Raw genomic sequence first — 57,671 nt, forward strand, 5'->3', positions numbered from 1 at the left:
ATTTTTGCAATATTTGCTTTGATTGCCTTGCTAGTACCTTCGGTTCAAGCAACCACGCAGTCGGGGAACACCATTACTATTCCTCATCACAAGTCAACTCATGTGAAGATTTCTGGTAAGGCTAAAAAAGTCTCACTAGGCGATCCTGAGGTTCTGGATATCGTGATGCTAAAAGCTGATGAGCTTTTTCTGATTGGTAAAAAATTAGGTTCTACTAATTTATCGGCATGGGATGCTCAAGGTCGATTGATTGAGTCTTTAAATATTGAGGTTACGCATGACCTTAATAATTTAAAATCTAAGTTATATGACTTCTTACCTGACGAAGAAATAAAAGTTCATAGCGCTCAAGATAAGTTGATACTCAGCGGTTTAGTGAGCAGCCAAGAAAATATGAATATAGCGGTGAAGGTTGCTCAAACCTTCTCTGGTGGTCAAGCCGTTAATGCTTCTGATGGTGACGCAGGACAAGCCGAGTCAGGCGTGATTAACCTTATGACTATTGGTGGAGCACAACAGGTAATGCTAGAGGTTACTGTTGCTGAGGTGCAACGTTCATTAGTACGTCGTTTTGATTCTAACTTTCGTTTTTTCCAACAAAGTGGTGATTTCACTTGGGGGTTAACGAGTGCGGGTGGCGGTATTGGTGAAGCTGGCGGTAGTATTTTACCTATCGTGGACAGTGTAGGGGTAAATGATTTCGGTATACTTGGCGGGTTAGTTGATAGTAATACGCTGTTTACTTTTGCTTTGGATATCGCCAAAGAAAATGGCGTCGCTAAAGTGCTTGCAGAACCAAACTTAACAACCCTAAGCGGCTCCGAGGCTAAGTTTTTAGCCGGTGGTGAATTTCCAATTCCTATCCCTAGTGATGATGGCATTGGTATCGAATATAAAGAATACGGTGTCAGTGTTCACTTCACTCCTATTGTTCTAAGCGATAAGAAAATAAACCTAGAGTTAGCAGTGGATGTCAGTGAGGTGGCAACCTCGGGTGCTCTTGCCTATAACCCTGGTGATATTAACGCAGCTTATATAGTGCCACCTTTAACAAAGCGTAGCGCTTCATCAACCATAGAATTGGCTGACGGGCAAACAATTGGTATTGCGGGTTTATTGAACGAGAACAGTCGTGATGTAGCCAACGAAGTCCCAGGTGTTGGTGACATTCCGGTACTGGGCAATCTTTTCAAAAGTAAGCAGTACGTATCAGGTGAAACAGAACTGGTTATTTTAGTTACTCCTCGTTTGGCAAAACCTGTGGATAGAGACAAGATTGCTCTGCCTACCGATGCGTTTGTGGAACCTACCGATATAGAGTTTTACTTACTGGGTAAAGGTGCTTATTTAGATAATGAAAGAGTAAAACCAAAACAACAGGAGCAATCAACAGAACGCGTTCAAGCCTCAACGGCAAGCGGTGGCTCAGAAGGTCAATTTGGACATTCCTTATAACAGCAAGGAGCAAGTTATGAATTTTAAGCCCGTTTTTGTGATGTTGTTTATCTTAGGTTTAACCGCCTGTTCAAATAACCCAAAGTTAGGAACAGCAGTAAATTTAGTGAAAAACGAACAAATTTATAATCCACAAGCAACCGAAGAGAATAAAGGGATAGTACCGGACGGCAGTGGTGAAAGAGCCCAATCAACAATTGAAGGCTATAATAAAGGTAGTAGTAAGGATATCTCGATCACAGGATTCAACCTCTAGCCTGTGAGGGTAAGGTGGCGTGTATGCAAGGATGCAATATGAATAGAAATAATCAATCAGGGTTAGTCATGATTATTTTTACCCTAGCACTAACAGTATTGTTAGGGTTTGCTGCTCTTGCTATCGATATGAATCATGTGGTGTTGAATAAAGCAAGAGTACAAAATAGTGTCGATGCAGCAGCATTGGCTGCTGCTGTAGTCGCTGATTCAGGTAAAACAACTCAAGAGATAGCAAACGCTGCGTTAGACTCAGTCAAAAATTACTCATCATCAGCTGGAAATTCAGAAATAACAGTGACGCAGAATGCAGTTTTTGGTGCAGGAGGCTCATCTCTTTCTTTACCTTTGTCCGATAGTGCAATCATCCTTATCCAATTTTCCAATGATCCTACGGTTTTTCCTTCATCAAGCTTTCAACGAAAAAATGCAAGTGGTGAGTTTAATGATGTCTATGTACGAGTTCAGGTGACAGGCGTTGCCTTAGAGGGTTTTTTTGTTGGTTTATTTAACGCCAGTAAATCTGTTTCAGCCAGTGCGGTGGCCGGGCCAAGTTCTTCGGTGTCTAGCTCATCAGAGCTTTGTAATTTAGTACCTATGGCTGTATGTGCTAAAGATAGTTCAGATGATGAGTTTGGTGGGTACAGTGAAGGTGATTATCAAGTATTAAAAGAATCAAGCTGGAAAGATTCGGATTTTGATACCCCTGGGAACTTTCAGCTATTAGATTTTACCGGTAAAGGTGAAGTTGATGAGCAATTAGCGGGTGGCTATGACGGTTGTCTATCTGGTGGCTCTGTTAACGTTGCGACGGGTAATAGTGTTGGATTAGTAAAAAAAGGTCTGAATACTCGTTTTGGTAGCTATCAAGGTATGTCAGCGAGTGATTATCCACCTGATATTTATGTTAAAGAAGCGAATATTACCACTGATGATGATGGCAATATCACCTCTGATTTTACCTATGCTGATTATCAACAAGATATTGCAGATGGTAACTACACCGAACAAGCTGGTGGAGTTCCTGGTCGCCGTTTGTTATCTGTGCCAATTATAGATTGTTCAAATAATACCGGTGGGAATGGTGCAAATGCAGAGTTTAATGTTGTTTCAGTAGGATGCTTCTTTCTTTCTCAGCAAGCGCCTACAAGCAATGGTAATAGTGAACCACAAAAAGTATACGGAGAGTTTAATACTGACTGTCTGGTAAATAATGCCACCTTTCCTACCACGCCAAGTACATCAGGAGCTTATAAGATCCAACTATACAAAGATCCTAACAGTTCAGGAGCGTAGCTATGATTTTTACGAGAACGAATAGCAAGGAACATGGATTAGCGGCTATTGAAATGATGGTGATTTTACCCATTTTATTATTATTGCTATGTGCCATATTCGAGGTGGGGCGCATTTTTATGCACTATACAATGTTGAATAAAGCCTTACAGAACGGGGCTAGATACGCGGTTATTGATGTTTACGGGACTGATAGAGCATCACTGATTGCAGATAATAGTGAAATCAAAAATATGGTTGTTTTTGGCAATAAAACGGGTACGTCAAATAATCAAAATATGGAATCAATCTTACCTGGATTATCGGCATCAAATATATCAGTAGATGATTCATCAGCCAATTACGTCACTGTTTCCGCCAACTATGCATATGCGCCTATTTTTACTTCAGTACCAATTATCGGCGGGGTATTTAGTCTGAATATGAATGCTTCTTCTATAATGAGGGTATCACCATGAAGTTAGGCTCTTTCTCATGCTTTTATAAAAAGAATAGAGGATTAGCTGTTATCGAGTTTACGATTGTCTCGACGGTATTACTCATCGCTCTTTTTGCCATCATGGAATTTGCACGGTTTGTTTTTTCGCTGCAAATGCTAAATGAAGTAACTCGAAAATCAGCTAGATTGGCATCAGTGTGTTACGTAACAGAACAAGGGAATATTCCTGGCTTGGCAAGTATTACTGCAGTTGCCCCATCTGGTTATGAACCGTCAATGCTCAGTATTGATTACTTAGATGGCAGTGGGCAACTCATTGATACCGCTATTTTTAATAGCGGTAGCGCTACAGTTGAACAAGTTGATGAGCAGTTTGAAAAAATACGTTTTGTGCGTACGAAGATTGAGAATTTCAGTTTTGGATTTTCGTTATTATCTAATCTGTTGGGCAGTGTAGTAACACCTAATTTTGAAACGATTGTGCCAGCAGAGAGTTTAGGGATTTATAGACCTATAGGTGAAATGGAATCAGTGCCATCGGGCAGTACCAGTTGTTTGTAAGTATTATTAATAATACTAAGGTCAAGGAAGATGAGTGAAGTAGTGCAAATGAATGCAAATGATGAATTTAGACTGGCATTGAAAAGTCAAATATCTATATGGGTTGTGTATAGCACGACTGCATTCAAAGAACATATAGAAATCGAATTAAACAAGTGCACCAATGCATTTGTTAGTTTTATTACTTTAAATGAATTTAATTCTCAACAAATTAAAGACCAAAGTAGCCCCGACTTAATTTTTATTCAATCCAGCGGTGATTGGGCGCAAAAACTTACTGAGTTATATGCCAATAGCTTAGTGCTACAAAACAGTAACTCGTCTTTAGTGGTATTTGGAGATGAAGGGAATAGTTTTGATTTAAAAGTAGCATTAAGAATTGGCGCATCAGACTTTCTATCAGAAGCGACCACAATTGAAGGGCTCGCCTCGATTCTTACTGCGGTTGCAGATGAAAAGTTTACCAGTAAAGAGTTAGCTGAACTGCATGTTTTTGTGAATAGCAAAGGGGGAAGTGGCGCTTCGACAGTATCAATGAATACCGCTATTGAACTGGCTAAAAATGAACAAAATCGAGTGTTATTTTTAGACCTAGATATACAGTTTGGTGCGATACAAGATTATTTAGACTTGAAACCACAATACGGTATTCATGACATTATTGATGCTGCAAATGACATAGATGAAACGGCTTTACAAACATTAGTTTCCAAACACAGTTGTAATTTAAGCTTTCTTAATTTTCAGCAAATGCATCCGATTGAAAATGAATTAAAAGCACGAAGTTTGCATACGGTTATACCTGTTCTTCGTGAGTATTACACGCATATTGTGGCTGATTTATCTCGTGGAATTGAAGCCAATTATAGTTCGTTAATCTCTCAATCAACAAAGGTCTATTTTGTCGCTCAACAGAGTTATGTATCAATAAAAAATACCAATGACATGCTCGGTGTTCTTGAAGTCGAATACGGATTACCTAAAGAGCATGTTGAGGTTGTGGTGAATCGATACGATAAAAAACAAGCACTTAAAATCACAGATATCGAAGATGCATTAGGAGATATAAGGGTTCATGTTCTTCCTAATGATTACAAGGTGGTCAATGAAAGCTCTAACCTAGGTAAGCCTTTTTGCTTAAGCAAAAAAAAGTCAACAGTCTCAGAAGCCATCACTCGTTTAGCTTCGTCTATAGCACCTGTCAAAGAAGAGAAGACAGGTTGGTTAGGGAAAATCTTTAGCTGAAAAATTAGGATGATATATGTTGTTTAAGCGAAAAAATATAAACCCAGACTTTGAAAAAAAAGTCAGCTCGTTGTCCTCAACTGAGAATAACTCTGATGCATCAGCTAAAGAGAACACAGTTAATACTCCCGCTGCACCTGCACCTACTGCCAAGAGAGAGCCCTTACCTAGCGATATTCCCGCTGAAATGGATAAGCACCTTAAGCAAGAGTTAGATGTAAAACACTACTTTCATAAGAAACTATTAGAGACTCTCGATTTGGGTGTTTTGGCTAATTTAGAAGAAAACAGAGCGAAAAAAGAGCTACAAGAAGCGATTCATCAATTAATGAATGATGATAAAACGCACCCTGTTAGTTTGGAAGGTAGAAAAAGAGTGATTAAGCAAATCGAAGACGAAGTCTTCGGTTTAGGGCCGTTAGAACCGTTACTGCATGATAAATCTGTATCGGATATCTTAGTTAATGGGCCTAAAAATGTTTATGTTGAGAGATTTGGTCGATTAGAGCGAACGCCACACACTTTTTTAGATGAAAAGCATTTAAGGAATATTATTGACCGTATTGTAAGTCAAGTCGGTCGTCGTATTGATGAAGCCTCACCTATGGTAGATGCCCGTTTAAAAGATGGCTCGCGTGTGAATGCCATAATACAACCTCTGGCGATTGATGGAGCGTCGGTTTCCATTCGACGATTTGCCGTTGATCGCTTGAATATGGATAACATGTTGGGCTTTAACTCTCTGTCTCCTGAAATGGCAAAGTTTATTGAAGCTGCTGTCAAAGGGGAACTCAATATATTGATTTCAGGTGGTACAGGCTCAGGGAAAACCACAACATTAAATATATTTTCATCATTTATCCCAAGCGATAAACGCATTGTCACTATAGAAGACTCCGCAGAATTACAATTGCAACAACCGCATATTATTCGTCTTGAAACTCGCCCGGCTAACTTGGAAGGTAAAGGTGAAATAACACAGCGAGATCTCGTTAAAAACTCACTTCGTATGCGTCCAGACCGAATTGTTATAGGTGAGGTGCGTGGTTCTGAAGCCGTAGATATGTTGGCTGCGATGAATACCGGTCATGATGGTTCATTGGCAACTATTCACGCCAATACCCCAAGAGATGCGTTAAGTCGTGTAGAAAATATGTTTGCGATGGCGGGTTGGAATATGTCCGCTAAGAACCTCAGATCGCAAATTGCATCAGCGATTCATATGGTCGTGCAAATGGAGCGTCAAGAAGACGGTAAACGTCGCATGGTGAGTATTTGTGAAATAAACGGCATGGAAGGTGATGTTATTACCATGTCTGAAATTTTTAAATTTCAGCGTCAAGGTATTGATGAAGAAGGCAATATTCTTGGTGATTATATCGCGACGGGCATTGTGCCGGGATGTCATGATGCACTTGTTAAGCGTGGCTTAGACATACCATTCGAACTTTTTAAAGCTACTGAGCGTGGGTAGGAGGATAAGACATGGGTGATCTCGGCTTATTTCTCATATTACTTTTTTTTGCGGTGTTGTTTATTTCGCAAGCATTGCTTCTTCCTGTTGCAGGGCAAAAGGCAAGGCATGGTGAATTAACTAAGCGCTTGAAGCATGCGCAAAAGAAACTAGACGAAGAAAGTCTCTCTTTGCTTCATGAGTACTATTTAAAAGAGATGACGCCATTTGAACGAAAAATGATAAAAATCCCCATCTTCGCTAAATTAAAGAAGATGTTGGAATTATCCGGTACTCATATCACCTTAGGTAAGCTTATCGGATGGACTGTTTTTGCCAGTTTTGTGGTTGCGGGAATCTCCATTTATCTTGGACAACTGTGGTATATCAGCCTTGCTTTATTTATTGCTGTGTATGTCATTGTGCACATGGTTATTCAAAAGAAAATCAGTCATCGCTTACAAAAATTTGAAGAGCAGTTACCGGAAGGTCTAGATATGATTAAGCGTGTCTTGCAGGCAGGGCAACCGATTAATCAAGCCTTCAAAGAAGTAGGTGAAGAGATGCCTGAACCTATAGGCACAGAATTTAAGAAAACCTTTAATCTGCTTAATTTTGGCTATGACATGCGATTAGCCATACTGCAAATGGTCGATAGGACACCTACTATATCGATGTTGGCATTTTCCAGTGCGGTTATTTTACAAGCAGAAACCGGTGGTAATTTGACAGAAAACTTGGATAAAGTCTCTAAAGTACTGCGAGCACGTTTTAAGTTATCAAGAAAAATCAGAACTTTGTCAGCAGAAGCACGGCTTTCTTCTTGGATTTTAGTTTTATCTCCATTTGCTTTGTATGTCGTGACCATGTTCATTAATCCAGAACACGCAGATTTGTTGATATCAGATCCTAGGGGAATAACGGCCGTCAGTTTCGGTATCGTTAGCTTGGCGATAGGGTCGTTATGGATTAGACGAATAATCAATATCAAGGTGTGATCATGAACTTTAATGAGTTAGCGTCACAGATGGGAATCTCAGGGCTTTTGACCCGAGATAATTTATTTTTGTTGATGGTGTTAATCGGCACTATTTTGGCCGTATTAGCGGTAGGCATGTTGATTCTAGGTATCAACTCACCTATTCGACGTAAATTGAAAGCGATGGGAGGCGATACAGCGTCTACCCATAAACCTGATAAGTTAGGTGCGGCTTTAGGTAACATGGCTCCGATGATGGTGCCAAATAGTAAAAAAGAACGCGAGAGTATTCAGTTACAACTTATCCAAGCGGGTTATCATGATACCAATGCTCTGTCGTTATTCTATGCGATTAAATTAGTCACAGTATTAGTGGGGTTATTCCTCGCCGCTGCAACTTACCTTTTAATGCATGAATCTAGTTATATGCCGTTAGTGATTATTGTCGCTCTTTGGTGTGGGTTGTTTGCTCCAAACATGTTCTTAGCTAAATTAGTCTCCGAACGAAAAGATAAAGTCAAAGCCGCAGTACCTGATGCTCTAGATCTTTTAGTGGTATGTACTGAATCTGGATTAGGTTTTAATGCTGCGCTTAAGCGTATCAGTACCGAGCTTATGATTAGTCACCCTGAACTCGCAGAGGAGTTAGATACTGTATGTGCCAAAATCCAAGCGGGCGTAGAAATGCCAACCGCTTTTAAAGAGTTGGTAGATAGAACGGGTGTAGAAGAACTTACCGGTTTAGTCAGCATGTTATCCCATGCTGCTAAGGTCGGTGGCAGTATCGCTCAGACATTACGCGATTATACGGAAGATTATCGTGATAAAAGAAAGCAAGCCGCAGAAGAGGTGGCTGCAAAAATCCCCACTAAAATGCTTTTCCCTATGGTGTTATTCATTTGGCCGTGTTTTTTCATTGTTGCGTTAGGGCCGGGTTTGATGACGCTATTTGATGCGCTTAAATAATTAAGGAAGATTATAATGAAGAAAAATATTAAGGAAAAAGCGCTAGCCACATTGGTTTGTATTGCGTTAGTTGGATGTGCATCATCAGAGAATGAACCAAAGGAATTTGACGGTTCTTTATATGCGGGTAAACCTGTTGAATCGCTGACCAACGAAGCACCACCCAAAACAGAGATTGAAGCTATTACTCGAGGTGACGCTGCATTAAGTACCAAGAATTATGACTTGGCCTTATATGAATATCTACGTTCATTGTCATTTACAGACGCAACCCACCAGAATAAAACCTTATATACCGTAGGCCGAATTCATTCGGCAAAAGGCAACTATCTGTTAGCTGAAAAAGCTTATATACAGGCTCTTGATTACGATGAGTTCGACGTTCAATCACTAGAAGAGTTAGGTTTGCTTTATACAAAGCAAGGTTTAACCGAAGAAGGACGCTCTTACTTTTTTAGGGCGGTCAATGCCGACCAAGTGAGATTGAATAACCCTGATGTACTGACTAGTTATTCAGAAGTAACGGATGAAATCTTACAAAGTTTGCCTTACGATTCAAAAAGCCCATTTAGAAGCTATATGGGATTAGGAATTCTTGCTGATGTAGACAGTAAGCATGATATCGCCAAAAGGTACTACGAACGTGCTTTAGAGGTAAACCCAAGGTCGACTCAAGCTATGATTAACCTAGGTTATTCTCATTATATGAGTGGCAGCTATTATTTGGCCCAGAGGATCACTAATAGGGCATTGAAAACGGATCCTGATAATGAGAAAGCATTGAATAATCTGGCTTTAATCTACATTTCTTTAGGGGACAATCGACAAGCGTTAAATATCTTCAAACGTCATATGAGCACGCCAGAGGCTTTAAACAATGTCGGGTACTTTTTAATGCTAAAAGGGAAACCAGACGAGGCAATTCCTTACTTGCAGCAAGCGATAGATAAAAATCCGTCTTACTACAAGATTGCTAATGAGAACTTAGAAAGAGCACTATCTGAAGTAAGGCTTAATGAGGTTGAAGAGGTCGATAAAGAACAGACAGGTGCGTAATCCTACTAGGCAGAAGAGTTCTTCTTCTGCCAAAAACTATCTCTTACGTAGTTGAGTTTATATACAGGCTCTTGTTAGCTTATCTTGAATTTTTATCTCATTTGCTTGCTTAATAATCAACGTGATCTAAGTCACGATTTACTGTGCGCTTTTTCCTATATGATAAATGCCACTAAAGGCGCTATAAGTGTGATTGTTGTTGCCTATTTGAGATGAATTTTTGCAATCTAATTACTGTAGATCTTATATGAACTCTATTTATACGGAAGTTAACTACAGTTCAAAGTCTATCCATCACTCACTATTCTAGATAGAAGCAAAAGAGGCATGTTTTGTCATCGCTCACTTTGTCTCTATCAAAGATCAACTCAAGTTAACGTACTTCACTATCACCATTAAGGTATATACAGCGTTATACAGCCTACTGTCAGAGTTCATAATAGAGGCTTATAAAGGTTAGATATTAAGATTTTTTAGTGAGGAATTTGACACACTAGAATGATCAATTAGTGACTCAATCGTTAGACTTGGCGCTTAAAAAACAAACGTGTTTGTGTGACGCATTACTTGTGACTATCATCTATTCTATCTAATACCATTAACAATCTAGAACTTAGTCACTAATGTTGGATTATTATTCAAAGATAAACAAGGTTTAATATTGTTATCTGTTTAATAGTGATAAGAAACTCATTGTGTAACTTAGACTTAGAGAAAGTATCAGATGATATTTCTCTTATCTGATGTGTGTCTATTTTGTAAAAATTAGGTGTGTTAATTTAGAAAATAGGAGTCAAAATCGTGATCTTTATCACGTTTCGGCTGTTTTAAATACAGATGATAATAACTATCACCTATTCGCCTGCTAACCTGCTTCGCGACTTTGAGCCGTTCAAAGCGAAATTATAAGATTAATAGGAGTGTTCAAAGATGAATACTGATAAAAAGAAGAAGTCACTGACCACCCGAGTCTTGCTCGGTATGGGATTAGGTGTATTGACAGGCTTTATCATTCGATTAGCGTTTAGCGATAACCAATTTATTAACGAATACCTCGTCAATGGTTTTTTTGATGTTGGTGGTTCCATTTTCATCGCTAGTTTAAAAATGTTAGTTGTACCTTTGGTATTTGTGTCACTGGTATGTGGTACAAGTTCTTTAAAGGATATAGCAACTTTAGGTCGTTTAGGTGGCAAAACTATTGGTTTTTATCTGGTAACGACCATGATTGCTATCTCTATGGCGATCTTTATGGGTACGGTATTTCAACCTGGAGCAGGGGCCGATTTAGCAGCCGCTACGACCTTCTCTACCAGTGAAGCACCATCACTCGGACAAGTTATTGTAGGCATGTTTCCTACTAACCCAATTAACTCTATGGCACAGGGTAATACCCTGCAAATCATTGTCTTTGCTGTATTATTTGGGATAGCAATCAGTGCGTGTGGCGAAACAGGCGAGCGTGTTGCTGCTGCTTTCCAAGATTTAAACGAAGTGATCATGAAGCTGGTGGCTTTATTAATGAATGTTGCGCCTTATGGTGTCTTCTTCTTAATGGCGAAGTTATTTAGCACCATTGGTCTAAGTGCGATCATGAATTTAGGCGAGTACTTCTTGGTACTCTCTGCCGCATTGTTGATTCAAGGCCTCATTGTTTATCCATTGATTTTGAAAGCCACTACAGGTCTAAATCCAATTCATTTCTTGAAGAAGATGGAAGATGCTGTGATGTTTGCTTTTTCTACGGCGTCTTCAAATGCCACTATTCCTGTAACAATGGAAACTGCTACGCATCGTTTAGGTGTTAAAAACCGTGTTGCATCTTTCACTATTCCACTGGGTGCAACCATCAACATGGATGGTACTGCCATCATGCAGGGTGTCGCGACAGCGTTTATTGCGCAGGCGTTTAATGTCCATCTAGGCATGGGTGATTACCTAACGGTTATCCTAACCGCAACACTCGCATCTATCGGTACAGCAGGTGTTCCAGGTGTTGGTCTTATCATGCTAGCAATGGTATTGAACCAAGTAGGCCTACCTTTAGAAGGTATTGCGCTTATCATGGGTGTGGATCGTCTATTAGATATGATTCGTACTGCGGTTAACATTACCGGTGATAGTGCGGTAACTGTGATTGTAGGTAAATCAGAAGGTGCTTTGGATATTGATACTTTCAATGATCCGGACGCAGGAAAGAAGGTCGAAGAGGTCAAACTGGCTAAATAATTGCTGACCTAACAGATTGTTATCCCCTAGCTAGCCCAGACTCAGTTTGGTTAGGGGAAATTAAACTTCGGTATTAATGCCGCTCATCTTAGGTGAGCGGCATTTTTTTTGAGCAGACTAATTATCTAAATGTCTAATTATCTAAATGGATATGAGTCTGTTGTTTGTTTAGCTCGGTTGCATTTTGAGTTTTATCCGTGAAGTAGTTCACTGCTATGGTGTTCGTGGCAGGGAAGTGCTTAAACCAAGAGGTGTTGATGTCATTTAGCTGCTGCGGATTTTGGCAGTTAAATTGGTATTTGATATCAAAGCTAGCATGTGCGCTATGTTCAACAAAAGGATTATGTATATCTTGCGCTGCGGGCTGTTCAAATGATGATTTAACTAGGCTTACTGCACTATCTGTTATTGAGCATTGCGCTTCTGTATTTATGTTTATTATCGAGAGAGAATCATTCAAAAGTTGATTCGCTCTGCTCATTGCACTCTTTTCTTGCTCTGTATTGGCTGTATGCTCAAAACCCACCACATCCATTCCTGGCGCATAGATTTCAATTAATAGCCCTGTACCATCTTGAGCAATATCATAGGTGACAAAGCCATGTACATGAGCTCCATGCTGCCTAAAGGTAGAGGCAAGGCTTGGTACTGCGATAAAAGTACAAAGGAGTGCAGGGAGAATACGCATAGTATGAGGTTTTGTGTTCATGATAAGGGTAACAAATAATAAAGAGCCTAAAGCATACTCGCTAGGCGCAAGATAGTGATGTTGACAAAGTTATATTGAATGAATGGTTATTGCCCAGTTTAGCCTAGTATCGCCTTTGAAATTCTTTTAAATAGATATAAAAAGACCCGCACATTTAGGTGCAGGTCTATGCTGTCAGTCTTGTTATAATTGCAGTGATTAGTTATTGCTGTGCAATTCGCTGTTTAGCTCAACTGCAGATTTATTGGTAAGACACTCAATAATACCGGTTTGAGAATTACGGCGGAATAGTAGGTCAGATTTGCCTGCAAGATCGCGCGCCTTAACAACTTCAACTTCTTTGCCGCTGTTGTCTAGCATGCGCACTTTAGTACCTGCTGTTACGTACAAACCAGACTCAATCGTACAACGATCACCTAGTGGGAAGCCAAGACCGGCATTAGCACCGAGTAGGCTATTTTCACCGATAGAGATAACAACTTTACCGCCACCAGATAATGTCCCCATGATAGAAGCGCCACCACCGATATCAGAACCGTTGCCAACCATAACACCAGCAGAGATACGGCCTTCAACCATGCTCACGCCTGTAGTACCAGCGTTGAAGTTAATGAAGCCTTCATGCATAACTGTTGTGCCGTTACCCACATGTGCGCCAAGGCGAACACGAGAAGTATCTGCAATGCGAACACCTGTTGGAACAATGTAGTCGACCATTTTAGGGAACTTATCCACGCAATCTACGCTCAGTGCGCGACCAGCAAGACGAGCTTCGATTTGGCGATCGGCAAGTTCAGGGAGATCAATCGGGCCTTCGTTTGTCCATGCAATGTTGTGTAGCAGACCAAAAATACCATCAAGTACAATGCCGTGAGGCTGAGCCAGACGGTGAGAGATCAGTTGCAGCTTCAAGAAACCTTCAGCAACAGTTTGAGGTTTTTCATCACTGGCTAAGATAACAACAACAAGAGGTTGGCTAGATTGCGCCGCTTTTGCTGCAAAGTCAGCACTTGCTGCTTGGCCATTGCTTTCAAATACGCCAGCAAGCTCAGAGCATTGCTCTGGAGTAATCTCGATGCTTTGATTACCTTCGGTGTAACCCACCACTTGTTTAACTGCAGCAACCAGCTCAGTTGCTGGTGACAGTAGTGGGGTTGGGAAGAAAGCTTCAATAATTTTGTTATCTCGGTTTTTAGTTGCGCTACCGAGTGCCAGTGCGAAGAAAGACATCAATTAATCTCCATATATTGTGTTTTTAGCACGAACTACCACCTATTTTTATGCGTTAAGGTGAGTAGACGTACCTCTCAAGTTTTGTTGATAGCCTTACACTATAATAAGCACAAGCAGGCGTGAAAAGAGCTAAATGACGAAAACTGATAATAAAGCGCCTTGCCAACGCTCGGGTATTGAGCAAGCAAGGCGATATTTGGTCAAGTAAGCAGTGTAATTAGACAAACAACGCGATGTAAGCTTGATGGATACCTTCAATCAACATCTGCATGCCAATAACCGCCAGTATTAAACCCATCATACGAGTAATTACGTTTAGCGCGCTCGGTCCAATAGCTCGAACAAACTGCTCTCCAGAGACAAACAGTGCGTAGGTCAGTCCACAAAGCAGTCCAAAGGAGATAATGGTAATAATAACTTCAAAGTTGCCACCAACCGCTGCAAAGTTCATTGCGGTAGCAATGGTTCCGGGGCCTGCAAGGATAGGCATAGCAAGAGGGGATACGCCAATACTCAGCGCCGCTTCTTTTTGCGCTATGGTGTGACTGGCCGATTTTTCTGGCTTATGGTGTTCGTTATTACCGCGCAACATGTTCAGACCAATCATAAATACCAAAATACCGCCGGTAATTCTGAGGGCGTATAAAGTGATACCAAACAGGTCAAAGATGAGCTTTCCTGAAATAGCGAATATGGTGACGATAATAAAAGCAATAATGCAAGAGCGCAGTGCTATAGACTTTACTGTTTGATGATCGTTGCCACGAGTCAAACCGATGAAGATAGGTGTATTAGCGATTGGGTTCATGATAGCAAAAAAGCCCATGAACACAGCTAGGGCATGTACGATAAGGTCTTTCATATAGTCCTTTGTAAGGTAATTAGCAATCTATCTTGCAGTTTGGAAGTAGAGATACCCTATATGATAAAGGACTATATTAGTTACGGCTACTTATGCAGCGTCAGAAGTTGCTGAGTTGACATCATCCTGACTAACAACCTTTGGTTTTTTCGGTGTTGGCTTACGTTTTGCGCCCAAAGCGTACAAAACTTCTTCTTTGTGCTTAGCTAAGTACATAGAAAGCTCTTCTTGTTGGGCTTCATCGGTGATGATTTCGCTATTTCCTAATAGAGTAAATAGTTCATCAGCCATATCCAGCATCTTGTCATATGCGTCCGCTTCGGCTTTTGAGGTAAAAGTCATCTTTTCTTCTCCGTTGCGTTCTACCACGTACTTGACGATAACAGCCATGGTCCATCCTCATAAATTGATTGTTAATAATTGAATACTGGTTATTTATACATTAAATCACGCGCTACAGTCTAGCTGAGTTGCTTATTTTGTGCAGTGAGCGCTCAATCGCCACTCAAGACTGTATTGTAAAAATGCCGCCAGCAGTGGATTTAAATACTTATCTTTATGCAGCACAATTTGCATGGTTCTATCTAAGGGTAAATCAATATCGAGCTTGCTGATTTTTCCAGCTTTGAGTGCGCTATCAATTGAAAGCTCAGATAAACAGGCTAACCCTAACCCTGCTGCAACACCATTGATGATCGCTTCACTATTACTTAGCTCAAACTCCCCTTGCCACTGGGTTAAATTTTGCGCGATGTGTTGAATAAAATAATCTCTAGAGCCAGAGCCTTGCTCTCTTAACAGCCAGTTATTGGCTTCCAGTTCATGAATGGATAGCTTGCTATTTTTCGCTAAAGGGTTGTCTGGCTTACAAATAATGCACATTCGGTCAAAACCAAATGGATGATGGGTCAGCTTATCTGAGTCTTCATTGCTTTCGATGAGGGCAATATCAATACGGTAATCAATGATTTTTTGACTAAGCAGGGATGAATTTTCTAGTAAGGTGGTAAAACGCACTGCCGGATGTTGCTGCCTAAAATCTCGAATTAGGTAGGGAAGTAGTTGGTTACCTATTGTATTACTGGCCCCTACATTCAGTTCACCACTCAATGTATTTGAATCATTAAACAAAGAGGGAATAGCGCGAGCTCGATCCAATAGCTCATCCGCAACGGGCAGTAGAGTAGAGCCTTCCTTGTTCAAGACAAGGCGATTATTCACCCTATCAAATAATGTATGTCCAAGTTGGTTTTCTAGCTCATTAAGAGATAGACTCACCGCCGCTTTCGATAGGCATAGTGTTTGTGCGGCGCTGGACATAGAGCTTGCTTTGGCAATAGAGGTAAATACTTCGAGTTGTCTTAGGGTAAAAGAAATCATAAGTGTTTATTTTTACTTAACGCTAGTTTTAAATATTTAAATTTTAATAAACATAACTTAAGAATACACTCTTTGCATCAACTTAATGAACAGCGGTTAATAATCTGCGGAGCAATCACATGCAAACACAATCTCGTTTAGCCAATGCACCCACGCCAATGGCGGGTTTGGCCTTAGGTATTGCCAGTTTAGGCTGGAGCCTAGAAAATTTAGGCATGTTTGGTGGATATGCACAAATGATAGGCGCGGTAATTGCGGCAACATTATTGCTGATTTTGAGCGGTAAATTCTTACTTCATTCACATCTATTAAAGCAAGATTTATCTCATCCAGTAGTGGGGAGTGTTGTGCCCACTTTTGCTATGGCGAGTATGGTAGTGTCGTATGCTATTGGTCAGCATTGGGCGCTATTCGGCAACATGTTATGGCTCATCTCGGTAATTTTGCACATTATCTTTTTAACGAGCTTTACCTTTCATCGCAGTCAAAATTTTGAGCTTAGCCATATGCTGCCGAGTTGGTTTGTACCACCGGTAGGGATTATTGTGGCCGCTTTAACTTACTCAGGCAGTGCCTCTTTACACTGGATTGGCGCGGCGACCTTATATTTTGGCATGATTGCCTACGCTATCATGTTGCCGATAATGATTTATCGTTTGATGTTTTCAGAACTCGTGCAAGATGCCGCTAAGCCTACATTGGCAATTTTAGCAGCGCCAGCCAGTTTATCATTAGCCGGTTACTTATCATTTGTTGCGTCGCCATCACCACTGATTGTTGCGCTACTGTTTGGTATCGCAATTCTTATGACAGCCATTATCTACATGGCGTTTTACCGCCTGTTAAAACTGCCGTTTAGCCCAGGTTATGCTGCTTTTACTTTCCCACTGGTGATCAGTGCAACCGCTATGTTTAAGGTGGCGGCATGGATGACAAATATGAATATCGCAACAGAGTATGTTCAGCAGGTTCACACTCTAGCGGTACTGGAGTTAGGCGTTGCATTTATCATTGTGAGTTACGTGGCAATACAATATTTCAATAATTTATTGATTCAACCAAGGTTGGCAATTAGCAGTAAATAACCTCACATAGCGACATCAATTGCACTAGTGTGTGGTAACATTATTGCAATTGATTCAATGGATTGTGAGCCTGCCTTGTTTACTGTTTATCATTCAAACCAAATCGATCTTCTTAAGTCTTTATTGATTGCACTAATTCGCCAGCAACCTCTTGCTTCTCCTTTTGAGCAAGAGCAAATTTTGGTGCAAAGTCCGGGCATGTCGCAATGGCTAAAAATGGAATTAGCTAAAGAGATGGGGATTGCTGCTAATCTTAATTTCCCGCTACCTGCAACGTTTATTTGGCAGATGTTCATTGAAGTATTGCCGGACGTTCCTCAGCGCAGCGCATTTAACAAAGAAGCGATGACTTGGAAGTTAATGCAAGTTTTACCCAACAAGCTTGCTGAGCCTGAATTCTCCCCATTAGCTTCTTATCTAGAGCAAGATGATGACGACTCTAAGCTATTCCAATTAGCGGGAAAAATTGCTGATATCTTCGATGGTTACTTAGTGTACCGCCCCGACTACATTAACGCTTGGGAGCAAAATGAGCATCCTGATGAGTTACAAGGGCAAGGTCTTTGGCAGGGAATACTGTGGCGAGAGTTATATCAATTTACTCTAGATTTAGAGCAATCGGAGTACCATCGTGCCAACCTCTATCAAGATTTTATTGATGCTTTAGCAAATAGCTCTGAGATCAGCAGTAATAATGTGCTCAAACGATTATTTGTGTTTGGTATTAGCTCATTACCACCTAAATACCTAGAAGCGCTCAAAGCACTGGGGGAGCATATCGATGTGCACCTTATGTTTCACAACCCATGTCGTTACTATTGGGGTGATATTAAAGATCCGCGCACATTGTCGAAGATGGCTAACCTAGTCAGACCGAGAATTCGCTGGAATGAACAAGGGATGGAAACCGAGCAAGGCGTTGCGGTACTTAAAGGCGATATCGAACATAACGCATTACCTGAGTTTCATCATGATGCAATCAGCAACAACTTGTTAGCCTCAATGGGTAAGCAGGGGCGCGACAATCTGTATTTGTTATCCGATCTTGGCAGTAATGAAGTCGAAGCTTTTGTCGATATTGAGCCAACGTCACTGCTGCATAAAATACAGCAAAACATTTTGCAATTAGAGCAGCATCAAGACGATTCACAATTGGATCAAAGCACACACAAAGGTTGTGTTTCTGCGCAAGATACTTCGCTCTCTATTCATAGTTGTCATAGCGCCACTCGAGAAGTAGAAGTGCTACATGACCAACTTTTGGCGATGTTTAATCAAGATCCCACGCTCAAGCCGCGCGATATCATAGTGATGGTGGCGGATATCAATGCCTATTCCCCAGCCATCAAAGCTATTTTTGGCAATGCAACCGCAGACAGGCGCATACCGTACTCCATCTCTGATAGAAGTGTTGCTGAAGAAACCCCAATCTTAAATGCGTTTTTGCAGCTACTGGCACTTCCGAATAGTCGCTGTGGTCGTAGTGAAATGATGGAGATCCTTGAGACGCCTGCTATTTTGCAACGATTTGGCATGTCAGAAACTGACTTTGATTTGATTAATCTATGGACGCAAGAAGCAGGAATCCGCTGGGGGCTCGATGACTCCACCGCAACTGAATTTGAACTGCCAATCTTAAATCAAAATACGTGGCTGTTTGGCTTACAACGTATTTTGCTTGGCTACAGTATGTCTTCTACCAACCAAGCTTTTGAGTTGAGCGAGGGTATTTTAGCCCCGTATGAACAAATAGAAGGTATGCAAGGAGAGCTTGCCGGAAAACTGGCCGCGTTTATCGACAAAGTCTTGCACTATCGTAACGCGCTGCAAACCCCTTTGCATAGCGCAGATTGGCAAACGCAATTAAACCAGTTAGCCAATGATTTCTTTGAGTTAGACATTGAAAACGAAATTGCCTTAACCAGTATTCGCGATGCACTATCTTCACTGACTCAGCAAACCTCTGAAGCGGCGTTAACCTCCGAGCTAAGCCATCAAATTATCTGTGAGTATCTGCAAGATAAATTAGATAACTCGCGCATTAGTCAGCGCTTTTTAGCAGGACAAGTGAATTTTTGTACCTTAATGCCAATGCGCTCTATTCCTTTTAAAGTGGTGTGTTTATTGGGCATGAATGATGGCGTATATCCGCGCTCAGTTCCTCTTGAAGGTTTTGATTTAATGTCAGTGAAAACGCGCATAGGGGATAGAAGTCGTAGAGATGACGATCGTTACCTGTTTTTAGAAGCGCTACTTTCTGCTCAGCAAACTCTATACATTAGCTATATTGGGCAATCGATTTTAGATAATAGTGAGTGCTTACCTTCGGTGTTATTAACCGAATTACAAGAGTATTGCGCACAAAACTATTGTCTGGTCGGTGACCAAGATTTGTCGGTTGATGACTCAGGTGACCTGCTTGTGAGTTATTTAACCTCATCCCATGCCATGACGCCATTTAGTAAAGACGCGTTTTTGAATAACGCCAGCTTTGCCTCTGAATGGCTACCTATTGCCAATGGCATTTCTTCTATTGAGCAAACTTCGCCCACGCCACTTACCGATTATTTCTTAGAAAGAGGTAGCGTTACCGAGATTGAATTAGATCAGCTACTCGCTTTTTGGTCACTGCCGATAAAATATTTCTTCAATCATCGTCTGCAAGTTTGGTTTAACCGCGATAGCGAAATAGTGGAAGATGATGAACCTTTTGCTTTAGGTGGCTTGGAGCGTTATTTATTACGCGATGAAATCGTCGCCGCTATGCTCGATGGCGGAGAGGCGCAAGTAGAACAAGTATCTCAATATTATCGCAGCTCTGGGCAACTGCCGATTGGCGAATTTGGCGATTTGGAAGTGGCAGAAAATAAAGCGGCAATGATGGGTTTGGTCTCTGAAATTGAGTTTTACACCAATAGTAAGAAGCCTTCAATTCCGTTGTCTGTCAGTGTTCCTTTTGGCGAACATAATCTTACTATCACAGGGTGGCTAGACAATCACTTCGCTTCTGGTTTGGTGAATTATCGTGTCGGTCGCATTCGCTCAAAAGATATTTTACAGGCGTGGATCAAGCACTTGTGTGCTTGTGCATCCAACCAATCGCTAACCAGTCACCTTATTGGTATCACCAATAGCAAAGAGGTGGAGTATTTTTCTATTGCCGCGATATCTGCGCAAGATGCGTTGGATTTTTTGCAAGATCTGCTAGCACTGTTCTTTGAAGGTATGACTCAACCTCTTGCTTATTTCCCTTATTCAGCGCAAAGCGCGATGCAAGAAATGAGTAAGAAATTACAAAAAAATGATAGTGATGTGGCTCGCGAAGCGGCTCAAGCTAAGTTCAACTCAAGCTTTTTAGGCGATGACTATAACGCGGGAGAGTCGCAAGACATTTACATACAAAGAGCTTGGCCACAATGGGATGACGCATTGGCAGAGTCAGGGTATCGTTTAGCACAAAGAGTCTTCTTGCCGGTACAAGAAAGGTTAATGACTAAGTAAAGGCGATTAGCTGCAGATAAGAGAGAGGGGGGGGCCGTCAGGAATATTATATGTAGGGGTTTTTATACTGACGGCCCAAGGGTCACAGAGACCTCTTATTTCTTATATTTATAGATGGCAAATCCCTCACCATTCGAGCGCAAGCCTACTTGGAACGAAACACGATAACAGTGAGTGGGATCGCAAACTTTGAGCGCAAGTATCCAGCCCTTTCAAGGCGATAGCTCATTTCATAACATTGGTCACATATTTAGATAGGGTTCACCATGACAGAGGTCACGAACATAATTCCTGCGCCACTTGAGACAATGACATTCCCTTTGCATGGGGCACGTCTTATTGAAGCTTCGGCTGGCACCGGCAAAACATTTACGATTGCAGGGCTTTATCTGCGACTATTGTTAGGTCATGGCGACAATGGTCAGGCCCACAACAAGCCACTTAATGTTGAACAAATTCTGGTCGTGACCTTTACCGAAGCGGCGACCGCCGAATTAAAAGATCGTATTCGCGCACGTATACACCAAGCAAGAGTCGCGTTTAGCCGAGGGGTGAGTGATGATCCTGTGATCAAACCGCTACTTGAACAAACTCAAGATAGAGACAGAGCTTGTGAGTTATTACTGGCCGCAGAAAGGCAAATGGATGAAGCCGCCGTATTTACCATTCATGGCTTTTGTCAGCGCATGCTTACGCAAAATGCCTTTGAATCAGGCAGTCGATTTAAAAATCAATTTATCCAAGATGAAAGTCAGCTGAAAGCGCAAGTGGTATCAGACTACTGGCGACGCCATTTTTATCAAATGAATGAAGCTATGGTAGCGGAAATTCGCAGTCACTGGCGTCACCCTCACGACCTACTTGCCGAGCTTGACCGCTTTATTAGTGGTAATGAAGTGTATATTCACTCTCAAGCGCAAAGCGGTGATTTAGAAGCCTTGTACGCACAAAGAGTCGCGCTGATTGATGAGTTAAAGCGTGATTGGCTTGCGGTAAGCTCAGAGCTAGAAAAATTAATTGCAGATTCTGGAATTACCAAAAATCCTTATAACAAAAGAAACGTACCAAATTGGATTTCACAAGGGGACAGTTGGGCAGAGGTTACGCCTAGCACTCTTGGCATGCCAGATTGTTTAGAGCGCTTTTGTAGCAGTGTTTTGCAAGCTAAAACCAAAGAAGGCAAACAAGCGCCAGAACATGCGATATTTGATCAGCTAGAGGCATTTTATCAACTGCCTAAATTAGAGGTTAAACTGGCTATTCTAGGCAATGCGATCCCTGAATGCCGAGCAGAGTTACAAAAAGCCAAACGCCAGCAGCAAAAGCTCTCTTTTGATGATCTTCTCAGTCAGTTAGATCATGCTTTGCAAGCCGACGAAGAAGATTTGTTATCCGAGCGAATTCGCCAGCTTTATCCGATTGCTATGATCGATGAGTTTCAAGATACCGATCCTCAGCAATACAACATATTTAGTCATTTGTACTTAGATCACCCGGAGTGCGGGTTATTTATGATTGGCGATCCTAAACAGGCAATTTACGCCTTTCGCGGCGCGGATATCTTTACCTATATTCGCGCTCGTAATGAAGTGACTTCGCACTTTAATCTTACGACAAACTGGCGCTCAAGTGAGCAGATGGTTGAAGCCAGTAATGCGCTGTTTGTCGAGTCAGAAGCGCCATTTATTTACAACGATGATATTCCGTTTACCTCAGTGCTACCTAGCCCAGGTGCGGACAAAAAATCGTGGTCTTTGCATGGTGAAACTCAGCCGGCGATGACAGTTTGGCATCAACAGCAAGAAGAGGGCGGCGTAGCCAAAGGCAGTTATAACCACACTATGGCGCAGTCGACCGCCACTCAAATACAGCGACTATTAAGCGCTTCAGATCAAGGCAATGCACTGCTACACAGCGCAAAAGATAAGGCGATTCAAGCTGGAAATATCGCGGTATTGGTGCGCACAGGTAGAGAGGCAAGCCTAGTGCGACAAGCGTTGTCGGAAAAAGGCGTAGCCAGCGTTTATTTGTCTAACCGAGAAAGCGTTTTTGCCAGTCCTGTGGCCTGCGATGTGATGCTATTTTTGCAAGGCGCTTTAAATTACGAAAATGACCGAGCATTGCGCACTGCGGCGGCCAGTTCCCTGTTTGATCTTTCCTTATTTGATTTAGAACGATTAAACCAAGATGAGCAATATTGGGAATTGCTTAGCCAAGAGTTCAGTGACTATCGTCAGCTATGGCTAAAGTCTGGGATCATGCCAATGATCCGCAAGCTTATTCAGCACCGAGAATTAGCTCAGCGATTGCAAAAACAGGCACACGGTGAGCGAGTGCTGACTGATTTAATGCACCTTGCCGAGTTATTGCAACAAGCCTCAGCAGAGCTAGAAAGTGATCATGCATTACTGCGTTGGTTTTCTGAATCTATTGATGAGGCATACGATGGTGAGTCAGGTGATGAGCAGAAACAGCGCTTAGAGTCCGAGCGCAACTTAGTGCAAGTAGTCACTATTCATAAATCGAAAGGGCTAGAATACGACATTATTTTTGTGCCCTTTGTCAGTGCCTGTCGCAAGAGCGATAAAGCCTTGTATTACGATGCCGAGCAACAATGCACCCGCTTTGATCTCGACAATAATGAAGAGGGAATTGCGTTATCGGATAAAGAGCGTCTAGCGGAAGATCTGCGCCTTATTTATGTAGCGGTGACTCGCGCTGTGTACTCTTGTTATCTTGGCGTGGCGGCGCTCAAAGACGGTCGCAGTAAAAAGGTGATGACCCATTTGAGCTCCATTGGCTATTTGCTACAAGGAGGCGAAGAGCAAGATGCCTCGGCGCTGAGCGCTGCATTAAGTCAGTTGGAAGATAAATACCCATCCATTACCGTATGTGACCCCATTGCCCCTGATGACGCTTGTTACATTCCAATTGAACAAGATGCGCCTTTGCTTGAAGCCAATAAAATGCAACAACAAATTGATTGGCGCTGGCGGATGACCAGTTATTCAGGCTTGGTTAAGCAAGGGCATGGTCATGCGCATAAAGACGACAGTATTTGGCTGGATACGACCTTAGATGTGGACGCCTCGCAGGATCAAGCCCCAATGCTCGACCTTATGCAAAAGAGCATGTTTAATTTTCCGCGTGGCGCCCGTCCGGGCACGTTTTTACATACCTTGTTTGAAGAAGTGGAATATACCCAGTCGGCATTTAGCGACAAAAACAGTGAAGTGATCCGTCAGCTTATAATCAAAGAGCAGTTAGAAGAAGAATGGCTACCCGTATTGCAAGATATGGTCGATAAAGTGCTCTCGACCGACCTTGATGGTCAGGGCATGAGATTGTGCGATAAAAACCCTCAGCAAAGGTTGGTAGAAATGGAGTTTTTATTGCCGATAGAGCTTCTCTCTGCGCCGCGATTTAATGCCATTACCCATCAGCATGACCCGCTAACGGCTCAAGCAGGCGATCTTGGTTTTGCTCCTGTGGAAGGGATGCTAAAAGGCTTTATTGATTTGGTGTTTGAGCATCAAGGTAAATATTACGTCCTTGATTGGAAATCCAACCATTTAGGCGATTTGGCGCAAGATTACCATCAAAGTAATTTGCACAAAGCGATGTTAGATCATCGCTATGATGCCCAGTATCAAATCTATGCATTGGCACTGCATCGCTTTTTAAGTAGTCGTATTGCAGACTACGACTATGAAACGCATTTTGGTGGTGTGTTCTATTTGTTTTTACGTGGCATGGATGGCAGTGGTGAATACGGGGTATTTTCCGCGAAACCATCGTTACCTATGCTCAATGAATTAGATGCTCATATTCGTGGTGAGGAGGCAATAAAATGATAGCGTCGAATGAAAGCCTTCCAGAAGTGCTCAATGTGGCCGAGATTGCGCCAGAGCAATTGAGTAAATACCGCCAGAAAAGCTGGCTAGATTGGTTACACGTCATGGCTGGTGTGGGCATGGTGCGCGACATTGATTTTCAGTTGGCTAAGTTTTTTGCCGAGCAAGAAAAAACCGCATCAGCGGCGCATGTTGCGGTGATGGTATGCGCGGTGAGCTACGAGCTCAGCAAAGGTAATTCATGCTTACCGATTAGCAATGCTTGGAATCCATTAAAATCCTTTGGCGTGACACAACTTGAGTCACTTTTTGACCCGCAATTACTTGTCTGTGATTGGGCGGATGAACTCACTAAATCAAGCTTAGTCGCACAAGATTTTCAACAAGCTATGCGCTTACCGTTAGTGTTTGAATTTGGCAGTTTGTATTTGCAAAAATATTGGCACTTTGAAGGGGCTCTGGCACAAAAGCTATTGGAATACGCAGAGCCTATCGCGATGGATGTGCAGCAATTATCTGTGCTGAGATTGCAGTTAGATCAATTGTTCACATGGCAGTTAAGTTATCTGTTTAAAGATATTCAAACGCTTAAAAAAGCTAATGCCAGTGATGCGCAAATTCATCGAGCTATTTGCGAGTCTTTGGATGTGGTGGACACCGCTGACATTGCATTGGACAAACTGGTGGCGATTGCCAGCAGTGCTAAGTCAGCCAGCGACCTTGAAGTATTAAATGAATATATACCGTTAAGTGCGTGTTTAAACCATCAGAAAGTGGCCGCCGCTACTGCGCTTACGCGCCGCTTTTGTGTAATTTCAGGGGGCCCGGGTACGGGCAAAACCACCACTGTCTCTAAATTGTTAGCCGCGCTGGTGGCCTCAAGTGAAGTGGAACTTGATATCAAGCTTGCTGCGCCAACGGGAAAAGCAGCGGCGCGCTTGACTGAATCTATCGGACAAGCCATTGATTCCTTGCCCGTATCACCGGAGATAAAAGAAAAAATCCCCACCTCTGCCAGCACATTACACCGCTTGCTTGGCGCTATTCCTAATCGCACTGAATTTAAACACAATGCCAAGAATCCGTTGCATTTAGATTTATTGATTCTCGATGAAGCTTCCATGGTCGATTTGCCTATGATGTTCAAATTGCTCAACGCACTGCCAGCGAACGCGCGTTTGATATTACTGGGTGATAGAGATCAGCTTTCATCTGTAGAGGCTGGGGCGGTATTAGGTGATATTTGTCAACTTGGCGGACAAGGTTACAGCGCGGCGCATAGCGAACTTCTAAATAAGTTAACCGGCTATCAACTGCCAGCATCGCCTTATGTGGGCACGGCTATTAGTGATAGCTTGTGTGTATTGCAAAAGAGCTTTCGTTTTCACAGTCGCTCTGGCGTAGGTCAGTTAGCGCGAGCAATCAACTCAGGTAGCAGCAGTAAAGCGACAGAGGTGTTTGCCAGTCAATATCAAGATATCGAGCACTTTGAGGTTAATAGTGAGCGTTACGCGCAATTGATTGATACTTTAGCGACTCGCTATAAAGAGTACTTAAACCTTAGATTTGAGCAAAATGGCACGTTAAGTATGTCTGCATTTGCGCGCACTGTGTTGCAAAGTTTCGCTCAAACCCGCTTGCTGTGCGCGGTCAGAGAAGGTGAGTTTGGAGTAGAAGGCACCAATGCTAATATCGAAAAAGTATTAGCACGGAAAGCCTTAATTGCTGCGGATAGAGATACTTGGTACATAGGAAGGCCTGTGATGGTCAATAGTAACGATCACAGTCAGCATTTGTATAATGGTGATATTGGCATTTGTTTGTTGGATGAAAGCTTACAAGAGCCGAGATTGAAAGTGTATTTTGAACTGCCTGATGGCAGCGTAAAAGGCGTGCTTCCAAGTCGCGTACCGCCACATGAAACCGCATATTCAATGACTATTCATAAATCGCAAGGCAGTGAGTTTGACTATACGTTATTGTTACTGCCGAAAACGATGACACCGATACTGACCAGAGAGTTATTTTATACCGGTGTGACGCGCGCCAAGAATCGTCTGAGTGTGTATGCTGATGTTGGTATTATGCAGCGCGCTATCAAGCAAAAAACCGCAAGAAGTAGCCATCTGTCGCAACGTTTGCAAACAGATAGCTAGTGGGTGCGAGATGTCTTAGTTGATATCCAGCGCTAAGATTTTTGATTTTCGTTGGAAGTTATAGAGGTCCTGCTTTTTAATCGGCAGTGCCTCTAGATCAATTTCAGCAAAACCTTGCTCTCTAAACCAATGCAAACTGCGGGTGGTCAAAATAAACAGCTGTTTGATTCCGAGCGCATAGGCTTGATGCTTCATGTGCTCTAATAAATGCACGCCGCGGTTGCCATCTCTATAGTCAGAGTGAATAGCTACGCAGGCCATTTCGGCCATTTGATCTTCAACGTAAGGATAGAGCGCAGCGCAACCAATGATGAGCTGATCTTTGACTATGATAGTAAATCGCTCAATTTCTCGCTCTAACTGTTCGCGAGAGCGACGCACTAAAATGCCTTCACTTTCTAGCGGTTCAATCAAGTCTAAAATACCGCCAATGTCGTCAATGGTGGCAATGCGCACTTGCTCGGCGCTGTCCATCACAACTTGTGTACCGATACCATCACGAGAGAATAGCTCTTGTATTAAAGCACCATCATCAAGGTAGCTCACAAGGTGACTGCGCTGTACGCCTTTTTCACAGGCTTTTACCGCTGCTTGCAAGAAGCGTTCAGTGATAGGGGCATTGCCTGGCATGCCTTGTTGTAGGATGCTTTCTAGCTCGTGTGGGAACAGCTCTGCGGCCACTTCACCATTCGGTTTGATGTAACCTTGATCTGAGCTAAAGCCAATCAGTTTGTCCGCTTTTAGTTTTATCGCCACTTGAGTGGCAATTTGTTCTGATACTAAGTTAAAACACTCGCCTGTAACGGAGCCTGCCACTGGGCCAATTAATACTATCGACTCTTGCTCAAGCGCGCGGTTGATACCTTCAACATCAATGCGGCGTACTCGTCCACTGTGTTGATAATCCACTCCGTTATCCACACCTAATGGCTGCGCAATCACAAAGTTACCGCTGACCACGTTGAGTTGGTTTCCCGCCATAGGCGTGTTGTTGAGACTCATAGAGAGGTGAGCGGTAATGGCGAGCTGCAATTGCCCTGATGCCTGCATGACATGCGGTAAGGTCGTTGACTCAGTGATCCTAACCCCTTTGTGATAAGGGGAAGATAAGGACTGTAAGCTGAGGCGTTGGTCTATTTGCGGGCGAGCGCCATGCACCAATACCAGCTTCACGCCAAGGCTATGCAGTAGCGCAATATCGCTGACGATATTAGGAAAATTATCATGGCTTAACGCATCACCACAGAGATAGATAACCATAGTGCTATCACGGTGAGCATTTACATATGGGGTGGATTGCCGAAATCCTTTGACCAGTTCAGTACTACGAGACATAACCAACTCTGATGTGAATTTTTATACAATAATAATGCGTATTTATATGATTGCAACTGTTTAAATGACTCTATATTAAAAGAATGCAATAACACTTCTAGATTTAATGTGTGTGTTTTCTTTAACAAGCATTGCGTAAAGCATGTGAGTTTGTCATTCTGACTTTCTAAGGTTTAATTAAGGATATAAAACCCATCCTATGCACAAATTTATTCCATTCTTTGCCGTTGCGATCCTATTAACGGGCTGTGCCCAGAATACTGATAATGGTCAGCAATATTTTGACCAAGAATTTACTCAGCCTCTTACGCAAACTAAAACCATAAATAGTAATGCATTTCGAGATTTAAACTCGTTTGATGCGCAGGCTAAGCAGGTGCTAGATAACTCACCTTCCATGGCGGCTAAGTATCAAGAGTTGTACCAACACCTTTCTGAGTGGGCATTGCAAAGTGGAGATCCTGCCGACCTTGAACGTTTTGGCGTACAAAGTGCGCAGATGCGTGGCGGAGACAATAAAGGGAATGTGCTATTTACCGGATATTTTTCTCCGGTCATCGAATTACGTCATGTTCCTGATCAAACCTATAAATACCCTGTTTACGGTAAGCCAAGTTGCAGCAGCCAATGTCCTACGCGTGCTCAAATCTATGATGGGGCATTAACGGGCAAAGGGTTAGAACTTGGTTATGCGGCCAATATGATTGACCCATTTTTAATGGAAGTGCAGGGCAGTGGCTTTGTTCATTTTGGCGATGACAACAGCATGCAGTATTTTGCTTATGCGGGGAAAAACAATCGCTCTTACGTCAGTATCGGACGCATCTTAATTGAGCGCGGTTTAGTCGAGCGCAAAGACATGTCTTTAAAAGCGATTAAACAGTGGGTGTCGGAAAACGATGAAGAGACAGTAAAAGAGCTATTAGAGCAAAACCCTTCTTATGTGTTCTTCGCCCCGAAAGATGATTTAGCGGTGCGCGGTTCGGCAGGCATTCCTTTATTGCCAATGGCAGCAGTGGCAGGGGACAGATCTTGGCTACCTATGGGCACGCCAATTTTAGCTGAAGTGCCTTTGCTCAATGCCGATGGCACATGGTCTGGTACGCACGCACTACGTTTATTACTGGTGTTAGATACCGGTGGTGCAGTGAAGCAAAATCATCTCGACCTCTATCATGGAATGGGCGCGCGAGCAGGCGTACAGTCAGGGCACTACAAGCACTTTGGCCGTGTCTGGAAATTAGGCTTAGAAAACTCAGTCACCGCCAACCCTTGGCAATTGCCAAAAGGGAAAGAGTGATTCGATTTTACAAGTCAGCCTAAACACGGCAAAGACTAGACATTAAACACAAGAGTGCGTATAAAACGCACTCTTGTTGTTTACAGTTCAGAGATAAAGCTCATGCGAGAATTAACCACCCCAGCATCCGAATCCTATGACCAACGTTTTGGCGGTACGCGTCGCCTGTATGGAAATAGCGAAGTGGAAATCTTACGTGCCGCGCACGTATGTGTGATTGGTATTGGTGGTGTGGGCTCTTGGGCAGTAGAAGCGCTGGCGCGCAGTGGCGTGGGTGAGCTAACCCTAATTGATATGGACGATGTGTGCGTGACTAACATCAACCGTCAAATTCACGCTATGAGTGGCACTGTGGGCAAGAGCAAAATTGAAGTGATGGCAGAGCGTGTCGCGCTGATTAACCCTGAGTGTAAAGTGAATCTGATAGATGACTTTATTGGCCCAGAAAATCAATCTGAATATCTGAGTAAAGAATACGACTACGTATTAGATGCCATTGATAGCGTTAAAGCGAAGACTTCATTGTTGGCCTATTGTCGTAGCAACAAAATTAAAGTGATCACTATCGGTGGCGCGGGTGGTCAGGTCGACCCAACACAAATCAGTGTGGCGGATCTGAGCAAGACAGTGCAAGACCCGCTCGCGAAGAAAATCAAAGATCAATTGCGCCGTTTTCATAACTTTAGCAAGAATCCAAAGCGCAAGTTTGGCATCGATTGCGTCTTTTCTACAGAACACCTTAAATACCCGCAAGCCGATGGTAGCGTCTGCGCGGTGAAAGCTACAGCCGAAGGCCCTAAGCGAATGGATTGTGCGACTGGCTTTGGCGCGGCTACCGTTGTGACGGCCACCTTTGGTTTTGTCGCAGTGTCGCGTATCATTGCCAAATTGATTGAAAAACACAGCGCGTAATTAAGGTCTACTTATCATGACATACCCAGAAAACCCGTTTGGCAGCACCATTCTTGAACAGGATATCCTTGCGCAGATGCAACAATGCCAAGGTTGGGAGCAGCGTTATCGACAGGTGATCTTGTGGGGTAAGCAATTACCAGCAATGCCCGATGAGCTAAAAGCTGAGCAAGTGTTAGTGGCAGGTTGTGAAAGCCAAGTATGGTTGGTAGGTAAGCAAGTTGACGGAGTTTGGCAGTTTTGTGCTGACTCTGACGCGCGCATTGTGCGCGGCTTGATTGCCTTGGTACTGACGGTATGTAATGGCAAAAACAGTCAACAAATTCAGCAATTTGATATCGATGACTATTTTGAAAAACTGGGTTTGATCCAACATTTAAGCCCATCGCGAGGCAATGGGCTTAAAGCAATTGTTGAGCAAATTAAAACACTCAGCGCATAGGTTTAACTTTAGCGATTATTGACAAGCCGCTACAGCATATCAACGGCCTTAGTTAGAGCCGCAATGAGCGCATCCACTTCTTGCTCATTGTTATACACAGCAAAAGAGATGCGCACCGTTCCCTTTATACCTAAGCTATCCATCAGTGGATGAGCGCAGTGGTGTCCCGCGCGTAGCGCAATGCCTTGTTGATCGAGTAAGGTCGCAATATCTTCATGATGCACTCCCGGCATAATAAAGCTCAAAATACTGGCCCCTGCTTGATAACCGACAACCTCAATATCTTCAATTTTTGAAATGGCTTGGTAAGCTTTGTGTTGCAACGCCTGCACATGTTGCTCTGCCTCGGCATGATTGATGCTGGTTAACCAATCAATCGCGCTAGAGAGGGCTAAAGCGCCGGCTACATTAGGCGTACCCGCCTCAAACTTTCCGGGAAGCTCACTAAATGAAGTGCCAGAGAAGCTAACCTTTTGCACCATTTTGCCGCCGCCATGCCAAGGTGGCATCGCCTCAAGTAAAGCCAGTTTGCCGTATAACACGCCAATACCCGTTGGCGCATACAGTTTGTGACCAGAAAAGACGTAAAAATCACAATCCAGCGCCTGCACATCAACCGCCTCGTGAACAATACCTTGCGCGCCATCAAGTACGACAACCGTATTAAATTGGCGAGCCAGTTTGATCATCTGTTTTACAGGGTGATGAGTCCCAGTGACATTAGAAACTTGGCCAATGGCTAAGATCTTGGTGTTGTGATTAAGGCGTGCTTGAAAAGCTTCAAGATCTAAAGTGCAATCGTCCAACATCGGGATCTTTACGACTTTAGCGCCAGTTTGCTCCGCCACAATTTGCCAAGGAACAATATTGGCGTGGTGCTCCATTTCACTGACCAGAATTTCATCACCCGCTTGTAGCGTGTTTCTGGCATACGTTTGTGCAATCAAATTGATGGCTTCGGTGGCGCCGCGCGTCCATACAATCTCTTTATGAGAGCTGGCATTAATGAAAGTGCGCACATTCTCACGAGCTTGTTCAAAGGCGCTGGTGGCACTGGCTGTTAAGCTGTGCGTGCCTCTGTGTACATTGGCATTGTGCTGTGAATAGTAGAGGCTAATCGTATCGATAACCTGCAACGGTTTTTGGGTGGTGGCAGCGCTATCAAGATACACCAAAGGTTGTTGGTTTACTTGTTGCTGCAATGCAGGAAATTGGGCTCGAATTGCTTGAATATCAAACACCTTTAGCTCCTAAATCGAAGTAATGAAGATTTGGCAGTGGCACCATAGGTTCGGCAACACTCCAAGCAAAGGGCTTACCTGACAGTAAAATAACGAGCTCGATTGCAAACTCAAAGGCACTTGCGGGTCCTTGGCTAGTTAGCAGCTTATTCAGTTGATCGTAGGTGACGCGTTTATCTCGCCAATTATTTTTCGGGATGTGCGATTTAAAATGTGGATGACACGTCATCAAGGCTTTTGGATACAGCTGATGGTGCTGTAATACCAGAGCTGGTGTCGCGCAAATAGCGGCATTGAGTCTGCCATCATATTGTTGCTGTTTGATCATTTCGACCAACAGTATGCTTTGTTGGAAAACCTCAGCGCCGCCAACGCCGCCGGGCATCGCAATAACATCAAACTCTTCATCGGCTACATCTACAAGTTTCACCTCTGCGGTGAGCACAATGCCACGCGAACCTTTAAAGGTCAGTGCACCTTCAGGATCAACGCTGGCTACCGTTACTTGGTAGTTAGCACGAATTAAAACATCAATGATGGTAATGGCTTCCATCTCTTCAGTGCCCGGAGCTATGGGTACTAAGGCCTTAATGGTCATTGCTGAGCCTCTTTTTGTTTGATCTGTTGATAAAGCGTTTGATTGTACGGCGTTAAAATCTGCTGTGCTTTGGCACGCTGGAGTAAGTATCCGGTAATATAGTCGATCTCGGTACGACGCTGATGTTGAATGTCTTGATGCATTGACGAGAAATTTGCGCTGGTGGCTTGGATAACCTGCTGACTTTTGGCAAACAGTGCATCGCTATCGCAAGTCAGTCCTTCAGCGGTCATCACTTCACTAATTTCCACACAAAGTGCTTGTATGAGAGCCAAAGTCTCACTTTGCGCAAGCTCGCCGTTACGGCAATTATGGATGGCGGTTAATGGGTTGATACAGCAATTAATCGCCAGTTTGTTCCACAGAGCTTGTTGAATATTATCGTCCCAAGATACTGGTGCAAGGGCACGATCTAACATAGGGACTATTTGTGCTGATAGCAATGTGCCACTCTCGTTGAGAGCGCCGACGATTGTTTGTCCCTGTCCCGTATGTTGAATTTTAGACTGATTATCTATGAGTGCGCCGTGAGTGGTGGTAGCAAATAACACGGGGTGCTCAGACAGTTGCGCTAACAGTGGATCGACAGCGCCCATACCATTGTGGGTAAAAAGCACGCAACAGCCTTTTTTGAGATGCGGAATAATGGGCAATAGAGCTTGCTCTACCTGCCATGCTTTGACTGCCACAATTACTAAATCGGCATTATTCATATCCGAGATTTGGTTGGCGCGAAATTGAATAGGGGCTTGCTGCGCAAATGACAGCGATATGCTAGGCGCTGTGTCTCTGCTCCACAAAGAGATATTGTGACCCGCATTGTGTAGATAACACGCCCACAGCGAACCAATGGCACCAACGCCAAGGATACTAATATTCAAACCATTCTCCAGTCTAAATGCCCATAGTCATGTGTATTTCAAGGAGTAAATACACAGATAAGAACCAAGGACACAAATTCATGGCTAGGATACTCGGAAATGCATTTATTGGCGAATTCACGACATTAAAAAAGGCGCAAAGTGAACTGACCCCCAATAGTTGGACACCGATTATTGGGGGTCTTTTTATGTCCAAATATAGCCGAGCATTCAAGTGTGCGGTCGCTAAACAATTTTTACTGGGTGAGTGTTCATCTCACGATCTTTCTCACACCTACTCCATTGCACCACCCATAATACGTTACTGGGGAAAAGTGTTTGAGATTCATGGTTCTGATTCGTTTAAGCCTCATGATTTTGCTAAAAATGCTCAAACCAAGTTGCATGCGTTAAAAAAAATGTGGACGAATGGCTGGTCTATTAACCACACTAGTGCGGTATTAAATTTTTCCTCCCCTGGAACACTCTCCGTTTGGCTTAAACAGTACAAACAATATGGTATTCAGGGGCTTGAACGTAGCAGAGGACAACCACCAATGAGTAAGCACCCTTTTATCAAACAAAAAAGTGATGATGAAAAGACGCTAGAGGAGCTAAAAGAGGAATTAGCCTACTTACGAGCCGAGAATGCTGTTCTAAAAAAGTTAGAGGAGCTGGAGCAGGAAAAGCATCGCCGAACAAAGAAAAAGCGAACGTAGCTCTAGCTCTTAAAAGCCGTTATCCACTAAAATACCTCTTGCATGCCTTAAAATTAGCGAGAAGTATTTTCTATTATCATGCTAAGGCAGATAACGACACCGAACAGTATCAAGATGAAAAGGATCTAATAGGGCAAATTTACCATGAGCATAAAGGCAGGTATGGGTATCGTCGTATTCACTTAGAGCTACGAAGACAGGGTGTTATGCTTAACCACAAAACGGTTCAACGGCTCATGGGTCAACTAGGCTTGAAGTCTACCGTCAGACCAAAACGGTACAGCTCTTACAAAGGAGAAGTGGGGACTGTGGCCCCTAATGTTCTTGAACGAGACTTTGAAGCGACGAAGCCAGATGAGAAGTGGGTAACGGATGTCACTGAGTTTAAAGTTAAACAGCAGAAAGTCTATCTATCACCCATCGTTGATCTGTTCACACAGGAAGTTGTGGCTTATAAGGTCGCAAAAAATGTACGTCTACCTCTGGTAACTGACATGTTGACAGATGCGGTTGCGACTTTAGATGAAAACGCTAAACCAATCGTTCATAGCGATCAAGGGTGGCAATATAGGCATAAGAAATATCAGAAAAAACTATCTGAAAGTGGCTTAACGCAGAGCATGTCACGGAAAGGAAACTGTCTAGATAATGCAGTTGCAGAGAATTTCTTTGCCTTGCTGAAAACAGAAATGTACCACAACCAGTACTTTGAAGATGCCGATGATCTGATAGCTCATATTGACGAATACATCGAGTACTACAATACCAAACGAATTAAAGTGAAATTAAAAGGCCTGACTCCGATAGAGTATCGAAATCAGGCCTTGAAAGCAGCTTAACAGAAATGTCCAACTTTAAGGGGTCACTTCAAAATGCGCCTTTTTTACCACTTTAAGTTCTATTAGAACTTGTAAGTGACAGCAACGTAGTGGCTTACGCCTGAGCTTACCAAACCGTTGTTACCGTCTTTAATACCGTACACATCTTTATAAAGTTTAAGGCCGTAACCCACTGCGTAGCGATCTGAGTGCCAGTATAGACCGTTGAACATTGCGCCGCCGTTGCTCGCTGAAGAGTATTTCTCTTTCATGCCGAATTGGTAATCAATGTAACCTTGGTATGAAAGGAATGTACCATTTTCAAAGAAGAAGAAAGGTTTAAACCAGTTCGTCGACACTTGATAACCGTTCCAATCTTTAAGGTTTGAATCGTAGTTGCCGTAGAAGTTTAGGCCAATTTTACCAAGCCAAGGCACCATTACATCAGAACCTAAACCGATTTTTTGTTGGTTTACCGCATATGGGTCAACTGTGTTTGTTGCGCCATCCCACGTAATTAGTGACGCAACGTATAACTCTTGAACTGGACCAAATGATAGGTCTTTATGAGTCAATGCATCTAAAGACATACGCGGAGCAAATTTCATAAATACTTTGCTACTTGCATCGGCTTTATCAGAGCTAGGGCTAGTTAAAAGGTTGAATACATCAACATAGCCGTAAAGATCGAAGATCCCAGAGCGACCGCCAAATTCCATTTCTAGGTAATCATGGCTTGAATTACCAGGCTTCTCATCAAAAGCGCCCATTAAGTTGAATTGCATCCACTTATAGTCGTTCTTGTGGATGTCACCGTCTGTGTAATCAGCTGCAAGAACTGGAGCTGAGGTAGCCGCTAGTAGGCCAAGAGTTAAAAGTGATTTACGCATAATAATGGGTACTCTAAAAAGTGTGCGGTAAATGGATTTTGCTATTCCATAGCGTGGGTTTCCTTCGACAGAATAATAGAGATCTCACGCACAAATAAAAGTGCAATACGGCAAAAAAACGACACAAGTCAGTGATCAAGATCACATAAATGCAATTTTAACGATCGTTTCTTATTCATATGGCATTTTTAAGGGAACTTTTTCAAGTTACTTGTTTTTACGGTTTTTGATCTAATTAGTCTCTCTTACGTATTAGTTTAGGATATAAAACCAGAGAGTAAACTATGCCCTGTATAAAGTTATTTCCTTTAAGTTCTATGGTGTTACCTGAGGGAAAAATGAATTTAAGAATCTTTGAGCCTCGCTATAAACGTATGATCAGTGATTGCTGTCGCGCGGGTGAGGGGTTTGGTGTTTGCGTGATTAATGAGAGTAGCGCCTCATCGCCGAAAAATATCTCACAAGTCGGTACATTGGCTCAAATTGTCGATTTTGAACAATTAGCGGATGGTTTTCTTGGGATCACTATCGTCGGCACTCGCCGTTTTAGAGTGAAGAGGGTTTGGAGTGAGTTTGATGGTTTGCGTTGTGGCGAGGTTGAATACCTTGATAACTGGCAAAGCCAGCAACTTTCACAAGATAACACTTACATTAGTGAACAATTGCAAAGAGTCTATCAACGCTTTCCTGAAATAAAAAACCTCTACTCACACTGCTTCTTTGATGATGCGACATGGGTCAGTCAACGCTGGTTAGAGCTGTTGCCTATGGAGCAAGATCAGTTTGAGCACCTGATCTCTCAAACTGATTGTGAGGAAGCAGTAAAGTTTCTTTGCCAAGCCATTGAGGCTCAGTAAGCCAAAAAGCTCAATAACCCAAAAGCTCAATAACTAAAGAAACTCACGAGGATATGCTCTTTCACCTACCTTTATTGGTTGGTGGCATATACTTATACCTATCGAACTCATCAATAGAGCAGTTGTTGTCAATTATTGTTGGGTACTAAGTTGCTGTGATGGGCATTGAATGAATTTATGTTTAATCAATAGTGATCCAATGAGGACAAACTTGCGTAGATAAACTGTGACGTATAGAAACCAATAGACAAATAGGTCATTTAGGTTCTCGAACAAATTTGAGAGAGGGGGTCTTTAGTTACCACTCTCTAACTGTGAAAGGTGAACCATGGAATCGTTAACCGTATCATTACAAACCAAGGTCTCAAACCCTACTCGGGCAGAGTGGAATGAATGCATGGATAAGGTACAGCAAGGCGATAAAGCTGCGTTTGCGAAAGTGTTTAAACATTTTTCGCCGCGGTTAAAGCAATTTGCGTATAAGCATGTAGGAAATGAACAAGTGGCTATGGAGTTAGTGCAAGAAGCACTGGCAACAGTTTGGCAAAAATCACACTTGTTTGATGGCAGTAAAAGTGCCTTATCAACATGGATTTACACCATTGCCAGAAACCTTTGTTTTGATCTGCTGCGTAAGCAAAAAGGTCGAGAGCTGCATATCCATTCAGAAGATATTTGGCCTGATGATTATTGCCCGCCAGACTTAGTTGACCAGTATTCACCTGAAAGAGACATGCTACGAGAGCAGATAGTTCGTTATCTAGATACGTTACCGATCAAACAAAAAGAAGTGATTAAAGCGATTTATCTGGATGAATTACCTCATCAAGATGTGGCTGATAAATTTGATATTCCTCTCGGTACGGTAAAGTCTCGTCTGAGACTGGCCGTTGAGAAGCTTAAGGATACGATAAGGGCGGAACAAGTATGAAACATCATCCAAGTAACGAGTTGTTGAAAGCCTATGCCAGCGGCACTATCGATGCTTGTAATGGCGTCACTCTAGCCGCGCATCTGGAAATGTGTCCTCACTGCCAAAGCAAGGTGCAAGAATTTGAAGAACTTGCCTCGCAATCTTTGATAGATGTAGAGCCTGAGGTTGAATTAGAGCTAGCCGATATGGAAGCCATGTTTAACGATATTATTTCGCTAGACAGAAAGCCTGATATGAAAGTGGCTAAGCCTGCGGTGACTATCGAGGTAAATGGTAAGCAGTTTTCCTTGCCTCAATCTTTGCAGAATGTGAGTCAAAGATTAAGTGAATGGAAGAGCTATGGTGGCAAGGTGTACACCGCACAGCTTGATATTGGTGAGCAAGAGCGTTTGAGTTTGCTGTATATCACTGGTGGAGTTCAAGTTCCTCAGCACACGCACAAGGGTATTGAAACCACACTGGTATTGCATGGGCGGTTTCATGATGAGATAGGTCAGTATAAGGAAGGCGACTTTACGGTGGCGGATGCCTCTATAAAGCACGCGCCGCGCACCGATGAAGGGCAAGATTGTTTATGCCTAACGCTATTAAGCGATACAATGATATTTACTCAAGGTGCCGCTCGCATATTCAATATGTTTGGGCGTGGTATGTACCCTTAACCTGCGCACTGTACATAGTCGGTATGCATAACAGCAAGTAATAATAAAACAGGCCACACATCTAACGATCGTGTGGCCTGTTGTTATGTGAGCGTTTTATTTAACGACACCTAACCGGATTACTGGTTTTGAGAGTCATTATATTGCTGCTCATCATCTAAACCCCGCTGGTGAGCCTTTTCTAATACCTTATTAAAATAACCTCGTAGCGAATAAAGCATAATTAAGCTTGGAATCACCATGGCAGCGGTGATGATAAAGAACATCGACCAATCATTTAAGTAATCAACCAGTTCACCACTAAAAGAGGCTAAGGTGGTTCTGCCTAAGTTACCGAGTGAGGCAAGCAGGGCATATTGGGTTGCTGAGAATGCTTGTCCAGTCAGCACGGTCAAAAATGACACAAAGGCTACCGTTGAGAATGCGGTGGTAAAGTTATCGACAATGATAGTGGCCAAAAATAGCGTTTCATTTGGGCCTGATTGAGCAATCCAAGCAAACATTAGGTTGCTCGATGCCATCGCCACACCGCCAATCATTAAGCCTTTTACAATGCCAAACTTAACGTTAAACATACTGCCAATAAAGGTGAACAGTATGGTTGCTCCCCAACCAATCAGTTTGGAATAGTCGCCAATTTGTTCGTTACTAAAGCCGATTTCTTTATAGAAAGGAATCGACATACGACCAAGGAAGGCTTCCCCAATTTTAAATAGAAAGACAAACAGCAATAAGGTGATTGCAACTCGAACGCCATTGCGTCGGAAAAAATCAGCAAAAGGTTCAATCAAGGTCACACTAAACCATGCTACAACTGGCGAACCTACCACTTTGCTGTGGCGTTGTTCTGCTTCCGATTGCAGTTGGCTACGTGCGGTTTTTGGCTCTTTGGTAAACAGAGTGAACACCATCAGCAGTGCCACAATTGCGGTCATTCCCAAATAGACGCCGTTCCATCCTATGCTGTCGGCATTGACGAACGCCAAGTAACCAGGAAGAGAATAACCTGTCCACCATCCCACAACGGCCATTGCCGATGCTTGAGGAAGTTTTGAGGCTTCACTTTTAGAAAAGCTATCAATACGGTAGGCATCAATTGCCACATCTTGAGTGGAGGATGCAATCGCGATACCTAAGGCGAGCATTGAGGTAAACATCAGACTTTTAGCGGGATCAACCCCAGAAATAGCCAGTGTACAAACCAACATAATGGCTTGGCATAAGAAGATCCAAGAGCGGCGCTGACCTAATAGGCGATGCAAAATAGGCAGTTTTACCCTATCAACCAAAGGGGCCCACATAAAGTTAATGGCATACACCACAAACACTGAGCCAAAATAGCCAATAGCGGCGCGACTGAGCCCAGCATCCTTTAGCCATCCTGACATATTAGAGCCAATCAGCACCCAAGGGAAACCACTTGAGCAACCCAACATAAACACCCAAAGCAAGCGCTTATCAAGGTAACTTTTAAAGGTCTCACCCCAAGACATCTTATCCGTCATTTTCTTTCCTTTTACTCATACGTAACGCAGAGCCACTCGCTCTGCGTTCACCTTAGGATAACTATATAGGGGATTTATTTTTGAATTGTCACTTTAGTGACAACGATAGGCGTTGCTGGGATATCTTTCATGAAACCATTGCTTTTGGTTGGCAGACTCGCCATTTTTTTCACAACATCGAAGCCTTCAACCACTTGACCAAATACCGCATAGCCTGGGTTAGATGATGAGTAGTTTAAAAATTCATTGTCAGAGTAGTTAATGAAAAACTGACGGGTTGCTGAGTCAGGGTTATTGGTGCGAGCCATTGCCACACTAGCGGTTTTATTTTTTAGACCATTGCTAGCTTCGTTTTTGATAGGGCCGTAGGTTTTAATTTGAGTCATATTCTCATCAAAACCACCACCTTGAGCCATAAAGCCAGGAATAACGCGATGGAAAATAGTGCCTTCATAGCTGCCATCTTTTACATAACGAAGGAAGTTAGCGCTACTTAGAGGGGCTTTTTCTTCATTGAGCTGAATAGTAAAGTGACCTAAGGTTGTTTCAAATACCACCTTGGTATTGGCAAATACTGACGCACTAAATAGCGCACAGATTACAAGTAGTAATCGGCTCATTGAAATTTCTCCTGCATGTAATTGATAAGTTCAACATCGTTGGCAATGTCATTTAACACTAGCTTAGATACGTGATTAAGCATATGTTCGATTTGTTCGTTAGAAGCGCCCATTGAGTTATCACCTTTGGCACTGCCAGAATAGGTTTTAACAAATTTTCCTGTTGGGGTTTCTGCGGTCACTTTTAAGGTGACTTTGGCATCCATTTGGTTGCTAAAAGTAGACGATTTTACGCGAACCAAAGCTTCTTGCAGTTCAACTTGTACGCTGTTGTCACTATTGTTGGCAATCACGAAGCCTTGCGACTGTAAAATAGACTGCATGGCATTGTTTAATGCGATTCTTGCATTTTGTTTGGCATGAATAGGCATCGCCTTATCATGATCTTTTGTTACTAATGCTAAGTATTGAGCTGTGCGCACGTCAGTCGTGCTCAGGCTTAACGTTTTTGGTTCGTTGATAGTCACTTGACTGCTATCAGCTTGCGGGGTGAAATTCAGTTGTTGGTCAGTTGGGCTAGCACAACCGCTCAATATAAGGGCTGAAAAAGCAATAATCAGCAAATGTTTCATTGATAGTTCCCTTAATAACATAGTGAAAAATAAAGTACTTCACCGAGGGTAGCATAAGCCTCGGTGTTATAACGTTAGTTGATTGATTTTCAAGAGGCTTTCTTTGCCGAAAGAATCACAAACTTCTTATTACTGGCTACCACGCTAACTCGGCCTTTGCCAAATAAGCGTGTCAGTTTAGCCAAATAACCTAAGTGACCATTACCTACAACCAATAATTCTCCAGCAGGTTCTAGGACATTATGCGCATCACAAAACATTTGCCATGCAATGTGATCCGTTACGGTGTTTTGTTGGTGGAAGGGTGGGTTACACACCACCAGATCGTAGCTGTCCTTTGTAAAGTCATCGAGACAATTATTGGCAATAAAGGTGTAGCGTTCTGGATGCTCTACATTGGCGGTGACGTTCATTCGCGCCGATTCCACCGCCATGAAACTTTCATCAACACTGGTAATGGTAGAAAGAGGGTTGTTTCGACCTAATTTGATCGATAACACGCCATTCCCGCAGCCTAAGTCGATAATGTTTTTATGCTTTGAATCTTGTGGAAGGTGCTCAAGTATAAAGCGTGCTCCCAAATCTAAACTCTCTCCTGAATAGACATTGGCTAAGTTGTTTAGCTGCATCTTATGCTCAGGTACATCCCAGGTGGTTTTTTCGTCCACTGCCGGCGCTGCTTGATGACCTACTTGACTAAAGACTAAGCGATGCTTTTTCCATGCCAGAGAGGTGCGGGTTTCCCCAAGGTGTTTTTCAAATAACTTTAGCGTTGAGGTATGAATGGCATTGGCTTTATTGACCGCAACCACAGGAGTATCGACGTTTAAGCGCGTTTTAAGTTGATGCAGTTGCCATGTAAGAAATCGATTACTTTTAGGCAATTGCATGATGACAGCGTCAATATCGCTAGGTATTGCCTCTGTTGAGCGTAACAAAGTAATAGCATTGCATTGATTTAGCAGCAGATTTTGCTGTGCACCTTTTTGACTGATGAGTGAGTCGGTTTGCAGGTATACCTGATGCTCACGAGAAAACCAGCAGCTTAAAGCACCAAAATTGTCATTTAAAATTAAAACTTTAGAGCCTAATGGTAAGGGTGTTTCAATAAAATGCTTAATGACATATTCATCTCCTGCATCCCAAGCTTGCAGTGTTTCACTAGCCCTTTTGGGGTACCTGTGAAGAGTAAATAGTTGGTCGTGCAGTACGAGCTCTGTTTTCATGATTATTAATGTTAAAAAAGTGATCCTAAACTTGGTCTATTGTCGCAAATTAGCGCTATTTTTGCGAATTAACTTATTGTTCTGTTTTAGAATAGAGGGAGTGTTCTAGTTTAATTTGGTTTGTTTTTCGTAGTAAATTGTACAGGATGATAAAAGCACTATACGTTTAGTATCTATATTCATAAACGTATCAACATAGAGAGATAGCATGCGACAGCAGAAAATTGAGAAAAAATTGGATTTTTACTTCTCTCCGTATCACTTACAAGTTATCAACGAGAGCTACAAACATAATGTACCGGAAGGTTCTGAAAGTCATTTTAAGGTCGTTATTGTCAGTGATAAATTTGCGGGTCTAAGATTAGTTGCCCGCCATCGTCTAGTGAATGAAGCTCTTACCGATGAGTTTGGTGAGGGGTTACATGCACTTTCAATGCATACACTGACAAAAGAAGAATGGAAGCAACAAGCATTCCCTAGCTCCCCAGATTGTATGGGAGGAGGCCATTAAAGGGGCAATGCTCTATCTTAAAGCTCACTAAAAAAACAGTAACAATTGTTACATTTCACCGATCGTTCACAAAGTAGCCTTTAATTCATAAAATTAATGTTACTGCCGTGTTTTAGATCAATTTTCATGATGCTTATAGCAAGAAATTTGTAATTTCTTGCTAATCATCACGGCTCAGCGTGGCATGTAGACAAGTGTTAATGTTAGAATTGCGAGCCCTGAAGGAACCCTATCAAGGGTTTATTTGGTAGTTAACAAGGATATGTTAGAAAAACTGACCTATCTGTTATAAATGAGAGTGTATTAAGTACACTTTTGTTATGAAAGTCTTTTTCCTTAAAATAGTGCAAGTGCGTATGATTACAATTAAAAAGGGTTTGGACCTGCCTATATCAGGTGCTCCTACCCAGGTGATTAATGACGGGAATCCCGTTTCAAAAGTCGCCTTGCTGGGCGAAGAGTACGTGGGCATGCGACCAACAATGCATGTTCGCGAAGGGGATGTAGTAAAGAAGGGACAGGTTCTTTTTGCTGACAAGAAGAATCCTGGCGTGGTTTTTACTGCACCTCAAAGCGGAACGGTTACTCAGGTAAACCGTGGTGCAAAGCGTGTTTTGCAATCAGTTGTTATTGAAATAGCTGGTAACGAGCAAGTCACCTTTGATAAATATGAGCAACAAGAACTGGCTAAGTTAGATGCGGATGTAATTCGCAAGCAACTGGTTGATTCTGGTTCATGGACCGCTTTAAAAACTCGTCCGTTCAGTAAGGTTCCCGCAGTCGATTCTTCGACTGATGCCATCTTTGTTACGGCAATAGATACCAACCCATTAGCAGGAAATCCTGACGTTATTATTAACGAGCAGGATGAAGCATTTGTAGCAGGTTTAGACCTTCTCTCAGTGCTTACTAATGGCAAGGTTTATGTGTGTAAAAGTGGTGGTTCTCTTCCTCGTTCAGAACAAAGTAATGTTGAGGAGCATGTATTCTCTGGCCCACACCCTGCGGGCCTAGTGGGCACTCACATGCACTTTTTGTATCCCGTCAACGAACAGCATGTCGCTTGGAACATCAATTACCAAGACGTTATTGCTTTCGGTAAGTTATTTTTAACGGGTGAAATCTATACAGATCGTGTCGTGGCTCTTGGTGGTCCTGTCGTGAGCAACCCGCGTTTGGTTCGCACTACATTAGGTGCATACCTTCCTGAATTAGTCGACAAAGAATTGATGCCAGGAGAAGTACGTATTATCTCTGGTTCTGTGCTTTGGGGTACAAACGCAACGGGTCCTCATGCTTTCCTAGGTCGTTATCACATGCAGGTTTCTGCATTGCGCGAAGGAAGAGATAAAGAGTTCTTAGGCTGGGCTATGCCTGGTAAAAACAAGTTCTCTGTGACGCGTTCATTCCTTGGTCATTTATTTAAAGGCCAATTATACAACTTAACTACATCGCTAAATGGCGGTGAGCGTGCGATGGTTCCAATTGGTAATTACGAAAAAGTAATGCCATTGGATATTGAGCCTACGCTGCTTCTGCGCGATTTGTGTGCTGGAGATGTAGACAGTGCGCAACGCTTAGGTGTGTTAGAGCTATCCGAAGAAGATGTCGCCCTTTGTACTTATGTTTGTTCTGGCAAATATGAGTTTGGTGAATTACTTCGTGAGTGTCTAGACACTATCGAGAAGGAAGGTTAAGTCATGTTGAAGAAATTTATTGAGGATCTCGAACCGCATTTCGAAGCCAACGGTAAATGGGAAAAATGGTATCCACTATATGAAGCGACCGCGACGCTTTTTTATACTCCGGGTACAATAACAAAAACCAAATCACATGTGCGTGATAGCGTTGATCTAAAGCGCATCATGATCATGGTGTGGTTTGCAGTTTTCCCTGCGATGTTCTGGGGTATGTACAATACCGGTAACCAAGCAATCACAGCGCTATCTACGTTACATTCTGGTGCTGAATTAGCCACTTTAGTTTCAGGTAACTGGCACTACTGGCTAACAGAAATGCTGGGAGGTGCTATCAGTGCCGATGCTGGGTGGGGCAGTAAGATGTTGCTTGGTGCAACCTACTTCTTGCCTATCTATGCCACAGTATTCCTAGTCGGTGGTTTCTGGGAAGTCTTGTTCTGTATCGTGCGTAAACACGAAGTCAACGAAGGCTTTTTTGTTACCTCTATCCTGTTTGCATTGATTGTTCCACCTACATTACCTCTATGGCAAGCTGCACTAGGTATAACCTTTGGTGTTGTTGTCGCAAAAGAGATTTTTGGTGGTACAGGTCGAAACTTCTTAAACCCTGCGTTGGCGGGCCGTGCATTTTTGTTCTTTGCATATCCGGCACAAATCTCAGGTGATTTAGTTTGGACTGCAGCTGATGGTTTCTCTGGTGCTACGGCGCTAAGCCAGTGGGCACAAGGTGGTAACTCTAACCTAATCAACAATGTAACAGGCCAATCTATTACTTGGATGGACGCCTTTATCGGTAATATCCCTGGTTCTATCGGTGAGGTTTCGACCTTATTCTTGATGCTAGGTGCACTGATGATTGTTTACATGGGAATTGCATCTTGGCGCATTATCGCCGGTGTAATGATTGGTATGATCGCAACCGCGACCCTATTCAACCTTATTGGTTCTGATTCCAATGCGATGTTTAGTATGCCGTGGCACTGGCACCTAGTTTTGGGTGGTTTTGCGTTTGGTATGTTCTTCATGGCAACCGATCCTGTCTCTGCCTCTTTTACCAATAAAGGTAAGTGGTGGTACGGTATTTTAATTGGTTTGATGTGTGTGTTGATTCGAGTAGTTAACCCGGCATACCCAGAAGGTATGATGCTGGCAATTCTATTTGCGAACCTATTCGCACCACTATTCGACCACGTTGTTATCGAGAAGAACATTAAGCGGAGACTAGCACGCTATGGCAAATAAAAACGATAGCATTAAAAAGACGCTAGGTGTCGTTATTGGTTTAAGCCTGATTTGTTCTATTGTCGTTTCGACGGCAGCAGTAGGGCTACGTGATAAGCAACAAGCCAATGCGGTGCTAGATGAACAAACAAAAATTGTAGAAGTTGCGAAGATCTCTAAGCAAGGAACAATCCAAGAATTATTTGGAAACTATATTGAACCTCGTTTAGTTGACCTTAAAACCGGTGAGTTCGTTGATGGTGATGCTGCGGCATACGACCAACGAGCAGCGGCAAAAGATCCAGCACAATCTATTCGATTGGACGCAGCGGATGACACGGCTAAAATTATTCGTCGTGCCAACATTGCTACTGTGTATCTAGTGAAAGACGGTGATAGTTACTCTAAAGTGATTATCCCTATTCACGGTACGGGTCTGTGGTCAATGATGTACGCTTTTGTTGCGGTTGAAACAGACGGCAATACAGTGTCAGGTATTACTTACTACGAGCAAGGTGAAACTCCTGGGCTAGGTGGTGAAGTAGAAAACCCGAACTGGGTCGGTCAATTCGAAGGCAAACAACTGTTCGATGAGAACTTTAAGCCTGCATTAAAGATTGTTAAGGGCGGCGCAGCACCAAATGATATTCATGGTGTTGATGGCCTTTCTGGCGCAACTTTGACGGGTAACGGCGTGCAACATACTTTCGATTTCTGGTTAGGCGATATGGGCTTCGGACCATTCCTTGCTAAAGTACGCGAAGGAGAGCTGAACTAATGGCTATGTCTAAAGAAATGAAGCAAAACCTTTGGGCTCCTGTTTTAGATAACAACCCAATTGCTTTGCAGGTTCTTGGTGTGTGTTCTGCGCTTGCGGTAACCACTAAGCTTGAAACAGCATTTGTTATGACGCTGGCGGTAATCTTTGTAACCGCTTTGTCTAACTTCTTCGTGTCTGTTATTCGTAACCACATTCCAAACAGCGTGCGTATCATCGTGCAGATGGCGATTATCGCTTCATTGGTAATCGTGGTAGACCAAATCCTAAAAGCTTACCTTTACGATATCTCTAAGCAGTTATCGGTATTTGTTGGCTTGATCATTACTAACTGTATCGTAATGGGTCGTGCAGAAGCATACGCAATGAAGTCTGCGCCAATCCCATCGCTACTTGATGGTATCGGTAATGGTTTAGGTTATGGTTTCGTACTGATTACTGTGGCATTTTTCCGTGAACTGATTGGTTCTGGCAAATTGTTTGGTATGGAAGTACTTCCTCTAGTGTCTGACGGTGGTTGGTATCAGCCTAACGGTATGTTCTTGCTTGCGCCGTCTGCATTCTTCTTGATTGGCTTCATGATTTGGGTGATTCGTATCTTCAAGCCTGAACAAATAGAAGCGAAGGAGTAGTAGCACGATGGAACATTATATTAGCTTGTTGGTTAAATCGATTTTTATCGAAAACCTAGCATTATCCTTCTTCTTGGGCATGTGTACATTCCTTGCTGTATCTAAGAAGGTGAAAACCTCTTTCGGTCTTGGTGTTGCAGTAGTGGTGGTATTAACCATCGCTGTTCCTGTGAACAACTTACTGTACAACCTAGTGTTGAAAGAGAATGCGTTAGTCTCGGGTGTGGATTTAAGTTTCCTTAACTTCATCACCTTCATCGGTGTTATTGCAGCTCTAGTACAGATTTTGGAAATGGTGTTAGACCGCTTCTTCCCACCTTTGTACAACGCGCTAGGTATTTTCCTACCGCTGATTACGGTGAACTGTGCAATCTTCGGTGGCGTATCTTTCATGGTACAGCGTGACTACAACTTTGCTGAATCGGTCGTGTATGGCTTTGGTTCTGGCGTAGGTTGGATGCTAGCAATCGTTGCTCTTGCAGGTCTACGTGAAAAGATGAAGTACTCTGATGTACCTCCAGGTCTACGCGGCCTTGGTATTACGTTCATCACTGTAGGCCTAATGGCGTTGGGCTTTATGTCTTTCTCCGGTGTTCAACTGTAAGAGTAAATTATAAGGATTAGTCAATGAATACGATCGTTCTTGGCGTTGTGATGTTTACTCTGATTGTATTGGTGTTAGTGCTAGTGATTTTATTCGCTAAATCTAAGCTGGTACCAACGGGTGACGTCAATATTTTAGTTAATGGTGATCCAGAGAAAGGTTTTACCGTTTCTCCGGGTGACAAACTGCTGAGTGCACTTGCAGGCAACGGTATCTTTGTATCGTCAGCTTGTGGTGGCGGTGGCTCTTGTGGTCAGTGTCGCGTTAAAGTGAAATCCGGTGGTGGTGATATCTTACCAACTGAGCTTGACCATATTAGTAAAGGTGAAGCACGTGAAGGTGAGCGTTTAGCCTGTCAGGTTGCTATAAAAACTGACATGGAAATCGAACTTCCTGAAGAGATCTTCGGTGTTAAAAAGTGGGAATGTACGGTTCTTTCTAATGACAACGAAGCGACTTTCATCAAAGAGCTTGTACTGCAAATTCCTGATGGTGAAGAAGTACCGTTCCGTGCGGGTGGTTACATTCAGATTGAAGCTGAACCTCATCACATTAAATATGCTGACTTTGATATTCCAGATGAGTACCGTGAAGATTGGGATAAATTCAATCTATTCCGTTACGAATCTATCGTAAAAGAAGAGTCTATCCGTGCATACTCAATGGCGTCTTACCCAGAAGAAAAAGGCCTTATTAAGCTGAACGTGCGTATTGCTACGCCGCCGCCTAATAATCCTGACGTTCCACCGGGCATTATGTCTTCGTACATTTGGTCTCTAAAAGCAGGCGACAAGTGTACTATTTCAGGTCCATTTGGTGAGTTCTTCGCTAAAGATACTGACAACGAAATGGTGTTTGTTGGTGGTGGTGCTGGTATGGCTCCAATGCGCTCTCATATCTTTGATCAGCTGCTACGTTTGCAATCTAAGCGTAAGATGACTTTCTGGTATGGTGCTCGTTCGAAACGTGAAATGTTCTACATTGAAGATTTCGATAAACTAGCCGAAGAAAACGACAACTTTGTATGGCATTGTGCGTTATCTGATCCTCTTCCAGAGGATAACTGGGATGGCTACACAGGCTTCATACACAACGTATTATACGAAAACTATCTGAAGGATCACGAAGCTCCAGAAGATTGTGAGTACTACATGTGTGGTCCACCTATGATGAATGCAGCTGTAATCGGCATGCTAAAAGACCTAGGTGTAGAGGATGAAAACATCCTACTTGATGACTTCGGTGGCTAAGCCGTAATCAGATAAAACAATGGCTGGCTCTTTGAGTCAGCCATTTTGTTTTATCGTCTATCGCGATAGTAGGCTTGCCCTGTATTGGTATAAGGAAAACAAGATGAAGTTTGTAAATCATCTTATTCAAGGTTCAAAATGGCTAACAGCAATACTGGTTTCAGTAGTGGTGCTAAGTGGCTGTGAGCAAGCGCCAGAGCAAGTTGCATTGGCGGGTAAAACGATGGGTACGACCTATCACATTAAATATATCGCTGATAGTAAAGTGGCTGATTCAGAAGCGATGCAGAGCAAAATTGATCAACTGCTAGAGAAGGTCAACGACCAAATGTCGACCTATCGCCCTAAATCTGAACTAAGCCAATTTAACCAATATAAAAAAGCGCAGCCTTTCCCATTATCTAAAGATATGGAAACGGTAGTGCGCGAATCAATTCGTTTAAACAAACTCACTGAAGGTGCGCTTGACGTTACCGTTGGTCCTTTGGTGAATCTTTGGGGATTTGGCCCAGAAGCTCGCCCTGATACCGTGCCAACTGATGAAGAATTAGCAGCGCGTCGTAAAATGATAGGTATTGAACACCTTTCTTTAACTGATCAAGGCTTAGCAAAAGACTTACCAGATCTGTACGTTGATCTCTCCACGATAGCCAAAGGTTGGGGCGTGGATGTGGTAGCGAATTATCTTGAATCACTCGGCATTCAACGTTATCTAGTTGAAGTTGGTGGTGAGTTAAGATCGAAAGGACAGAACAATCAAGGGATCCCTTGGCGAATCGCCATTGAAAAACCCACTGTAGATGTCAGAGAAGTTGAACTGATTATTCAACCAGGCAATATGGCGATGGCAACATCGGGTGATTACCGCAATTATTTTGAACGTGATGGCATTCGTTATTCACACATCATCAATCCAAAAACTGGAAAACCGATTGCACACAAGGTAGTCTCTGTAACAGCAATTCATCCTTCTTGCATGACAGCTGATGGTCTAGCGACTGGCTTGATGGTGCTAGGAGAGAAAGAAGGTATTCGAGTAGCCAATCAAAACGGTCTAGCGGTGTTTATGGTTATAAAAACCGAAGATGGGTTTAAAGAGGTGTATTCGGATGCCTTTGCTCAGTATTTAAATAAGTAAGGTTGAGCTATGACAACGTTCTTAGTGACTTTTGGTATTTTCCTTGGCTTCATCGTATTGATGTCCATAGGCTACATTATCCAAAAGAAAGTAGTAAAAGGAAGCTGTGGTGGCTTGGATGCAATGGGCATAGATAAAGTGTGCAGTTGCCCAGAACCTTGTGATGCGCGTAAACGTCGCGAAGCTAAAGCGGCACAACGTGCAGAGAAAATAGCGGCTTGGGAAAAAGACCGAATCGCTTAACTTTTTTGAACGAAATACCTTGTACTGCAATCGATATTAACAGGCAGTACCCATAAAAAATGCCAAGCTTACGCTTGGCACTTTTGTATCACAAAGAATAATAAGGCTTGGTATTACTTACTCAGGCTTATCTTCGATTTGAGCATTATCAACGATAGTGGTTTCACCCAATTGCTTTGGTAAAACAAGGTTTAGGATGATAGCTACGATACCGCAAAGGCTAATGCCTTGTAGGCTGAACTCGCCAATCCCAAATGCCATACCACCGATACCAAACACTAAAGTCACACCCACAATCACTAAGTTACGTGAGTTATGTAGATCAACGCGGTTTTGGATAAGGGTGTTTAGGCCCACAGTTGCAATTGAACCAAATAGCAACATCATGATGCCGCCCATTACCGGTGTTGGAATGGTTTGTAGAACGCCACCTAATTTACCGACTAGAGCAAGAACAATCGCAGTCAGTGCCGCATAGGTCATGATTTTAGGATTGTATGATTTGGTCAACATTACCGCACCGGTCACTTCACTATAAGTGGTATTTGGTGGAGCGCCCATCATACTTGCTGCCATAGTTGCCAGTCCGTCACCCGCCATAGTGCGGTGTAGGCCCGGCTTTTTCAGGTAATCTTTACCCGTTACGTTTGAAATAGCCAACATATCACCAACGTGTTCTACCGCAGGAGCAATCGCTACAGGAAGCATGAACAAAATTGCGTTGATATTAAACTCTGGCGCAGTGAAGTTTGGAATCGCAAACCAAGAAGCGGTCGCAACTGGCGTGAAATCGACAATATCCGCAAACAAGCTCAAGATATAACCGACAGCAATACCACCAAAAATAGGCAGCAGCTTCAAAAAGCCTTTTGCGTAAACACTGATAATGATAGTGGTAAACAGAGACGCTAATGAAATCCAAATGGCAATTTGACCGTCGACCAACTGCATAGAACCATCACTGGTTTTACCTAGTGCCATATTCACAGCAACAGGGGCAAGGCCAAGACCAATTACCATAATCACAGGCCCTACAACGACAGGAGGAAGAAGCTTATGAATAATAGCAATGCCACGAACACGGATAATAGCGCTTAAAATGATGTATACAAAACCAGCTGCCATTAGGCCGCCCATTGTTGCAGGAACACCCCAAGTTTGAACGCCGTATAAGATTGGTGCAATAAAAGCAAAAGAAGAAGCTAAAAAGATTGGTACCGAACGCTTGGTGACCAGTTGAAAGAGTAGTGTACCAACACCAGCACCAAATAGTGCCACGTTGGCGTCCAGTCCCGTCAGTAACGGTACTAGAACAAGAGCACCAAACGCTACGAACAGCATTTGCATACCCTGCAAGATAGAAGCCATGATTTTTTCTCCATTTTTGGAAATCGACGAATCTTATCATCTACATAGAGGCTATGATATTCACTAGATCAATTTTTATTTAATCAATTCGATTCAGTAAGAAAATATTTTTGTAGTCAGTGCTTAATATCGGTAATATTAACTGTGTATTTAACCAGTATTTTAGGTGTTAATGTGTGTCGGAAAATCATCCATATTGATATGGATTGTTTCTATGCTGCGGTCGAAATGCGAGACTTTCCTGAATATCGTGGACGTCCGCTAGCCGTTGGCGGCAAAGAGCGGCAGCGAGGTGTATTGAGCACTTGCAACTATGAAGCGCGCCGTTTTGGTGTGCATTCTGCTATGCCTACTGCTCAAGCGCTAAAACTGTGCCCACATTTGTTAGTGGTGCCCGGTCGAATGCACGTCTATAAAGAAGTTTCGATACAAATTAGGCAAATATTTCAACGTTACACGCAAATTATTGAGCCACTGTCTTTAGATGAAGCCTACCTTGATGTTACCGATAGCCCTTTATGTAATGGTTCAGCTACGTTAATTGCTCAAGCGATTCGTGCTGATATAGAAAGAGAGTTGAACTTAACCGCTTCGGCGGGAATTGCTCCAATAAAATTTTTGGCTAAAGTGGCATCCGATATGAATAAGCCTAATGGGCAATACGTCATCGCGCCGCAGCAAGTACAAGAGTTTATCAATAACATGCCTTTGCAAAAGATCCCAGGTGTGGGCAAGGTGGCGTTGCAAAAACTGCATCGTTCGGGATTGTATCTAGGCGAAGACGTTTGTAAGGCCGATTATAGAGAGTTGTTAATTCGGCATGGAAGGTTAGGGGCGTCGCTTTGGAAACGCTGTCATGGCATTGATAACCGAAGTATTCAGGTTTCAAGAGAAAGAAAGTCTATTGGTGTTGAGCGCACCTTTACCCAAAATATAGTGACGCTAGCACAGTGTTGGGAGGTAATTGAGAGTCGCTTATATCCTGAGATAGAAGGCCGATTTAATAAAGTGGAAGCGCTGCGCAGTAGAGGCATCACTAAGCAAGGGATTAAGGTTAAGTTTGCTGACTTTCAAGTTACCACCATAGAAACAGGTTCAGCAGAGTTGAGCTTAGCGGCTTTTTATCCATTATTAGAAGAAGTGCTGCATCGTCAACAAGGTCGGGAGATTCGACTATTGGGTTTGAATGTTATGTTACAGCCAGAAGAATCAGCAAAACAATTAAGCCTATTGGATCACTGACTGATTGGCGTTACAGTAATCCCCATATTAGGTTACAAGGAATTTTGAATGTTTAAGCGTCTTACTTATGGTTTGTTAGTGGGTTCTCTGTTAGTGACTTCTGTGTCTCAAGCCCAATCAATAGAGGGCTATCAGGCTTGTAATGTCGACTTGCACAATGAGCTTCATTTAGATGGTCAAGCGGTGCAGATAATTGACGCGAATGGGCATAAAGCCGTTATTGAGCAAAACAAAGGCTTATCCATTAACGGTCAGTCCGTGGAACTTAATGTGAAACAGCAACAACTGCTAGAGCATTACCGTCAACAACTGAATGAAAGCATCCCTAAAATAAGAGAAGTCGGTCAGTCTGGTGTGGCGTTAGCCAACGAAGTTTTGGATGATGTGTCGGCTAAGTTCAATAATACCGATGCATTTAATAACGTACGCACATCTATTTCTGACTACTATGCCAAACTTGAGAAGCGTTATTATCATGACGGTGAATGGGTGTTAAAACCCAATGCATTTAGCAATATGCACGACAATTGGCAGAAAGATTTTGCTGATGCTCGACGGGTATTTAATAGTGAGTTTTTTGCCAGTGCCTTTGTGGTTTTACAGGAAAAATTTGCTTCTGAAGACGGGGTGAATTTTACTGAATTGCAAAAACAATTGGGCGAATTGAAAGTGTCAATTCAGAAAAAACTAAAAGAACATTCGCCAGAAATTACTGAAAAGGCTCAGAATTACTGCGACTCAATGGACAAATTAGCCAAAGACGAAAAGACATTAGTGGAAAGTATTCCGCAATTGAAAAATTATCAATTGTTTGAAATTTAAACAAATGTTGAATGGGGTCAGTAGCTTGCAAAAGTTCACTTTGTTGGCTTAATAAATATCTAACGATTTTATAAGAAAAACGTTTACAAAGGCGCAAACTGCTGTAGCATATAAATCGCTTCGTAAGGCAAAGTTGTTAGACAAAAGTAAGCAAAAGCAAGTTTCAAATTTTATTGTAAAAAGTAAAGTAGTGTTTTCTGTTTTTCCCTTAACTTAATGGCTAGGACTTACGAACGTGTCGCACAAGCGACGTTTAATCAATCTTAAAAAATACTAAGGGACATAACATGTCAAAGACTACTGGTACAGTAAAATGGTTTAACGAAGAAAAAGGTTTCGGTTTCATTTCTCAAGACAACGGCGGTGCTGACGTATTCGTACACTTCCGTGCAATCGTTTCTGACGGCTTCAAAACTCTTGCTGAAGGCCAAAAAGTATCTTTCGAAGTTGAACAAGGTCAAAAAGGCCCTCAAGCTTCTAACGTTACTGTAATCTAAGTAAACCTTTAGATTAAAAGTTTCTAAAAGCCCGCTGTTTTCAGCGGGCTTTTTTCTTGCCTAACGATTAGTCACGAGAGGCTCGTTCTTCTTTTATCCAGCTCAATACGGCATTGATTTTTTGATGCTTTTGCATGCCGTCTGGGCAGAGTAAATAGTATTTATTATTGCTATTTAACGTTGGAAACGGTACCACTAACTCCCCATCTTCAATCATCTTAGCCACAAAGCTCAGCCTGCCAATAGCGACACCTAAAGAGTGTTTTGCCGCTTGGATATTCATCCCTCTTTGGCTAAAGGTATAGGCTTTCTCATACGGGTCGACATCAATATTAAAGTGCTTTAACCAGCGAGACCATGCGTTTGATTCTTGGGCATGGATAAAGTTGATGTTGTATAAGTCTTCATAATTTTGCTTAAACAGACCGTGATTCACGGCGTATTCATGAGTACAAACCGGCACGATTCTTTCATCAAACAAAGGGTGAATATGAGTATCTTTGAGTGAGGGCTTACCGTAGTAAATGGCGATATCAATATTGTTGAGACGTAGATCGATCTGATCTTCCTCAATACGAATGGTCAAATTAAAGCCCGGATACTTCTGTTTGAAGTTTTTTAGGCGCGGAATCAACCAACCACTAGCAAAAGCTGGGGTCGTTGCAATCACTATCTCGCCTTTTAACTCATCTGAAGTGATATCTTCTATTTCATTGTAAATAGAGGATAGAGATTCTGTTAAAGTCTCCCTCAGGCGTTTGCCTTCTTTAGTTAACTCAAGTTTTCGAGGAAGTCGTATGAATAGCTTAAATCCGAGATCGTCTTCCAGACCTCGTATTCTATGGCTGACAGCGCCTTGGGTTAAATTGAGTTCTTCCCCTGCTTTGGTAAAACTTAGATGTTGCGATGCAACCTCAAAAGTATGCAGGTTTCGAAGCAAAAAAGGTTTATTCTTCAATGGCTAACCCCTTTAGCATTAAAATTATTAATTCATTATATGAGTTAATTCGTTTGTTGGGACTTTTTTTTTGCTGTTAAATAAGATTTTAGACACAAATAATTTTAAATATTCATTTTGAGAGGGTGTATGAATGTATTAGGTTACATGCAGAAGGTAGGTAAGGCACTGATGGTTCCAGTTGCTACATTACCAGCTGCTGCAATTTTAATGGGTATCGGTTATTGGCTCGACCCTGTGGGTTGGGGCGCAGATAATGTATTTGCTTCCTTCTTAATTAAATCTGGCGGCGCGATTATCGATAACATGGCACTGCTATTTGCTATCGGTGTTTCATTTGGTTTAAGCCGCGACAAAAATGGTTCAGCAGCACTGGCTGGATTTATCTGTTTTATGGTAGTCACAACACTGCTTTCTCCTGATAGTGTTGCTCAACTGCTGCATGTGACTAAAGAAAACGTCCCCACTGCCTTTAACAAAATTGGTAACCAATTTGTCGGTATCATTGTGGGTATTATTTCAGCTGAAATTTACAACAAGTACTCCACCGTTGAGTTGCCAAAAGCACTGGCTTTCTTTAGTGGTAAACGCCTAGTTCCTATCCTGACTTCGATTGCAGGTATGGTATTAGCTGCGGTACTACTTTACGTATGGCCTGTAATTTATGATGCACTGATCATCTTCGGTACTAAGCTACAAGCGATGGGCCCAGTGGGTGCTGGCTTATTTGGTTTCTTCAACCGTATCTTACTGACTATTGGTATGCACCATGCTCTATACCCAGTATTTTGGTTTGACGTTGTGGGTATCAATGACATCCCTAACTTCCTAGGTGGCGCACAATCTATTGCTAACGGTACGGCTGTGATTGGTCAAACGGGTATGTATCAAGCGGGTTTCTTCCCAATCATGATGTTTGGTCTTCCTGGTGCGGCTCTGGCGATTTACCACAGTGCAGAATCTAAAAACAAAGCAGCTGTGTTCTCTATTATGCTAGCGGCGGCGATGGCTTCATTCTTCACTGGTATTACTGAACCACTTGAATTTAGCTTCATGTTTGTGGCTCCGCTACTTTACTTGCTACACGCAGTATTAACCGGTATTTCTCTATTCATTGCCGCAGAAATGCACTGGATGGCAGGTTTTGGTTTCTCAGCAGGTTTAGTGGATTTCGTTCTATCAAGTCAGAACCCACTTGCTGTTAAATGGTACATGCTGATTGTACAAGGCCTTGCTTTCTTTGGTATCTACTACGCAGGTTTCCGTTTCTTCATTCTTAAGTTCAACCTACGCACTCCGGGTCGTGGTGAAGATCTTTCAGAATCAGATGAAGAACAAACCCCAGCCGACGATCTTGGTCTAGCACAGAACTACATTGATGCTGTAGGCGGCGCGGAAAATATTCTAGAAGTTGATAACTGTATTACACGTTTACGTTTAACAGTGGTTGACTCAGGAAAAGCCGATGAAAAACGACTAAAACAGCTTGGAGCGGCAGGCGTTGTTAAAATCGGTAAAGGTGGCTTACAGGTTATTATCGGTATCGGTAAAGTCGACAAAGTTGCTGACAGTGTTAAAAAGTGCTTGAGTAAATAACGCCAATTGCTGCGATTGGTATAAGTACTAACAACTGTTTTAAATTGGAAGGTAGCGTTTTTGGCGCTACCTTTTTTTATGCACTGGATTTTTGTGCTCTGAATTTTTATGTGCTGATTTTTATGGATTAGCGAAACGTGGGGGAATTAACGAAATTGCTTTGCTTCGTCTAGCCAGTCAAACCCAGCACTTGCCAGTTTAGTTATCAAGCTATCTTTATCAATATCGTAGGTCTTTACTAGCTCATCTAAATTGCCGTTGAAGTCATCACGGAGTTTCATGTTAACTATGCTCATCAGCATGACAGGATCCATAGCCGCAAAATTACTTAGGTTCATTCGCTAGTCCTCAAAGTCAGAAATTAACAGATTAGCGGCGGCAAACGCGGCGCGTTCTCGGGCTTCTTTTGGGAGGTTAGTATCCGCTGCAATGTCATTTAATGTTTTTATGGCGCAGGTGATCGCTTGCGGAATATAGCCTTGATCACCACTACCAATTTGAGCATACAGCTCGCGAATGAGTTCACAACAATCATAGATTTTCATCATCTTCTCCAGAAATGAATAAGGCAGCCGAAGCTGCCTTTATTAGAATTTGCTTCTTCCCCAAACAAGGAGAGCAATAGCGCAAAGGCTTACTTTAGTAGACCTTGTAGATGAGCAACCATGTTGTCCATTTCTACAGGTACTTTTTCGCCATCACGACGGTTTTTATATTCAAAGTGGCCGTTGTCCATACTACGATCACCGATAACCACCGTGTGCGGAATACCGATAAGCTCGATATCTTTAAACATAACGCCTGGGCGCTCTTTACGATCATCAAATAGCACTTCGATACCTTGCGCCGTTAAGTCTGCGTAAAGTTTTTCAGCGGCTTCTTTTACTCGCTCAGATTTGTGCATGT

General features: G+C 42.7%; 55 protein-coding genes (2 of these 55 only partly in view). 36 read left to right on the top strand and 19 right to left on the bottom strand.

The annotated features are described in order from the left end of the window. From QV280_RS02735 to QV280_RS02785, 11 genes are all read left to right on the top strand, one after another. Positions 1-1,455 carry the 3' portion of a type II and III secretion system protein family protein gene (locus tag QV280_RS02735; protein ID WP_119006039.1) on the top strand. It extends 9 nt beyond the left edge of the window, so the window shows 1,455 of its 1,464 coding nt (coding positions 10-1,464); the start codon falls outside the window, past its left edge; it ends in the stop codon at positions 1,453-1,455. 16 nt (positions 1,456-1,471) lie between these two features. Further along, complete coding sequence (locus tag QV280_RS02740; RefSeq protein WP_021714699.1) at positions 1,472-1,711, top strand: hypothetical protein; 240 nt, start codon at positions 1,472-1,474, stop codon at positions 1,709-1,711. A 38-nt stretch (positions 1,712-1,749) separates the two neighbouring features. Beyond that, a complete protein-coding gene (locus tag QV280_RS02745; RefSeq protein ID WP_021714700.1) occupies positions 1,750-3,006 on the top strand; it encodes a pilus assembly protein TadG-related protein in 1,257 nt (418 codons plus the stop codon). A gap of 2 nt (positions 3,007-3,008) precedes the next feature. After that, complete coding sequence (locus QV280_RS02750) at positions 3,009-3,464, top strand: TadE/TadG family type IV pilus assembly protein (protein ID WP_021714701.1); 456 nt, start codon at positions 3,009-3,011, stop codon at positions 3,462-3,464. Further along, positions 3,461-4,006: a TadE family protein gene (locus tag QV280_RS02755; RefSeq protein ID WP_021714702.1), complete on the top strand. Its 546-nt coding sequence runs from the start codon at positions 3,461-3,463 to the stop codon at positions 4,004-4,006. The genes QV280_RS02750 and QV280_RS02755 overlap by 4 nt, the downstream gene beginning before the upstream one ends. Positions 4,007-4,036: 30 nt before the next feature. Continuing rightward, a complete protein-coding gene (locus QV280_RS02760; RefSeq protein ID WP_021714703.1) occupies positions 4,037-5,251 on the top strand; it encodes an AAA family ATPase in 1,215 nt (404 codons plus the stop codon). 16 nt (positions 5,252-5,267) lie between these two features. After that, on the top strand, positions 5,268-6,725 hold the full coding sequence (locus tag QV280_RS02765) for a CpaF family protein (protein WP_021714704.1): 1,458 nt from the start codon (positions 5,268-5,270) through the stop codon (positions 6,723-6,725). 11 nt (positions 6,726-6,736) lie between these two features. Continuing rightward, positions 6,737-7,702, top strand: a complete 966-nt coding sequence (locus QV280_RS02770; protein ID WP_023404737.1) for a type II secretion system F family protein — start codon at positions 6,737-6,739, stop codon at positions 7,700-7,702. Positions 7,703-7,704: 2 nt separating this feature from the next. Further along, positions 7,705-8,649 (top strand): type II secretion system F family protein, encoded by a 945-nt coding sequence (locus QV280_RS02775; RefSeq protein ID WP_152822582.1) that lies wholly within the window; start codon positions 7,705-7,707, stop codon positions 8,647-8,649. Between the two features lie 15 nt (positions 8,650-8,664). Further along, complete coding sequence (locus tag QV280_RS02780) at positions 8,665-9,705, top strand: tetratricopeptide repeat protein (RefSeq protein WP_023404739.1); 1,041 nt, start codon at positions 8,665-8,667, stop codon at positions 9,703-9,705. Positions 9,706-10,635: 930 nt separating this feature from the next. Continuing rightward, on the top strand, positions 10,636-11,934 hold the full coding sequence (locus QV280_RS02785; RefSeq protein ID WP_023404740.1) for a dicarboxylate/amino acid:cation symporter: 1,299 nt from the start codon (positions 10,636-10,638) through the stop codon (positions 11,932-11,934). A gap of 133 nt (positions 11,935-12,067) precedes the next feature. On the opposite strand, the gene QV280_RS02790 is transcribed toward QV280_RS02785, so the two are convergent. The 5 genes from QV280_RS02790 to QV280_RS02810 form a co-directional block, all read right to left on the bottom strand. Then, positions 12,068-12,643, bottom strand: a complete 576-nt coding sequence (locus tag QV280_RS02790) for a ZrgA family zinc uptake protein (protein WP_152822585.1) — start codon at positions 12,641-12,643, stop codon at positions 12,068-12,070. 198 nt (positions 12,644-12,841) lie between these two features. Continuing rightward, positions 12,842-13,873 (bottom strand): 2,3,4,5-tetrahydropyridine-2,6-dicarboxylate N-succinyltransferase, encoded by a 1,032-nt coding sequence (gene dapD, locus QV280_RS02795; protein ID WP_023404742.1) that lies wholly within the window; start codon positions 13,871-13,873, stop codon positions 12,842-12,844. Positions 13,874-14,093: 220 nt separating this feature from the next. Continuing rightward, a complete protein-coding gene (locus QV280_RS02800) occupies positions 14,094-14,738 on the bottom strand; it encodes a MarC family protein (RefSeq protein ID WP_021714711.1) in 645 nt (214 codons plus the stop codon). A 90-nt stretch (positions 14,739-14,828) separates the two neighbouring features. Beyond that, positions 14,829-15,128 (bottom strand): YebG family protein, encoded by a 300-nt coding sequence (locus tag QV280_RS02805; RefSeq protein ID WP_021714712.1) that lies wholly within the window; start codon positions 15,126-15,128, stop codon positions 14,829-14,831. An 84-nt stretch (positions 15,129-15,212) separates the two neighbouring features. Continuing rightward, on the bottom strand, positions 15,213-16,118 hold the full coding sequence (locus QV280_RS02810; protein ID WP_021714713.1) for a LysR substrate-binding domain-containing protein: 906 nt from the start codon (positions 16,116-16,118) through the stop codon (positions 15,213-15,215). Between the two features lie 119 nt (positions 16,119-16,237). Between QV280_RS02810 and QV280_RS02815 the strand changes: the two genes are divergently transcribed. From QV280_RS02815 to recD, 4 genes are all read left to right on the top strand, one after another. Beyond that, positions 16,238-17,203, top strand: a complete 966-nt coding sequence (locus tag QV280_RS02815) for a TDT family transporter (protein ID WP_152822588.1) — start codon at positions 16,238-16,240, stop codon at positions 17,201-17,203. A 57-nt stretch (positions 17,204-17,260) separates the two neighbouring features. Then, positions 17,261-20,704: an exodeoxyribonuclease V subunit gamma gene (gene recC, locus QV280_RS02820; protein WP_253912608.1), complete on the top strand. Its 3,444-nt coding sequence runs from the start codon at positions 17,261-17,263 to the stop codon at positions 20,702-20,704. Between the two features lie 266 nt (positions 20,705-20,970). Next, entirely contained in the window at positions 20,971-24,558 is a 3,588-nt protein-coding gene (gene recB, locus QV280_RS02825) for an exodeoxyribonuclease V subunit beta (protein WP_152822590.1), read from the top strand. Further along, complete coding sequence (gene recD / locus QV280_RS02830) at positions 24,555-26,714, top strand: exodeoxyribonuclease V subunit alpha (protein ID WP_152822593.1); 2,160 nt, start codon at positions 24,555-24,557, stop codon at positions 26,712-26,714. The genes recB and recD overlap by 4 nt, the downstream gene beginning before the upstream one ends. 15 nt (positions 26,715-26,729) lie before the next feature. Here the strand turns inward: recD and argA are convergent, their stop codons facing one another. Next, positions 26,730-28,049 carry an amino-acid N-acetyltransferase gene (argA, locus tag QV280_RS02835; RefSeq protein ID WP_152822596.1) on the bottom strand — a complete coding sequence of 440 codons (1,320 nt, stop codon included), beginning with the start codon at positions 28,047-28,049 and terminating at the stop codon, positions 26,730-26,732. Between the two features lie 199 nt (positions 28,050-28,248). Here argA and mltA point away from each other — a divergent pair, with 199 nt between their 5' ends. The 3 genes from mltA to csdE all read left to right on the top strand — a co-directional run bounded on the left by mltA (position 28,249) and on the right by csdE (position 30,703). After that, a complete protein-coding gene (gene mltA, locus QV280_RS02840; RefSeq protein WP_152822599.1) occupies positions 28,249-29,349 on the top strand; it encodes a murein transglycosylase A in 1,101 nt (366 codons plus the stop codon). A 102-nt stretch (positions 29,350-29,451) separates the two neighbouring features. After that, positions 29,452-30,261, top strand: a complete 810-nt coding sequence (gene tcdA, locus QV280_RS02845) for a tRNA cyclic N6-threonylcarbamoyladenosine(37) synthase TcdA (protein ID WP_023405138.1) — start codon at positions 29,452-29,454, stop codon at positions 30,259-30,261. A 16-nt stretch (positions 30,262-30,277) separates the two neighbouring features. Then, positions 30,278-30,703 carry a cysteine desulfurase sulfur acceptor subunit CsdE gene (gene csdE / locus QV280_RS02850; RefSeq protein WP_023405139.1) on the top strand — a complete coding sequence of 142 codons (426 nt, stop codon included), beginning with the start codon at positions 30,278-30,280 and terminating at the stop codon, positions 30,701-30,703. A 29-nt stretch (positions 30,704-30,732) separates the two neighbouring features. Here csdE and csdA read toward each other — a convergent pair whose 3' ends face one another. Genes csdA through panE form a run of 3 tightly spaced genes read right to left on the bottom strand, consistent with a single transcriptional unit; the run spans position 30,733 to position 33,423 of the window. Then, positions 30,733-31,944 carry a cysteine desulfurase CsdA gene (gene csdA / locus QV280_RS02855; protein ID WP_367869625.1) on the bottom strand — a complete coding sequence of 404 codons (1,212 nt, stop codon included), beginning with the start codon at positions 31,942-31,944 and terminating at the stop codon, positions 30,733-30,735. Then, positions 31,937-32,542: a DJ-1 family glyoxalase III gene (locus tag QV280_RS02860; protein ID WP_152822601.1), complete on the bottom strand. Its 606-nt coding sequence runs from the start codon at positions 32,540-32,542 to the stop codon at positions 31,937-31,939. Before QV280_RS02860 ends, csdA begins: the two co-directional genes overlap by 8 nt. Continuing rightward, positions 32,539-33,423 carry a 2-dehydropantoate 2-reductase gene (panE, locus tag QV280_RS02865; protein ID WP_152822604.1) on the bottom strand — a complete coding sequence of 295 codons (885 nt, stop codon included), beginning with the start codon at positions 33,421-33,423 and terminating at the stop codon, positions 32,539-32,541. The genes QV280_RS02860 and panE overlap by 4 nt, the downstream gene beginning before the upstream one ends. 80 nt (positions 33,424-33,503) lie before the next feature. On the opposite strand from panE, the gene QV280_RS02870 reads away from it, so the two are divergent. Both QV280_RS02870 and QV280_RS02875 read left to right on the top strand, forming a co-directional pair. After that, on the top strand, positions 33,504-34,121 hold the full coding sequence (locus QV280_RS02870; RefSeq protein ID WP_447026261.1) for a helix-turn-helix domain-containing protein: 618 nt from the start codon (positions 33,504-33,506) through the stop codon (positions 34,119-34,121). Continuing rightward, a complete protein-coding gene (locus QV280_RS02875) occupies positions 34,028-34,960 on the top strand; it encodes an IS3 family transposase (protein WP_156916982.1) in 933 nt (310 codons plus the stop codon). Before QV280_RS02870 ends, QV280_RS02875 begins: the two co-directional genes overlap by 94 nt. A 62-nt stretch (positions 34,961-35,022) precedes the next feature. Here QV280_RS02875 and QV280_RS02880 read toward each other — a convergent pair whose 3' ends face one another. Further along, complete coding sequence (locus QV280_RS02880) at positions 35,023-35,829, bottom strand: nucleoside-specific channel-forming Tsx family protein (RefSeq protein WP_152821518.1); 807 nt, start codon at positions 35,827-35,829, stop codon at positions 35,023-35,025. 284 nt (positions 35,830-36,113) lie between these two features. On the opposite strand from QV280_RS02880, the gene QV280_RS02885 reads away from it, so the two are divergent. The 3 genes from QV280_RS02885 to QV280_RS02895 all read left to right on the top strand — a co-directional run bounded on the left by QV280_RS02885 (position 36,114) and on the right by QV280_RS02895 (position 38,282). Next, complete coding sequence (locus QV280_RS02885; RefSeq protein ID WP_152821520.1) at positions 36,114-36,686, top strand: LON peptidase substrate-binding domain-containing protein; 573 nt, start codon at positions 36,114-36,116, stop codon at positions 36,684-36,686. Positions 36,687-37,014: 328 nt separating this feature from the next. Continuing rightward, the gene (locus QV280_RS02890; protein WP_152821523.1) at positions 37,015-37,617 is read left to right on the top strand and encodes a sigma-70 family RNA polymerase sigma factor; all 603 of its coding nucleotides are present in this window, start codon (positions 37,015-37,017) and stop codon (positions 37,615-37,617) included. Continuing rightward, positions 37,614-38,282, top strand: a complete 669-nt coding sequence (locus QV280_RS02895; protein ID WP_152821525.1) for a ChrR family anti-sigma-E factor — start codon at positions 37,614-37,616, stop codon at positions 38,280-38,282. The genes QV280_RS02890 and QV280_RS02895 overlap by 4 nt, the downstream gene beginning before the upstream one ends. Before the next feature lie 119 nt (positions 38,283-38,401). Here QV280_RS02895 and QV280_RS02900 read toward each other — a convergent pair whose 3' ends face one another. The 4 genes from QV280_RS02900 to QV280_RS02915 all read right to left on the bottom strand — a co-directional run bounded on the left by QV280_RS02900 (position 38,402) and on the right by QV280_RS02915 (position 42,205). Then, entirely contained in the window at positions 38,402-39,787 is a 1,386-nt protein-coding gene (locus QV280_RS02900) for an AmpG family muropeptide MFS transporter (RefSeq protein ID WP_152821527.1), read from the bottom strand. Positions 39,788-39,861: 74 nt separating this feature from the next. Next, positions 39,862-40,407, bottom strand: coding sequence for a peptidylprolyl isomerase (locus QV280_RS02905; protein WP_152821529.1), 546 nt, complete (start codon positions 40,405-40,407; stop codon positions 39,862-39,864). Further along, on the bottom strand, positions 40,404-40,979 hold the full coding sequence (locus QV280_RS02910) for a YajG family lipoprotein (RefSeq protein ID WP_152821531.1): 576 nt from the start codon (positions 40,977-40,979) through the stop codon (positions 40,404-40,406). The genes QV280_RS02905 and QV280_RS02910 overlap by 4 nt, the downstream gene beginning before the upstream one ends. 89 nt (positions 40,980-41,068) lie before the next feature. After that, complete coding sequence (locus tag QV280_RS02915; RefSeq protein WP_152821534.1) at positions 41,069-42,205, bottom strand: methyltransferase; 1,137 nt, start codon at positions 42,203-42,205, stop codon at positions 41,069-41,071. A 208-nt stretch (positions 42,206-42,413) separates the two neighbouring features. Between QV280_RS02915 and QV280_RS02920 the strand changes: the two genes are divergently transcribed. The 9 genes from QV280_RS02920 (at position 42,414) to nqrM (ending at position 50,282) form a co-directional block, all read left to right on the top strand. Further along, positions 42,414-42,716 carry a BolA family protein gene (locus QV280_RS02920; RefSeq protein ID WP_152821536.1) on the top strand — a complete coding sequence of 101 codons (303 nt, stop codon included), beginning with the start codon at positions 42,414-42,416 and terminating at the stop codon, positions 42,714-42,716. A 356-nt stretch (positions 42,717-43,072) separates the two neighbouring features. Beyond that, positions 43,073-44,413: a Na(+)-translocating NADH-quinone reductase subunit A gene (locus tag QV280_RS02925; protein ID WP_152821538.1), complete on the top strand. Its 1,341-nt coding sequence runs from the start codon at positions 43,073-43,075 to the stop codon at positions 44,411-44,413. Positions 44,414-44,416: 3 nt separating this feature from the next. Further along, the gene (locus QV280_RS02930) at positions 44,417-45,658 is read left to right on the top strand and encodes an NADH:ubiquinone reductase (Na(+)-transporting) subunit B (protein WP_023405154.1); all 1,242 of its coding nucleotides are present in this window, start codon (positions 44,417-44,419) and stop codon (positions 45,656-45,658) included. Further along, positions 45,648-46,415: a Na(+)-translocating NADH-quinone reductase subunit C gene (locus QV280_RS02935; protein WP_023405155.1), complete on the top strand. Its 768-nt coding sequence runs from the start codon at positions 45,648-45,650 to the stop codon at positions 46,413-46,415. The genes QV280_RS02930 and QV280_RS02935 overlap by 11 nt, the downstream gene beginning before the upstream one ends. Continuing rightward, positions 46,415-47,047, top strand: a complete 633-nt coding sequence (locus QV280_RS02940; protein ID WP_023405156.1) for an NADH:ubiquinone reductase (Na(+)-transporting) subunit D — start codon at positions 46,415-46,417, stop codon at positions 47,045-47,047. The genes QV280_RS02935 and QV280_RS02940 overlap by 1 nt, the downstream gene beginning before the upstream one ends. A gap of 7 nt (positions 47,048-47,054) precedes the next feature. Beyond that, the gene (gene nqrE / locus QV280_RS02945; protein WP_021714738.1) at positions 47,055-47,651 is read left to right on the top strand and encodes an NADH:ubiquinone reductase (Na(+)-transporting) subunit E; all 597 of its coding nucleotides are present in this window, start codon (positions 47,055-47,057) and stop codon (positions 47,649-47,651) included. Between the two features lie 23 nt (positions 47,652-47,674). Continuing rightward, positions 47,675-48,901 (top strand): NADH:ubiquinone reductase (Na(+)-transporting) subunit F, encoded by a 1,227-nt coding sequence (gene nqrF / locus QV280_RS02950; protein ID WP_021714739.1) that lies wholly within the window; start codon positions 47,675-47,677, stop codon positions 48,899-48,901. Positions 48,902-49,004: 103 nt separating this feature from the next. After that, the gene (locus tag QV280_RS02955) at positions 49,005-50,039 is read left to right on the top strand and encodes an FAD:protein FMN transferase (RefSeq protein ID WP_152821540.1); all 1,035 of its coding nucleotides are present in this window, start codon (positions 49,005-49,007) and stop codon (positions 50,037-50,039) included. A 9-nt stretch (positions 50,040-50,048) separates the two neighbouring features. Beyond that, complete coding sequence (gene nqrM / locus QV280_RS02960; RefSeq protein ID WP_152821542.1) at positions 50,049-50,282, top strand: (Na+)-NQR maturation NqrM; 234 nt, start codon at positions 50,049-50,051, stop codon at positions 50,280-50,282. A gap of 117 nt (positions 50,283-50,399) precedes the next feature. On the opposite strand, the gene QV280_RS02965 is transcribed toward nqrM, so the two are convergent. Then, positions 50,400-51,650, bottom strand: a complete 1,251-nt coding sequence (locus QV280_RS02965) for a uracil-xanthine permease family protein (protein WP_119005711.1) — start codon at positions 51,648-51,650, stop codon at positions 50,400-50,402. 201 nt (positions 51,651-51,851) lie between these two features. On the opposite strand from QV280_RS02965, the gene dinB reads away from it, so the two are divergent. The 3 genes from dinB to cspE all read left to right on the top strand — a co-directional run bounded on the left by dinB (position 51,852) and on the right by cspE (position 54,211). Next, the gene (gene dinB, locus QV280_RS02970) at positions 51,852-52,892 is read left to right on the top strand and encodes a DNA polymerase IV (protein ID WP_152821778.1); all 1,041 of its coding nucleotides are present in this window, start codon (positions 51,852-51,854) and stop codon (positions 52,890-52,892) included. 48 nt (positions 52,893-52,940) lie between these two features. Continuing rightward, on the top strand, positions 52,941-53,714 hold the full coding sequence (locus QV280_RS02975) for a YggN family protein (protein WP_152821544.1): 774 nt from the start codon (positions 52,941-52,943) through the stop codon (positions 53,712-53,714). Between the two features lie 287 nt (positions 53,715-54,001). Continuing rightward, positions 54,002-54,211, top strand: a complete 210-nt coding sequence (gene cspE, locus QV280_RS02980; RefSeq protein WP_021714757.1) for a transcription antiterminator/RNA stability regulator CspE — start codon at positions 54,002-54,004, stop codon at positions 54,209-54,211. Positions 54,212-54,278: 67 nt separating this feature from the next. On the opposite strand, the gene QV280_RS02985 is transcribed toward cspE, so the two are convergent. Further along, the gene (locus QV280_RS02985) at positions 54,279-55,169 is read right to left on the bottom strand and encodes a LysR substrate-binding domain-containing protein (protein ID WP_152821546.1); all 891 of its coding nucleotides are present in this window, start codon (positions 55,167-55,169) and stop codon (positions 54,279-54,281) included. A gap of 129 nt (positions 55,170-55,298) precedes the next feature. On the opposite strand from QV280_RS02985, the gene nagE reads away from it, so the two are divergent. Next, positions 55,299-56,765 carry an N-acetylglucosamine-specific PTS transporter subunit IIBC gene (nagE, locus tag QV280_RS02990; protein WP_152821549.1) on the top strand — a complete coding sequence of 489 codons (1,467 nt, stop codon included), beginning with the start codon at positions 55,299-55,301 and terminating at the stop codon, positions 56,763-56,765. Positions 56,766-56,911: 146 nt separating this feature from the next. On the opposite strand, the gene QV280_RS02995 is transcribed toward nagE, so the two are convergent. The 3 genes from QV280_RS02995 to QV280_RS03005 form a co-directional block, all read right to left on the bottom strand. Beyond that, on the bottom strand, positions 56,912-57,103 hold the full coding sequence (locus QV280_RS02995) for a DUF4250 domain-containing protein (RefSeq protein ID WP_152821551.1): 192 nt from the start codon (positions 57,101-57,103) through the stop codon (positions 56,912-56,914). Positions 57,104-57,106: 3 nt separating this feature from the next. Further along, positions 57,107-57,310 carry a YaeP family protein gene (locus tag QV280_RS03000; protein ID WP_152821780.1) on the bottom strand — a complete coding sequence of 68 codons (204 nt, stop codon included), beginning with the start codon at positions 57,308-57,310 and terminating at the stop codon, positions 57,107-57,109. A gap of 89 nt (positions 57,311-57,399) precedes the next feature. Further along, on the bottom strand, positions 57,400-57,671 hold the 3' portion of the coding sequence (locus QV280_RS03005) for a proline--tRNA ligase (RefSeq protein ID WP_152821553.1). 1,444 nt of this gene lie beyond the right edge of the window; the window shows 272 of its 1,716 coding nt (coding positions 1,445-1,716); the start codon falls outside the window, past its right edge; the stop codon is at positions 57,400-57,402.

The sequence above is a fragment of the Vibrio sp. B1Z05 genome (genome assembly GCF_052955985.1).

Coding starts and splice junctions, on each gene's coding strand:
- QV280_RS02740 (WP_021714699.1), top strand. CDS start 1,472: ATGAATTTTAAGCCCGTTTTTGTGATGTTGTTTATCTTAGGTTTAACC.
- QV280_RS02745 (WP_021714700.1), top strand. CDS start 1,750: ATGAATAGAAATAATCAATCAGGGTTAGTCATGATTATTTTTACCCTA.
- QV280_RS02750 (WP_021714701.1), top strand. CDS start 3,009: ATGATTTTTACGAGAACGAATAGCAAGGAACATGGATTAGCGGCTATT.
- QV280_RS02755 (WP_021714702.1), top strand. CDS start 3,461: ATGAAGTTAGGCTCTTTCTCATGCTTTTATAAAAAGAATAGAGGATTA.
- QV280_RS02760 (WP_021714703.1), top strand. CDS start 4,037: ATGAGTGAAGTAGTGCAAATGAATGCAAATGATGAATTTAGACTGGCA.
- QV280_RS02765 (WP_021714704.1), top strand. CDS start 5,268: ATGTTGTTTAAGCGAAAAAATATAAACCCAGACTTTGAAAAAAAAGTC.
- QV280_RS02770 (WP_023404737.1), top strand. CDS start 6,737: ATGGGTGATCTCGGCTTATTTCTCATATTACTTTTTTTTGCGGTGTTG.
- QV280_RS02775 (WP_152822582.1), top strand. CDS start 7,705: ATGAACTTTAATGAGTTAGCGTCACAGATGGGAATCTCAGGGCTTTTG.
- QV280_RS02780 (WP_023404739.1), top strand. CDS start 8,665: ATGAAGAAAAATATTAAGGAAAAAGCGCTAGCCACATTGGTTTGTATT.
- QV280_RS02785 (WP_023404740.1), top strand. CDS start 10,636: ATGAATACTGATAAAAAGAAGAAGTCACTGACCACCCGAGTCTTGCTC.
- QV280_RS02790 (WP_152822585.1), bottom strand. CDS start 12,643: ATGAACACAAAACCTCATACTATGCGTATTCTCCCTGCACTCCTTTGT.
- dapD (WP_023404742.1), bottom strand. CDS start 13,873: ATGTCTTTCTTCGCACTGGCACTCGGTAGCGCAACTAAAAACCGAGAT.
- QV280_RS02800 (WP_021714711.1), bottom strand. CDS start 14,738: ATGAAAGACCTTATCGTACATGCCCTAGCTGTGTTCATGGGCTTTTTT.
- QV280_RS02805 (WP_021714712.1), bottom strand. CDS start 15,128: ATGGCTGTTATCGTCAAGTACGTGGTAGAACGCAACGGAGAAGAAAAG.
- QV280_RS02810 (WP_021714713.1), bottom strand. CDS start 16,118: ATGATTTCTTTTACCCTAAGACAACTCGAAGTATTTACCTCTATTGCC.
- QV280_RS02815 (WP_152822588.1), top strand. CDS start 16,238: ATGCAAACACAATCTCGTTTAGCCAATGCACCCACGCCAATGGCGGGT.
- recC (WP_253912608.1), top strand. CDS start 17,261: ATGGATTGTGAGCCTGCCTTGTTTACTGTTTATCATTCAAACCAAATC.
- recB (WP_152822590.1), top strand. CDS start 20,971: ATGACAGAGGTCACGAACATAATTCCTGCGCCACTTGAGACAATGACA.
- recD (WP_152822593.1), top strand. CDS start 24,555: ATGATAGCGTCGAATGAAAGCCTTCCAGAAGTGCTCAATGTGGCCGAG.
- argA (WP_152822596.1), bottom strand. CDS start 28,049: ATGTCTCGTAGTACTGAACTGGTCAAAGGATTTCGGCAATCCACCCCA.
- mltA (WP_152822599.1), top strand. CDS start 28,249: ATGCACAAATTTATTCCATTCTTTGCCGTTGCGATCCTATTAACGGGC.
- tcdA (WP_023405138.1), top strand. CDS start 29,452: ATGCGAGAATTAACCACCCCAGCATCCGAATCCTATGACCAACGTTTT.
- csdE (WP_023405139.1), top strand. CDS start 30,278: ATGACATACCCAGAAAACCCGTTTGGCAGCACCATTCTTGAACAGGAT.
- QV280_RS02860 (WP_152822601.1), bottom strand. CDS start 32,542: ATGACCATTAAGGCCTTAGTACCCATAGCTCCGGGCACTGAAGAGATG.
- QV280_RS02870 (WP_447026261.1), top strand. CDS start 33,504: ATGGCTAGGATACTCGGAAATGCATTTATTGGCGAATTCACGACATTA.
- QV280_RS02880 (WP_152821518.1), bottom strand. CDS start 35,829: ATGCGTAAATCACTTTTAACTCTTGGCCTACTAGCGGCTACCTCAGCT.
- QV280_RS02885 (WP_152821520.1), top strand. CDS start 36,114: ATGCCCTGTATAAAGTTATTTCCTTTAAGTTCTATGGTGTTACCTGAG.
- QV280_RS02890 (WP_152821523.1), top strand. CDS start 37,015: ATGGAATCGTTAACCGTATCATTACAAACCAAGGTCTCAAACCCTACT.
- QV280_RS02895 (WP_152821525.1), top strand. CDS start 37,614: ATGAAACATCATCCAAGTAACGAGTTGTTGAAAGCCTATGCCAGCGGC.
- QV280_RS02900 (WP_152821527.1), bottom strand. CDS start 39,787: ATGACGGATAAGATGTCTTGGGGTGAGACCTTTAAAAGTTACCTTGAT.
- QV280_RS02905 (WP_152821529.1), bottom strand. CDS start 40,407: ATGAGCCGATTACTACTTGTAATCTGTGCGCTATTTAGTGCGTCAGTA.
- QV280_RS02910 (WP_152821531.1), bottom strand. CDS start 40,979: ATGAAACATTTGCTGATTATTGCTTTTTCAGCCCTTATATTGAGCGGT.
- QV280_RS02915 (WP_152821534.1), bottom strand. CDS start 42,205: ATGAAAACAGAGCTCGTACTGCACGACCAACTATTTACTCTTCACAGG.
- QV280_RS02920 (WP_152821536.1), top strand. CDS start 42,414: ATGCGACAGCAGAAAATTGAGAAAAAATTGGATTTTTACTTCTCTCCG.
- QV280_RS02925 (WP_152821538.1), top strand. CDS start 43,073: ATGATTACAATTAAAAAGGGTTTGGACCTGCCTATATCAGGTGCTCCT.
- QV280_RS02930 (WP_023405154.1), top strand. CDS start 44,417: ATGTTGAAGAAATTTATTGAGGATCTCGAACCGCATTTCGAAGCCAAC.
- QV280_RS02935 (WP_023405155.1), top strand. CDS start 45,648: ATGGCAAATAAAAACGATAGCATTAAAAAGACGCTAGGTGTCGTTATT.
- QV280_RS02940 (WP_023405156.1), top strand. CDS start 46,415: ATGGCTATGTCTAAAGAAATGAAGCAAAACCTTTGGGCTCCTGTTTTA.
- nqrE (WP_021714738.1), top strand. CDS start 47,055: ATGGAACATTATATTAGCTTGTTGGTTAAATCGATTTTTATCGAAAAC.
- nqrF (WP_021714739.1), top strand. CDS start 47,675: ATGAATACGATCGTTCTTGGCGTTGTGATGTTTACTCTGATTGTATTG.
- QV280_RS02955 (WP_152821540.1), top strand. CDS start 49,005: ATGAAGTTTGTAAATCATCTTATTCAAGGTTCAAAATGGCTAACAGCA.
- nqrM (WP_152821542.1), top strand. CDS start 50,049: ATGACAACGTTCTTAGTGACTTTTGGTATTTTCCTTGGCTTCATCGTA.
- QV280_RS02965 (WP_119005711.1), bottom strand. CDS start 51,650: ATGGCTTCTATCTTGCAGGGTATGCAAATGCTGTTCGTAGCGTTTGGT.
- dinB (WP_152821778.1), top strand. CDS start 51,852: ATGGATTGTTTCTATGCTGCGGTCGAAATGCGAGACTTTCCTGAATAT.
- QV280_RS02975 (WP_152821544.1), top strand. CDS start 52,941: ATGTTTAAGCGTCTTACTTATGGTTTGTTAGTGGGTTCTCTGTTAGTG.
- cspE (WP_021714757.1), top strand. CDS start 54,002: ATGTCAAAGACTACTGGTACAGTAAAATGGTTTAACGAAGAAAAAGGT.
- nagE (WP_152821549.1), top strand. CDS start 55,299: ATGAATGTATTAGGTTACATGCAGAAGGTAGGTAAGGCACTGATGGTT.
- QV280_RS02995 (WP_152821551.1), bottom strand. CDS start 57,103: ATGAACCTAAGTAATTTTGCGGCTATGGATCCTGTCATGCTGATGAGC.
- QV280_RS03000 (WP_152821780.1), bottom strand. CDS start 57,310: ATGAAAATCTATGATTGTTGTGAACTCATTCGCGAGCTGTATGCTCAA.